Source organism: Pseudomonas sp. P4_C4 (assembly GCF_056402055.1).
In genome coordinates this window covers 57,672-115,342 of the sequence record NZ_JBFUID010000007.1, presented here as the reverse complement: position 1 = coordinate 115,342, position 57,671 = coordinate 57,672, and the positions used below count along the sequence as shown (strand labels likewise).

Below are 57,671 nucleotides of genomic sequence, written 5' to 3'. Positions count from 1 at the left end.
GCCGGCCTGGCTCGGCAGGATGCCCAGGAACCATTCGGGTTGGCCGAACAGCGGCGTCAGCTCGTGACCGGCCAGGGAATAGATCGACCCCAGGCACACCAGTGGCACTGCCAGGGTCAATCCGGCGACATCGAACAGCAGGCACTCGAACGGTTCGGCGGCCCAGGACGGACGACCGTCGGATTCGACCGGTGGCGGCGTGTTGCTCGGTGGCAGGTGCACTTCGACGACGGGCGGAACCAGCGTCTGCTGTACCTCGACGACGGCGGGCTGTACCTCGACCGGGGGAGGGACCAGGACCTGCAGCAACGGCGCGATGGTCGAGACCGGCGCCATGACGGGTGCCGGCGCTTCGATAACCGCCTTGACCACTGGCGCAACCGATGCCCGTGCCGGGGCGGCCGTTACAGTCGCGGCGGCATCCCGGGCCTGTTCTTCGAGCACCGCTGCCTGGAACTCGTCGAGCACGGCTTCGGCGGCGATCTCCTCGGCCACTGCCTCTACGGGCAGCGTCAATTCTTCAGTCACTTCCTGCAGCAGGCTGTCCAGGTAGGACTGCAAGGCCAGTTGCGGGCGCGAAGTGGTCTTCAATGGCCGGTTCATGAGCACGCACCTGTAGGAGCGAGCATGCTCGCGATGAACCTGAGAGCGCCACGGGGTGTCAGGTTTCCCGCGTCATCGTTGACGACCATCGCGAGCAAGCTCGCTCCTACAGGAATTGGGCTCATGTCACGCCACCTGCGGAACAAGTTGTGCCGCCAGCAGATGCTTGAGCAACGCACGGTAAGCGAGGACGCCACGGCTCTTGCCGTCGAATTGCGAAGGCGTCAGCCCCGCTCGACTGGCATCGCGCAGGCGCGTGTCCACCGGGATGTAGCCTTGCCAGATTTCGTCGGGGAATTTGTCGCGCAGCACGCGCAACGTGCCGAGGGACGCCTGGGTCCTTCGGTCAAACAGCGTCGGCACGATGGTGAACGGCAACGCCTGTTTGCGCGAGCGGTTGATCATCGCCAGGGTGTTGACCATGCGCTCAAGGCCCTTGACCGCCAGGTGTTCGGTCTGCACCGGGATCACCAGTTGCTGGCTCGCCGCCAAGGCATTGACCATCAGCACGCCGAGCAAGGGCGGGCTGTCGATCACCGCGTAATCGAAGTCCTGCCACAGTTGCGCCAGGCTCTTGGCAATCACCAGGCCCAAACCACTCTGCCCCGGCGACTGGCGCTCAAGGGTGGCCAGCGCGGTGCTGGAGGGCAACAGGGAGATGCGTTCGTCGCTGGTCGACAGCAGCAGTTGACCCGGCAGGCCTTGCGGCACGTTGCCCTTGTGGAGGAACAGGTCGTAGCTGCTGTGCTCCAGGGCGTCGGGATCGTAGCCGAAGTAGCTGGTCATCGAGCCGTGGGGGTCGAGATCGACCACGACCACGCGCTTGCCCGCCTCCGCCAGTAAACCGGCTAAAGCGATGGAGGAAGTGGTTTTACCAACACCACCCTTTTGATTGGCGACTGCCCAGACTCTCATTCGGATTGTTCCTCCCGGCCGAATGGATCGGCCGAGAAATAGCTCAACGTGTTAATGCGGGTGACGGAGAATTGACGGCGCTCTCTCGTACCGGCGACTTGACCGGGGTCGGTGCAGTTTGTGTGCCAGCACGCTTCAATGCGGCATCCGGTTGCGCATGGGCGGTTCCGGTGCCGGTCAGGCTGCGGCGCACATCGAGGTTGCGCGACACCACCAGCACCACGCGACGGTTGCGGGCGCGGCCTTCAGCGGTGGCATTGTTGGCCATCGGCTGAAACTCGCCGTAGCCCACCGACGCCAGGCGACCGGGGTTCACCCCCTGCATCGCCAGCATGCGCACGATGCTGGCCGAGCGGGCCGAAGACAGTTCCCAGTTGGTCGGGTACTGCGCGGTGCGGATCGGTTGGTCGTCGGTGAAGCCTTCGACATGAATCGGGTTGTCGAATGGCTTCAGGATCGCCGCAACCTTGTCGATGATGTTGAACGCGATGTTGCTGGGCATGGCGTCGCCGCTGCCGAACAACAGGCTGGAATTGAGCTCGATCTCGACCCACAACTCGTTGCCGCGCACGGTCATCTGGTTGGAGCTGATCAGGTCACCGAACGCCGCACTGATGTCGTCGGCGATGCTTTTGAGCGGATCGCTGGCGCCGGCGACACCGGCATCGACCAGGTCACTGTCCTTGACCAGCGGCTTGGCCGGGGTCACGGTCTTCGGCCGCTCGTCACCGATGGGGATGGGCTTGAGCGAACGATCGGAATCGGTAAAGACGCCGATCAACGCTTCGGAAATGACCTTGTACTTGCCTTCGTTGATCGAAGAGATCGAGTACATCACCACGAAAAAGGCGAACAGCAAGGTGATGAAGTCCGCGTAGGACACCAGCCAGCGTTCGTGGTTTACATGCTCTTCATGCTGGCGACGACGTGCCATGAGCTTATTCCCTTAATCCATGAAGCCTTGCAGCTTCAACTCAATGGAGCGAGGGTTTTCACCTTCGGCGATCGACAGGAGTCCTTCCAGCAGCATTTCGCGATAACGCGACTGGCGCAACGCGATGGATTTGAGTTTGGCGGCAATCGGCAGCAGCACCAGGTTGGCACTGGCCACGCCGTAGATGGTGGCGACGAAGGCCACGGCGATGCCGTTACCCAGTTGCGACGGATCGCCCAGGTTGCCCATGACGTGAATCAAGCCCATCACCGCACCGATGATGCCGATGGTCGGCGCATAGCCGCCCATGCTTTCGAAGACCTTGGCCGCTTCGACATCGCGGCTTTCCTGGGTGTAGAAATCCACTTCCAGAATGCTGCGGATCGCCTCCGGCTCGGCACCGTCAACCAGCAGTTGCAGGCCTTTGCGCGCGTAGTTGTCGGGCTCGGCGTCGGCGATACCTTCAAGGCCGAGCAGGCCTTCCTTGCGGGCGGTCAGGCTCCAGTTCACTACGCGGTCGATGCCACCGGCCAGGTCGACACGGGGCGGGAACAGGATCCAGGCAAGGATCTGCATGGCGCGCTTGAAGGCGCTCATCGGCGATTGCAGCAGCGCGGCGCCAATGGTGCCGCCGAGCACGATCAGCGCTGCCGGGCCGTTGGCCAGGGCGCCAAGATGACCGCCTTCAAGGTAGTTGCCGCCGATGATGGCGACGAAGGCCATGATGATGCCGATCAGGCTTAGAACATCCATCAGATGCAGGCCTCGACCAGGTGCTTGCCAATGTCGTCGAGGCTGTACACCGCGTCGGCGAGTTCAGCCTTGACGATGGCCATCGGCATGCCATAGATCACGCAACTGGCTTCGTCCTGTGCCCAGATCGAACTGCCGCCCTGCTTGAGCAGGCGCGCGCCTTCACGGCCGTCGGCGCCCATGCCGGTCAGGACCACCGCCAGAACTTTGTCGCCGTAGGACTTGGCTGCCGAACCGAAGGTGATGTCCACGCACGGCTTGTAATTCAGACGCTCGTCACCCGGGAGGATTCTCACCGCGCCACGGCCGTCGATCATCATCTGCTTGCCACCCGGCGCCAGCAGCGCCAGGCCCGGCCGCAGGATGTCGCCATCCTCGGCTTCCTTGACGCTGATGCGGCAGAGCTTGTCCAGGCGCTCGGCGAAGGCCTTGGTGAAGGCGGCCGGCATGTGTTGGACCAGCACGATCGGGGCCGGGAAGCTGGCCGGCAATTGGGTCAACACCCGTTGCAGCGCAACCGGGCCGCCGGTGGACGTACCGATGGCCACCAGTTTGTAGGCTTTGCGTTTCGGCGCGGGCGACGACGCAGTGGCCGCATGCGTACGCGCAGGGATCGGTGCCGGTGCCGGACGCACGGGCGCGCTGCTGCCAAAACTGCCAACGCTGGAAGGCGCAGGCGTCGGGGCTGGTGCAGCGACAGGCGTCGGAGCGCTGTAGGCGCTGACTCGACGATTGCTGCGCGCAATGCTGAGGATCTTCTCGCACAGCAGTTGCTTGACCTTCTCGGGGTTGCGCGAGATGTCTTCGAAATTTTTCGGCAGGAAGTCCACCGCGCCGGCATCCAGCGCATCGAGGGTGACGCGGGCGCCTTCGTGGGTCAGCGAGGAGAACATCAAGACCGGGGTCGGGCAGCGTTGCATGATGTGCCGCACAGCGGTGATGCCGTCCATCATCGGCATCTCGTAGTCCATGGTGATCACGTCGGGCTTGAGGGCCAGCGCCTGATCGATCGCCTCTTTGCCGTTGGTCGCCGTGCCGACGACCTGGATATTGGAATCCGCTGAAAGAATTTCCGAGACGCGGCGGCGGAAAAACCCCGAATCGTCCACCACCAGGACTTTGACTGCCATAAACACTCCATTAGTTGGAGCGAGGCCAGGCGCCCCGCTCCACCAGAATCAAATACGCCGTGTGGCGTAACGCTTGAGCATGCTCGGAACATCGAGAATCAGCGCGATGCGGCCGTCACCGGTGATGGTGGCGCCGGACATGCCCGGCGTTCCCTGGAGCATTTTGCCCAATGGCTTGATGACCACTTCTTCCTGGCCCACCAGTTGATCGACGACAAAGCCGATCCGCTGCGTGCCCACCGAAAGGATCACCACATGGCCTTCGCGCTGCTCTTCGTGAGCGGCGGAGCTGACCAGCCAGCGTTTGAGATAGAACAATGGCAGTGCCTTGTCCCGCACGATCACCACTTCCTGGCCGTCCACAACGTTGGTGGTCGACAGGTCGAGGTGGAAGATCTCGTTGACGTTCACCAGCGGGAACGCGAATGCCTGGTTGCCGAGCATGACCATCAGCGTCGGCATGATCGCCAGGGTCAGCGGCACCTTGATGACGATCTTCGAACCCTGGCCCTTGGTCGAGTAGATGTTGATCGAGCCGTTGAGCTGGGAAATCTTGGTTTTCACCACGTCCATGCCCACACCGCGACCCGATACGTCGGAGATCTCGGTCTTGGTCGAGAAACCCGGGGCGAAGATCAGGTTGTAGCATTCGGTGTCGCTCAGGCGGTCCGCCGCATCCTTGTCCATCACACCGCGCTTGACCGCGATTGAACGCAGGACGTTCGGGTCCATGCCTTTGCCGTCATCGGAAATCGACAGCAGGATGTGATCGCCTTCCTGCTCGGCCGCCAGGATGACCTTGCCGCCACGAGCCTTGCCCGAGGCTTCGCGTTCTTCCGGCGATTCGATGCCGTGGTCGACTGCGTTGCGCACCAAGTGGACCAACGGATCGGCCAGGGCCTCGACGAGGTTCTTGTCGAGGTCGGTTTCTTCGCCGACCAGCTCCAGGTTAATCTCTTTCTTGAGCTGGCGAGCCAGGTCGCGAACCAGGCGCGGGAAACGCCCGAAGACTTTCTTGATCGGCTGCATCCGGGTCTTCATGACCGCGGTTTGCAGGTCGGCCGTGACCACGTCGAGGTTCGACACGGCCTTGGACATGGCTTCGTCGCCGCTGTTGAGGCCCAGGCGGACCAGGCGGTTACGCACCAGCACCAACTCGCCGACCATGTTCATGATCTCGTCGAGACGCGCAGTATCGACGCGTACGGTGGTCTCGGCTTCACTGGCCGGCTTTTCCGCCGGTGGCGCGGCCGGAGCACGGGCGGCAGCAGGTGCAGCGGCAGCAGCCGGCGTTTCAGCTTTTGGTTCGGGTGCCTTGGTCACCGGTTTCGGCGCCGCAGCCTTCGCGGCCGGCGCGGCAACGGACGTGTTCGATCCGCTGGCAACCGTCGCCTTGCCGACTTCGCTGAACTTGCCTTTGCCGTGCAACTCATCGAGCAGCGATTCAAATTCGTGATCGCTGATCAGATCGCTGCCGACCGCTGCGGCGGCTGGCACGGCAGGTGCTGGCACGGAAGCAATGGCCGACTCGAGCGCATCGACAGCGAAGTTACCCTTGCCGTGCAGTTGGTCGAGCAGTGCTTCGAATTCTTCGTCAGTAATATCGGAGCTGTCGCCTGCCGCTTTCGGGGCCTCTGGCGCAGCTGGCGCCGGGACCACCGCGTCAACGGCGAACTGGCCCTTGCCGTGCAGTTGATCGAGCAACGACTCGAACTCGGCGTCGGTGATTTCATCGCTGACCGGCGCAGAAACAGCCGCCGGCGCCTCGGCCTGGGCCTTGACGGCGTTCAGCGAGTCCAGCAGTTGTTCGAATTCATTGTCGGTGATATCGCCCGATTCGCTTTCAGCCACAGACGCTTCGACCACGGCGGCAACAGGTGCAGCAGCCACCTCGTCAGCCGATTGCGGCTCGGCCAGACGGGCCAGCGCCGCGAGCAGTTCAGGTGTCGCAGCCGTGATCGGGCTGCGTTCGCGGACTTCGCTGAACATGCTGTTCACCGCGTCCAGCGCTTCGAGAACCACGTCCATCAGTTCCGAGTCGACGCGACGCTCACCCTTGCGCAGGATGTCGAACACGTTCTCGGCGATATGGCAGCACTCCACCAGCTCGTTGAGCTGGAGGAAGCCGGCGCCCCCTTTTACAGTGTGAAAACCGCGAAAAATTGCATTGAGCAAATCCGCATCATCCGGACGGCTTTCCAGCTCGACCAGTTGCTCGGACAGTTGCTCTAGAATCTCGCCGGCCTCAACCAGGAAATCCTGAAGGATCTCTTCATCGGCGCCGAAGCTCATTAAGGGGGTGCTCCTACAGGTCTAAAAACCCAAAAAACCTAAAACTCTAAAATTTAGAATCCCAGGCTGGATAGCAAATCGTCCACATCGTCCTGACCGGACACAACGTCTTCTCTTTTATCGGCATGAATCTGCGGACCTTCACCCTGAGAGAGATGTTTTTGTGGATCTTTTTCAGCAAGCATCGCTTCACGGTCATGTTCGATGCCCGCAAAGCGGTCCACCTGACTGGCCATCAGCACGAGCTTGAGCAGGTTGCTTTCAACTTCGGTGACCAACTGGGTCACACGCTTGATCACCTGGCCTGTGAGGTCCTGGTAATCCTGGGCGAGCAGGATGTCGTTGAGGTTGCCCGACACTGCGCGATTGTCCGTGCCGCTGCGCGTCAGGAACCCGTCGACCCGGCGGGCCAGTTCACGAAACTCTTCGGCGCCGACTTCGCGACGCATGAAGCGTCCCCAGTCCGTGCTCAAGGCCTGGGCTTCATCCGCCAGGCCATTGACCAGCGGCGTGGCACTTTCCACCAGATCCATGGTGCGGTTGGCCGCAGCCTCGGTCAGCTTGACCACATAGCCCAGACGCTCGGTGGCGTCGGTGATCTGGGACACTTCTTCGGCTTGCGGCATGTGCGGGTCAATCTGGAAATTGACGATCGCGCTATGCAGTTCGCGAGTGAGCTTGCCCACTTCCTGATACAGGCCGCGGTCACGGGTCTGGTTGAGCTCATGGATCAATTGCACCGCGTCGCCGAACTTGCCTTTTTCAAGGCTCTCGACCAATTCGACGGCGTGTTTTTTCAGGGTCGACTCAAAGTCGCCCAATGAAGTTTCGTTATTGCCCATAGCTCCCCCGTGGCGCACTCATCAACCGATGCGYTCGAAAATCTTCTCGATTTTTTCTTTCAACGCCTGGGCCGTGAAGGGTTTGACCACATAGCCGTTAACGCCGGCCTGGGCCGCTTCGATGATCTGCTCGCGCTTGGCTTCAGCGGTCACCATCAGCACCGGCAGGTGCTTGAGCTTTTCATCGGCACGCACGTGGCGCAGCAGATCGATACCGGTCATGCCAGGCATGTTCCAGTCCGTTACCAGAAAGTCGATGCTTCCGCTGTTGAGCACCGGAATGGCGGTAGTGCCATCGTCGGCCTCGACGGTGTTGGTGAACCCAAGGTCACGCAGCAGGTTCTTGATGATCCGCCGCATCGTTGAGAAGTCATCAACGATGAGGATTTTCATGTTCTTGTCCAATTCGACCTCCAAGCAGTCTTAAACGCGCCCAGCACCTGGACGCGCCATTTCAATCAATCCGGCAAAGCACTCGATGACTGTCTGGAGCACAACAGATCGCGACCGGCGCAGTTCAACACCACACCGGCCTCGTTCGCAGTGTCCCCCACACTGCCTTCAGCGCGCTCGCCACTCCCCCAAACGCCCCCGCAAACGGGCCGCGCACTGGCTGTGTAACTGGCTGACCCGAGATTCGCTGACCCCCAGGACCTCACCGATTTCCTTGAGGTTCAACTCTTCGTCGTAGTACAGCGCCAACACCAGTCGCTCACGCTCCGGCAAATTGGCAATCGCCTCCGCCAGCGCAGCCTGGAAGCGTTCATCTTCCAGATCGCGTGACGGCTCGATATGAGCACTCGCGCCATCCTCGTGCAGCCCTTCGTGTTCGCCGTCCTGCAACAGGTCGTCGAAACTGAAGAGCCGGCTGCCCAGGGTGTCGTTCAAAATCCCGTAGTAATCGTCGAGACTCAATTGGAGTTCGGCCGCAACTTCGTGATCTTTAGCGTCACGGCCGGTTTTCGCTTCAATCGAGCGAATGGCGTCGCTGACCATGCGCGTATTGCGGTGAACCGAACGTGGCGCCCAGTCCCCCTTGCGCACCTCATCGAGCATGGCGCCGCGGATTCGAATGCCCGCGTACGTCTCGAAACTGGCGCCTTTGCTGGCGTCATATTTGGTCGACACCTCAAGCAGGCCGATCATCCCGGCCTGGATCAGGTCTTCGACCTGGACGCTGGCCGGCAGGCGCGCCAACAAGTGGTAGGCAATGCGTTTAACCAGCGGCGCGTAACGCTCGATCAGCTCGTACTGCGCATCACGCGCCGATTTTTTGTAGAGGTTGTAACCGCTTGCTGTCATAGAACCGGTCCTGCTGTCTGCTGCACGAGGCGCTCGACGAAAAACTCCAGGTGCCCGCGCGGGTTGGCAGGCAGCGGCCAGGTATCGACCTTCTGTGCGATGGCCTTGAATGCCAGCGAGCACTTGGAACGCGGGAAGGCCTCGTAGACGGCGCGCTGCTTCTGCACGGCCTTGCGCACGCTTTCGTCGTAGGGCACCGCGCCGACGTATTGCAGGGCGACGTCGAGGAAGCGATCCGTGACCTTGGTCAACTTGGCGAACAGGTTGCGCCCTTCCTGCGGGCTCTGGGCCATGTTGGCCAGGACGCGGAAGCGGTTCATGCCGTAGTCACGGTTAAGCAATTTGATCAAGGCGTAGGCGTCAGTGATCGAGGTCGGCTCGTCGCACACCACCAGCAGCACTTCCTGGGCTGCGCGAACGAAACTGACTACCGAGTCACCAATGCCCGCCGCGGTATCGATCACCAATACGTCGAGGTTGTCGCCGATATCGCTGAAGGCCTGGATCAGGCCGGCGTGTTGCGCGGGGCTCAGATGCACCATGCTCTGAGTGCCGGATGCGGCCGGAACGATACGGATGCCGCCGGGTCCCTGCAGCAGTACATCGCGCAGTTCGCAGCGGCCCTCGATCACGTCGGCCAGGGTACGTTTGGGTGTCAGGCCCAGCAGAACGTCGACGTTCGCCAGCCCCAGGTCGGCGTCCAACAGCATGACGCGCCGGCCAAGCTCAGCCAGAGCCAGGGACAAGTTCACTGACACATTAGTTTTCCCGACGCCACCTTTGCCGCCGGTCACCGCGATCACCTGTACGGGATGCATGCTGCCCATGTTATTTCTTTACCTTGTCTTGCATAGACGGAGGCCACATTACTGGCTGCGCGTTCACAATCGGAACAATGCATGGCAGACCATCGATGTAGGTACAAAAACTGTTCATTACTACCTTAGCCAACCTGCTTGGTTTGGCTGTGGTAAATATCAGCGAACATGTCAGCCATGGCTTCTTCGCTGGGTTCTTCCTGCATTTGCACGCTGACGGCGCGACTGACCAACTGATGACGGCGCGGCAGATGGAGATCATCCGGAATCCGCGGGCCATCGGTCAGGTAGGCCACCGGCAGCTCATGACTGATGGCCAGGCTCAACACCTCGCCCAGACTAGCCGTTTCATCCAGTTTAGTCAGGATGCAGCCCGCGAGCCCGCAACGCTTGTAACTATGATAGGCGGCGGTTAGAACCTGTTTCTGGCTGGTGGTTGCCAGGACCAGATAATTTTTCGAGCGGATGCCTCGACCGGCCAGGCTTTCGAGTTGCATGCGCAGGGCCGGATCGCTGGCCTGCAGGCCGGCGGTATCGATCAGCACCACGCGCTTGCGCAGCAAGGGTTCCAGCGCCTGCACCAGGGACTGGCCCGGATCGACGTGGGTCACCGACACATTGAGAATGCGCCCCAGGGTCTTGAGCTGCTCCTGGGCACCGATGCGGAAGCTGTCCATGCTCACCAGTGCAATGTTCTGCGCGCCGTACTTGAGCACGTAACGGGCCGCCAGCTTGGCCAGGGTGGTGGTCTTGCCCATGCCGGCTGGGCCGACCATGGCGATCACACCGCCCTCCTCCAGCGGCTCGACTTCGGGGGTAACGATCATGCGCGCCAGGTGCGCCAGCAACATGCGCCAGGCCTGACGAGGTTCTTCGATTTCGCTGATCAGCGCCAGCAGGTCGCGCGACAACGGGCCTGACAGGCCAATGCGTTGCAGGCGACGCCAGAGGTTGGCCTGGTCCGGACGGCTGCCTTGCAGCTGATTCCAGGCCAGGGAGCCCAGCTGGACTTCCATGAGCTCGCGCAAGCTGTTGAGCTCGAATCGCATCGAGTCGAACGCCCGCGGGTCCACGCCAGTGGAGGCTGGTGCAGCGGCCGGTGCGGGGCGACGGGGTTCGGCGTAGGTCGGCTCGATCAACGGCTCGGCTGCGGTGAGCGGCAAGCCGGCGAACAACTGGCGATTGGTCGCATTATCGCTCTCGCCGACGCCACGCAGGCTCAGTTCGGCCTGGGCAGTGACGATCCGCGACTGAGTCTTGCGCAGCTCGTCTTCGAGTTCCATGTTCGGAACCCGCGGCGCCAGCGCCGACAACTTGTAATCCAGCGCTGCCGTCAGCTCGACACCCCCGGCGATCCGGCGGTTGCCAATGATGGCGGCATCAGCGCCCAGCTCATCGCGAACCAGCTTCATGGCCTGACGCATATCGGCGGCGAAAAAACGCTTAACTTGCATAAACCACTACCTCAGCCGTTGGGCCCTACTGTCGCAACGATGGTCACTTGCTTGTTGTCAGGGATTTCCTGGTAAGCCAACACGTGCAAACCCGGGACTGCGAGCCGGCCGAATCGCGAGAGCATCGCGCGAACCGGACCGGCCACCAGCAGAATCACCGGCTGACCTTGCATCTCCTGGCGCTGCGCTGCGTCGATCAACGAACGTTGCAGCTTCTCAGCCATGCTTGGCTCCAGCAGAACGCCCTCTTCCGAGCCTTGCCCGGCCTTTTGCAGACTATTGAGCAATATCTGTTCCAACCTTGGCTCCAGCGTGATGACTGGCAGCTCCGACTCAGTGCCTACAATGCTTTGCACGATTGCACGGGATACGCCAACCCGCACGGCAGCCACCAGCGCGGCGGTATCTTGACTCTTGGCGGCATTGTTGGCGATGGCCTCGGCAATGCTGCGGATGTCGCGCACCGGCACTTGCTCGGCCAACAGAGCTTGCAGCACCTTGAGCAGCTGCGACAGCGAAACCACGCCAGGCACCAGCTCCTCGGCCAGTTTCGGCGAGCTTTTGCCCAGCAATTGCATGAGCTGCTGCACTTCTTCGTGACCGATCAGTTCACTGGAATGCTTGTAGAGAATCTGGTTCAAGTGGGTAGCCACTACGGTACTGGCATCGACCACCGTATAACCGAGGGATTGCGCCTGGGCGCGCTGGCTGATTTCAATCCAGACCGCCTCCAGACCGAAAGCCGGATCTTTGGCGGTAATGCCGTTGAGCGTGCCGTAGACCTGTCCCGGGTTGATCGCCAGTTCGCGATCCGGGTAAATCTCTGCTTCGGCCAGGATCACCCCCATGAGGGTCAGGCGATAGGCACTGGGCGCCAGGTCGAGGTTGTCGCGGATATGCACGGTCGGCATCAGGAAGCCCAGGTCCTGGGACAGCTTCTTGCGCACCCCCTTGATCCGCGCCAGCAACTGGCCACCCTGGTTGCGGTCCACCAGCGGAATCAGGCGATAACCCACTTCAAGGCCGATCATGTCGATGGGCGTCACGTCATCCCAGCCAAGCTCCTTGGTTTCCTGGGCGCGGGCAGGCGACGGCAGCAACTCCTGCTGGCGCTTGACCTCTTGCAGGGCCTGCACCTTGGCGACGTTCTGCTTTTTCCAGAACAGGTAAGCGCCACCGGCCGCCAGGGCCGCCATGCTCAGGAACGAGAAGTGCGGCATGCCGGGCACCAGGCCCATGACCGCCATCAAGCCTGCCGCCACCGCCAGCGCCTTGGGCGAGGCGAACATCTGGCGATTGATTTGCTTGCCCATGTCTTCCGAACCGGAAGCACGGGTCACCATGATCGCGGCGGCTGTCGATAACAACAGTGATGGCAATTGCGCCACCAAACCGTCACCGATGGTCAACAGCGCATACACCTTGCCGGCGTCGGCGAAGTTCATGTTGTGCTGGAAGATACCGACCGCCATGCCGCCGATCAGGTTGATGAACAGGATCAACAGCCCGGCGATGGCGTCACCACGGACGAATTTGCTGGCACCGTCCATGGAGCCGTAGAACTCGGCTTCCTGGGCCACTTCCGAACGACGGGCTTTGGCCTGGGCCTGATCGATCAGGCCGGCGTTGAGGTCGGCGTCGATCGCCATTTGCTTGCCGGGCATCGCATCGAGGGTGAAACGCGCGCTCACCTCGGAAATCCGCCCCGCGCCCTTGGTCACCACGACGAAGTTGATGATCATCAAGATCGCGAAGACCACGATACCGACCACGTAGTTACCGCCGATCACCACCTCGCCGAACGCCTGGATCACCTTGCCGGCCGCCGCATGACCGTCCTGACCGTGGAGCATCACCACCCGCGTGGAGGCCACGTTCAACGCCAGGCGCAACAGCGTCGCCACCAGCAGAATGGTCGGGAACACCGCGAAATCCAGCGGCCGCAAGGCGTAGACGCACACCAGCAGCACGACGATGGACAGGGCAATGTTGAAGGTGAAGAACACGTCCAGCAGGAACGGCGGCACCGGCAACATCATCATCGCCAGCATGACCAGCAACAACAGCGGCACGCCCAGATTGCCTCGACTGAGGTCGGCAATGTTGCTGCGGGCACTGTTGATTAACTGAGAGCGATCCACCGGTTTTCCCCGTTCCTTTAAAGCAAACTTTTGACGCCCGAAGCAGGCGCAGAGCGGCTACTGCAAGAAGCTTTCCAACTTTTGCGAGGGATTGGGATAGAGGGTTTCATTGCGCAATTCGATTGCCAGCGAAGAGGTCGGCAGAGACAACGCGAAATCAGGAATCGCGGCGCAGATCCGGCGGAATCGGCAGGTCATCCTTGAGCGGATCCGGTCGCTTGCCCTTGCCCGCCCGGTACTGTCGAATCTGATAAACGTAAGCCAGCACCTGCGCGACCGCCAGGTACAGCCCGCCGGGAATTTCCTGCTCAAGCTCGGTGGAGTAGTAGATCGAGCGCGCCAGCGCCGGCGACTCCAGCAGCAGGATCTCGTTGGCCGCCGCGATCTCACGGATCTTCAGGGCCAGGAAGTCGCTGCCCTTGGCCAGCAATACCGGCGCATTACCCTTTTCCGGGTCGTACTTGAGGGCCACGGCGTAGTGCGTCGGGTTGGTGATGACCACGTCAGCCTCGGGAATGGCGGCCATCATCCGGCGCTGGGACATCTCGCGCTGCAGCTGTCGAATCCGCTGCTTGACCTCCGGCCGCCCCTCTTGATCCTTGTGCTCGTCACGCACTTCCTGCTTGGTCATCAGCAGTTTCTTGTGGCTTTCCCAGAGCTGCACCGGCACATCCACCACAGCGATCAGGATCAGCCCGCACGCCATCCACAAGGTGCTCCAGCCCACCACTTGCAGGCTGTGAATGATCGCCCTGTCCAAGGGCTCATGGGCGATGCGCAGCAGGTCATCGATGTCCGATGACAACACCGCCAGCGCCACGAACAGGATGATGATGAACTTGGCCAAAGCCTTGAGCAGTTCGATCAGCGACTTGGTCGAGAACATGCGCTTGAGGCCGGGACCGGGGTTCAAGCGGCTGAATTTGGGCGCCATGGAACTCGCCGCGAACAGCCAGCCACCCAGGGAAATCGGACCGATGATGGCGGCCAGCACCAAGGTGATCATCACGGGCTGGATCGACCACAGGGCAATTTGCCCCGAGCGCATCAGGTAGGTGGCCATGGAGCGCTGATCCAGTATCACTTCCCGCGGCAGCGAGAAATTGATGCGCATCAGCTCCATCATGTCCTGCGCCATGGCGCCGCCAAAAATCAGCAGCGCCGAGGCACCGACCAGCATGATCGCCAGGGTGTTGAGTTCCTTGGACCGGGCTACCTCACCCTTTTCACGGGAGTCCTGCTTGCGCTTCTCCGTGGGGTCTTCTGTTTTGTCCTGACCGCTTTCGCTCTCAGCCATGACTCAGCTCGCCCGCGCCATTTCGCGTAATAACTGCAAGGCCTCGGAGGCCAGCGGTTGATACTGGTTGAGAATGTCCGCCAGCCCGACCCAGACGATGAACAGCCCAAGCACCAGGATCAGCGGGAAGCCGACCGAGAAAATATTGAGTTGCGGCGCCGCCCGGGTCATGACGCCAAACGCGATGTTGACCACCAGCAGCGCGGTGATCGCCGGCAGCACCAGCAACAACGCCGAACCGAGCACCCAGCCGAGCTTGCCGGCCAGTTCCCAGTAGTGATTGACCATCAGGCCGCCACCCACCGGCAACGTGGTGAAACTCTCGGTGAGGATCTCGAACACCACCAGATGACCGTTCATGGACAGGAACAGCAGCGTCACCAGCATGGTGAAAAACTGCCCGATCACCGCCGTCGATACGCCGTTGGCCGGGTCGATCATGGAAGCGAAGCCCATGCCCATCTGGATGGCGACGATCTGCCCGGCCACCACAAAGGCCTGAAAGAACAGCTGCAAGGAGAAGCCCATCACCGCACCGATGAGAATCTGCTCGGCAATCAGCAACAGCCCGCTCAGATCCAGGGCATTCACCGGCGGCATCGGCGGCAAGCCCGGCGCGATGACCACGGTAATGGCCAGCGCGAAATACAGGCGAATGCGCCGCGGCAGCAAGGTCGTGCCGAACACCGGCATGACCATCAGCAAGGAGCCGACGCGAAACAGCGGCAACATGAACGTCGCCACCCAAGTGCTGATCTGCGTATCGGTCAGCGCAAGCAGTGACATGGTTTAGCCGATGACCTGAGGAATGCTGCCGTACAACTGCAGGATGTAATCCATGAAGGTCTGCACCATCCATGGACCGCCGACGATCAGCGTCACCAGCATCACCAGCAGGCGCGGCAGGAAGCTCAGGGTCTGTTCGTTGATCTGGGTGGCGGCCTGGAACATCGCCACCAGCAAGCCCACCAGCAAACTTGGAATCACCAGGATCGCCACCATCATGGTGGTCAGCCACAGCGCTTCGCGGAAGATGTCGACCGCTACTTCCGGCGTCATGGCGAGACACCGCCGAAGCTGCTGGCCAGCGTGCCGATGATCAGCGCCCAGCCATCCACCAGCACGAACAACATGATCTTGAACGGCAGGGAAATGATCAGCGGCGAGAGCATCATCATCCCCATGGCCATCAACACACTGGCCACGACCAGGTCGATGATCAGGAACGGAATGAAGATCATGAAGCCGATCTGGAACGCCGTTTTCAGCTCGGAGGTCACGAAGGCCGGTACCAGGATGGTCAGCGGCGCCTGATCCGGCGTCGCGATGTCAGTGCGCTTGGACAGGCGCATGAACAGCTCCAGATCGCTGGTGCGGGTCTGGGCGAGCATGAAGTTCTTGATCGGCACCTGCGCCTTGGCGACCGCATCCTGGGCCGTCAGTTTTTCCGCCAGATACGGCTGCAAGGCGTCCTGGTTCACCCGGTCGAATACTGGCGCCATGATGAACAGGGTCAGGAACAGCGCCATGCCGGTAAGGATCTGATTCGACGGTGTCTGCTGCAAGCCCAGGGCCTGGCGCAGGATCGAGAAGACAATGATGATCCGGGTGAAACTGGTCATCAGCATGACAAACGCCGGGATAAAACTCAGCGCGGTCATGATCAGCAGGATTTGCAGGCTGACCGAGTACTCCTGCGCCCCCTGCGCATTGGTGCCCAGGGTGATGGCCGGGATCGACAGCGGATCGGCGCCGAATGCCAGTGGCGCGGCCAGCATCAGGGCCAGCGTCAAGACGATGCGTAGCGCACCCATTACTTCTTATCCTTCTGATCTTTACCCAGCATCTCCAACAGGCGCTGGGCAAATTCCGGCGTCGGCTTCTCGGTACTCGGCACTTGCACCGGCTCCTTGAGCACATGCAGCGCAGCAATGTTGCCGGGGCTCAGGCCGAGCAGAATCTGCTCGTTGCCGACCTGCACCAGCATCAGCCGGTCGCGCGGCCCCAGCGCGCGGGAGCCGACAATCTCGATCACCTGCCCCTTGCCGGCCGGACCGGCCTGCTGGACCCGACGCAGCAACCAGGCGAGGAGAAAGATCAGCCCCAGCACCAGCAGCAAGCCGAACACCAGTTGCGTCAGTTGCCCAGCCACACCACTGCTCACCGCCGGCGCAGCAGCCGTGGTCGCCGTTGCGACCGGTTCGGCCGCCAGCACGCTGAACGGCATGACCAGCGTTGCCCACAGCAAAGCCCCCAGAACCTTTTTCACTCAGCGCAGCTTCTTGATGCGTTCGCTTGGGCTGATCACGTCCGTCAGGCGGATGCCGAACTTCTCGTTGACCACCACCACTTCGCCGTGGGCGATGAGCGTGCCGTTGACCAGCACGTCCAGCGGCTCGCCGGCCAGGCGATCGAGCTCGATCACCGAACCCTGGTTCAGTTGCAGCAGGTTGCGGATGTTGATGTCGGTGCTGCCCACTTCCATGGAAATCGACACCGGGATATCGAGGATCACGTCCAGGTTCGGGCCTTCGAGGCTGACCGGGTCGTTGTTTTTCGGCACGCTGCCGAACTCTTCCATTGGCAGGCGGTTGGACGCGGAGCTGCCGGAATCGGCGGCCAGCAAGGCGTCGATGTCGGCCTGCCCGGCATCGCCGGTTTCTTCCAGGGCCGCAGCCCATTCATCGGCCAGTGCCTGATCGTCCTGCATGTTCATATTGTCAGTGTCCTCGGCGAGCAAAAATTCAGAATTCGGTTAATCGCGAATGGGTACGAGCGCCGGTCAACGGCGCTCGATCGGCTCGATCACTTGCAACGCCAGGTTGCCCTTGTGCGAGCCCATCTTGACCTTGAAGGCCGGCACGCCGTTGGCGCGCATGATCATTTCTTCCGGCATCTCGACCGGGATCACATCCCCCGGTTGCATGTGCAGGATGTCGCGCAGGCGCAACTGACGACGGGCCACCGTCGCACCGATCGGCACGTCGACGTCCAGCACGTCCTGGCGCAGGGCGTTGACCCAGCGCTCGTCCTGGTCGTCGAGGTCCGACTGGAAGCCGGCGTCGAGCATTTCGCGCACCGGCTCGATCATCGAGTACGGCATGGTCACGTGCAGGTCGCCGCCACCGCCATCGAGTTCGATGTGGAAGGTCGACACCACAATGGCCTCGCTCGGGCCGACGATGTTGGCCATGGCCGGGTTCACTTCCGAGTTGATGTACTCGAAGTTGACTTCCATGATCGCCTGCCAGGCTTCCTTCAAATCGACGAACGCCTGCTCCAGCACCATGCGCACCACACGCAGTTCGGTCGGGGTGAATTCACGCCCTTCGATCTTGGCGTGCCGGCCGTCACCGCCGAAGAAGTTGTCCACCAGCTTGAACACCAGCTTGGCGTCGAGGATGAACAGCGCGGTGCCGCGCAGGGGTTTGATCTTGACCAGGTTGAGACTGGTCGGCACGTACAGCGAGTGCACGTATTCGCCGAACTTCATCACCTGCACGCCGCCGACCGCCACGTCCGCCGAGCGACGCAGCATGTTGAACATGCTGATGCGGGTATAGCGGGCGAAACGCTCGTTGATCATTTCCAGGGTCGGCATGCGTCCACGGACGATGCGATCCTGGCTGGTCAGGTCATAGCTTTTGACGGTGCCGGGTTCGGCAGCGTTTTCGGTCTGTACCAGACCATCGTCGACGCCATGCAACAGCGCGTCGATCTCATCCTGGGACAGCAGGTCCTGCACGGCCATGTCGTGTTCCTACTGCAGTACGAAATTAGTGAAAAGCAACTGTTCGATCACCACTTTGCCGAGCTCTTTCTGCGCCACTTCCTGGACGCTGGCGGTGGCTTTCTGCCGCAGCATTTCCTGTCCGACCGGCGAGGCGAGGGTCGCGAAGTCCTGCCCGGAAAACAGCATGACCAGGTTATTGCGGATCACCGGCATGTGGACCTTGAGCGCATCCAGGTCTGCCTGGTTGCGCGCGAGCATGGTGATGCTCACTTGCATGTAGCGCTGGCGACCGTTCTGGTTGAAGTTGGCGACGAAAGCCGGCGCCATCGACTCGAAAATCGCTGGCTGTTTGCCGACGGGAGCGACTTGCGCCTCGGCGGCGGCAGGCTTGCTCTGAGCGCTGTGCATGAAGTACCAGGTCGCCCCCACGGACACACCGATCGCCAGCAGCAGGGCCACCACGATCACGATAATCAGCTTGAGTTTGCCTTTGGTTGCGGGGTCTTTTACTGCTGCGTCGCTCTTCGCCATGCCAATAATCCGTCACTAATCGGGTTTTCACAGTCGCACGGCAAGGCAAGAGCAAGTGTTATGCCATGTAGGAGCGAGCCTGCTCGCGAAAGACGTGAGAGCGCCGCGTTTATTCAGATGGCCCTCGTCATCGTTTAACTCCATCGCGAGCAAGCTCGCTCCTACAGAGGGTTCGTTCCCATGCCATGGGAACGATTGGAGTGATGGCTTTGATCAGGCGTAGTAATCGACCACACTGGAGCCGATCACGCGGGTGGTATTGGCAGCCACTTCAGCGACGCCCGGGGCCACGTCGTCATCCATTGAATCGAGGCGACCGCCGCTGGCATTGGTCCGCCCGCTCTGGCTTTGCCGGGCCTGTTCCTGCCCTTGGTGCGAACCACGGGACTGGTCCGAAACGTTGACATCGACCTGCCCCATGCCCTGCTGCGCGAACATGTCGCGCAAGCGATGGACCTGGCCATCCAGCGCCTCACGGACACCCGGGTGCGCACTCATGAAGGTGACCTGGGTCTGCTGATCGGGAACCATGTTCACCCGAATGTCCAGACGCCCGAGTTCAGCGGGCTGCAACTGGATGTCCGCGGCCTTGAGGCTGGCGCTGGACAGGTACATGACCCGGTTCACCACCTCTTCGGTCCACCCGCTCTGATGCATGGCGATCGGCTGGTTCACCGGCAAGGCATTGGCGGTCTTCGGTGTGGCCGCCTGGGTCAGCGCGGCCAGACGGTTGGCGAAATCATCGACACGGGTGTCGCTGCTGGCGGACTTGAGGTCTTTCAGGCCGTCATCGAGCAACCCGCTGAAAGCCTTGTCATCCCCTTGGCTGGTGCTGTTCTTGTCGGCCTGAACATCCAGCAGGGTCGCCATGCCGGCGGCAAAGTTTTGCGCCGGTGTCAGCTCACCGTCAGCCTGGGCTTGTGCCTGTGTCGGTGCAGCCTCGGGCTGCGCCTGGCTGGAAGCCGAAACGTGACCGCTCTGCTCCATTGCCAGGCGTAACGCTGGCAGGGCGTCGAGCGGATCGGCCTCGGGATCGAAATCGCCGTCAGCAGCAGCCTGTGCCGGTGTGGCTGTCACGGTGATTGCTGCGGCAACCGGCGTGTCAACCGTTGGCGGCACAATGTTGGCCACGGCAGGTGTTGCCGGCGCTGACACAGTTACTACTGGCTGTACGGCTTGCTGCAACGAAGGATCAAGCGCCGGATCGAGCGGTGCGGTATCGACGACCGGAGCACGGTCGACATCTGACGCCTCATTGTCGGCGGTCTTGTCGTCAGCCTGCACCGGCGTATCGGAAGGCAAGGATTTGCCGCCATCGGCAACCACCGGCTCCCCGGCGGCAGACTTGTCGTCGCCAGCGTCTTTTTCTCCGGCGACATCGGAGCTTTTTTCGCGACTCGGCTTGACCGAGGCATCCGCCGACGCATTGGGCTTGTTCTGGGCCTGATTGGCATAGACATGAGCGAAGCTTGCGGCCTTGTCCCCAGGCTCAGCGGTCAGCGCCGGAGGATTGGCGCAGGCCGCTTGAATCTTGGCCTGCCTGGAGGCCTGAAGCAGAATATTGGGGGTAACGGGCATGAAACAGTCTCCGCTGCACGGGGCTCGTAAGTACAGTTGGACGAGTTAAATGCAAAGGTCGAGCCAGTTTCACTCGAAGGAGACAAAATGCAGCGCATGCTCAGATTTTCGCTGGGCAACGCTGTCGTTCAGCTTCGTACAGAGGCCGGATAGCGGCGAATTCGCGGTCGATTTCGCCGACCAGTTCCTGAACGGCGGCACATGGCAAATCTTTGGCCCGCTGTTCAAGTTGATGGCAGAGCTCGGTCAGCCTGACTGCACCCATATTGCTGCTGCTGCCCTTGAAGCTATGGGCGGTTGCAACGAGCAGTGCAGTACTGTCAGTCGTTCGCAAGACGTTAATGCGCTCTTCGGAGTCCGCAAGAAAGATATCCAGCAAATCCGCATAGCCCTCTTCCATCACTTCCTGCAATGCACTCAGCACGCCGTGATCCACATGTTTGTCGTTTTTGTCGTTCATTTGCTCACTCCTTGATCAAGAATGCGCGGATTACTCCGCAGCCTTCCAGATAAACTCCACGCGTGCACTTCGACCATCGTCGGTCCAGCGGGCATTACGCCCCAACTGACGGATCAGACTGACCCCGCGTCCCGACAGGCGGATGTCATCCACAGGTCTTTTCATCACCCGCTCGACATCGAAACCCTTGCCGCTGTCTTCGATGCGAATGGTCAGGCAACCGCCGTCGTCTGTTGGCGCCACCTGCAAATGCAACCGTACATAGCCTTCCTGAAGTTCGTCCAGCCGGGTATTGCGTTGCTGATAATAACGCGCAAAACCCGATGCATCGCGCTTGAGGCTCGAGTCCAGCCCCAGCACGCCATGCTCCAGCGCGTTGGAATAGAGTTCCGCCAGCACACTGTAGAGCGCACCGCTCTGGGCCCGCAGACCATGCACCTCAAGCAGCAACTGCAACAGATAGGGCAACGGATTGAAGCGCTTGAGCGTGGCGGCGCGAAACTCGAAGCTCACCGACCAGTCCAGCGGGCACGACTGGCCGCTGTCGGAGTAGACCAACGCCGGCGCAGTGATCTGCGCCGACTCCAACAGGCTGACTTCGACCATGCTGACATCGTCGCGCGCTTCTGCGCCAAACTGTCGCAGCGCCCGCTCGATCTCTTCGAACAGCGCATCTGGCTGCCGATTGGCGGCAAACACCTGCTGCAATCGCTGCACGCCAAACAACTGGTCATTGGCGTCGCAGGTATCGATCACCCCATCGGACAGGAGAAACACCCGATCCCCGAGCGCCATGGGAAACACCTCGGTACGCTCATCGAAGGATTCCGGGCTCAGCACACCCAAAGGCAGATGCCGCGCCGGCAGAGGCGTTCGCTCGCCACTGGCAATGCAATGCAGATAACCGTCGGGCATTCCGCCGTTCCAGACTTCCACCGAACGACGCTGAAAACTCAGGCACAGCAACGTGGCACAGCAGAACATGTCCACCGGCAGGATGCGCTTGAGCTTGGCATTCATCTCGCGCAGGGTTTCCGCCAGGCCATAGCCCTTGGTGGTCATCCCGTAGAAGACTTCGGCCAGGGGCATGGCACCCACCGCCGCCGGCAGACCGTGGCCGGTGAAGTCGCCCAGCAACACGTGCATGTCTCCGGCCGGGGTGAACGCGGCCAGTAACAGGTCGCCGTTGAACAGCGCATAGGGCGATTGCAGATAACGGATATTCGCAGCGGCATTCAGGCAGCCGGAGTGCGCCACCTTGTCGAAAACGGCCTTGGCCACGCGCTGTTCGTTGAGCAGGTAGTCGTGGTGCCGGGCGATCTGATCACGCTGTTGCAGCACGGTCTCCTGCAAGCGCCGCAAGCGATCCATCGCCTTGATCTTGGCGGCGAGAATCACCTGGTTGTAGGGTTTCGCCAGAAAGTCGTCACCGCCGACTTCCAGGCAACGGGCCAGGGCTTCGCTTTCGGACAACGAGGTGAGGAAGATGATCGGCACCAGGGTTTCCCCGGCCAGGGCCTTGATTTGCCGGGCCGCCTCGAWGCCGTCCATGACCGGCATCATCGCGTCCATCAACACCAGGTGTGGTTGCTGCTGGCGAAACGTGTCGACCGCTTCGGCGCCGTTGGCCGCCGTCAGCACGTCGTGCCCCTGGCGGCGCAGGATGCTCGACAACAGCAGGCGATCGGCGGCACTGTCCTCGGCAATCAGGATGGTCAGCGGCTCCAGTGGCTGCATGGCAATCAACTGATGTCGAACAGCTTGTCGAAGTTGGAGATGGCGAGGATTTTGCGCACGTCGGTGCTGCTGTTGACGACGCGAATGTCGGAGTCGTCGCCACCGGCGTGATCGCGCAGCAAAAGCAGCATGCCCAAGGCCGAGCTGTCGAGGTAAGTGGCGTCTTTCAGGTCGACCACAACCGCCGATATCTCTTTATCTTCGTAGGACTTACGAAATTCCTGATGCTTGGCGAAATCGAATCGTCCTTTGACCGATATCGTCAACTTTTGCCCATCAGGGGACACTTCGGTAACGACTGACATTCAATGGCTTCCTTGTCTTTGGAGAACGTACGTGTAGAAGGTTTAGCACTTGGTGGGAATAGGAGCAAGATCAAAAGATCGCAGCCTGCGGCAGCTCCTACATGAGAATGCAATCCCCTATAGGAGCTGCCGCAGGCTGCGATCTTCTAATACGGATCCTGACGCGGCAAGCGCTGGGACAACTCATCCAGCAGTTTCTGTTCGCGCCGGTCCTCAAGCGCCCGCGCCTCATCGGCATAGCGTTGAACCAGCTTGCGCAAGCCTTCGACCCGGGCAAACGCCTGCTGCCAGGTTTCCCGCGCCTTGTTCAGGTTGTTCTGATGCCAGGCCAGGCTTTGCCGCTGCTGGTCGATGGCCGTGCCCAGTTGCGCGAGAAAGCCCTGATAACCCAGCAACCATTGGCCCGAGACGCCACCGCTGCCGCGTACGATCCATTGTTCCTGATAGTCGAGACGGAAGGCTTCAAGGTCGGCGAGTTTGCTTTGTGCCAAACGCACTTGCCCCTGAAAGTGCCCCAGGCGCTGGACCGCGGTTTTCTCGGCCTTTTCGGCCATTTCCACCACCGGCGCCAGCCTTCCTGCCCGACTCAGGGCCATGATCGCTTAACCGCCCGCCGCGGGCGCGAAGATCGAGGCGAGATACGCTTCGCTTTCACCCAGGCTGATGCTGTCGTTGAGACCCTGACGCAGGTATTTGACCAATTGCGGCTGCAGGGAAATCGCCAGATCGGTCTCGCGATCTCCGCCGGCGACATAGGCGCCGACGCTGATCAGGTCGCGACTCTGCTGATACCGCGACCACAATTGCTTGAAATATTGCGCACGTGCCATGTGTTCCGGCGAGACCACCGCCGGCATCACCCGACTGATGGACGCTTCAATATCGATGGCCGGGTAATGCCCCTCTTCGGCCAGGCGCCGGGACAGCACGATGTGCCCGTCGAGCACGCCCCGTGCCGAGTCGGCAATCGGGTCCTGTTGGTCATCGCCTTCGGACAGCACGGTGTAGAACGCGGTGATCGAACCACCGCCCTTCTCCGCATTACCGGCCCGCTCCACCAGTTTCGGCAGCTTGGCGAATACCGACGGCGGATAGCCCTTGGTCGCCGGCGGCTCGCCGATGGCCAGGGCGATTTCCCGTTGGGCCTGGGCGAAACGGGTCAGGGAATCCATCAGCAACAGGACATTCTTGCCCTTGTCGCGGAAATACTCGGCGATGCGCGTGCAATACATCGCCGCGCGCAGACGCATCAGCGGCGCATCGTCCGCCGGGGACGCCACCACCACTGAACGCTTGAGCCCCTCTTCACCGAGGATGTGCTCGATGAACTCTTTAACTTCACGGCCCCGCTCACCGATCAGCCCGACGACGATGATGTCGGCCTCGGTGAAGCGCGTCATCATCCCCAGCAACACCGATTTACCGACACCGGTACCGGCAAACAGGCCCAGCCGCTGGCCGCGCCCGACCGTCAACATGCCGTTGATGCAACGGATGCCCACGTCCAGCGGTTCGCTGATCGGCTCGCGCTTGAGCGGATTGATGGTCGGGCCATCCATCGGCACCCAGTCTTCGGCCTTCATCCCGCCCTTGCCGTCCAGTGCACGGCCGGCGCCATCCAGCACCCGCCCGAGCATGCTCATGCCCATCGGCAAACGCCCGGTATCGGACAAGGGAACAACGCGGGCGCCGGGTGCGATACCAGCGACGCTGCCGACCGGCATCAGAAAGACCTTGCTGCCGGAGAAGCCCATCACTTCGGCTTCGACCTGCACCGGGTGATAGCTGTCGTCGTTGATGACCATGCAGCGGCTGCCCATGGCGGCGCGCAGGCCTTCGGCTTCGAGGGTCAGGCCGACCATGCGCAACAAGCGGCCCTCAAGGATCGGCGCGCCAGCAAGCGTAGTCGCCTCGGCGTAACTGCCCAGGCGCCYGGCGAAGCTGGTGCGTTCAAGGCGCATCAGGCGCATCCGCTACTGGCGCGGCAGCAGGCTTGCTGTCGACCGGCAGTTCCAGGCTCAAGTCCGGCGCGGCCGGGTGCAAGGACTGTTCGTGCAACTGGTCGAACAGCTTGTCCATCACCTGCGCGACACGGGTTTCAACTGTGGCGTCGATGCGGCTGTGTTCTGTCTCGACCCGGCAACCGCCGGGCAACAACGACTCGTCCTCGACGATGCGCCAGGTTTCTTCATGGCGTTCGCGCAGGGCTTTGACCTGTTCGAAATCCTGCGGGTTGATGTACAGCCGCACATTGCCCACGCCCAACGGCAAGAGCTTTAGAGCCTCGCGCATGACGTGTTCGATTTGCGTGGAGTCGATGGCCAGTTCGCGCTGGATCACCTGTTTGGTGATGTGCTGCACGAGGTCGACCAGGGTTTTTTCGATCTGGGTGTCCTGCTCGGCGATGGGCTCGAACAGATGGCTCATCAATTGCTCCAGCGCTGCAATCTTGGCGGCCAGGACCACCTCGGCTTCCTGGCGGACCTTGAGCGTGGTGCTGTGGAAACCTTCCTTCTCACCCACCGCAAAGCCTTCGTTGTAGGCTTCCTGGCGAATGCTTTCGAGCTCTTCGAGGGTCAGCGGCTGGACTTCCTCCAGCGGCACTTCCTCCATTTCCGGCGGCTCGGGTTCAGGCGTTGGTTCAGGCTCCGGCTCCGGCGGGTCGAAACTGGGCAGCGCCCAGGACTCGAAGCCACCGACATCCCTGGCCCGGATCAGGTCAGTGGGTGCATCATCATTCTTGACCATGGTGTTAGATCATTTCCTCGCCGCCCTTGCCGCCGAGAACGATTTCTCCGGCTTCGGCCATACGGCGGGCGATGGTGAGGATTTCCTTCTGCGCGGTTTCCACGTCGCTGACGCGCACCGGGCCCTTGGCTTCCAGGTCGTCGCGCAACAGTTCGGCGGCACGCTTGGACATGTTCTTGAAGATCTTCTCCTTGACGCCTTCGTCCGAACCCTTGAGGGCCAGCACCAGCACATCGGAGGACACCTCGCGCAGCAGCGCCTGGATCCCGCGGTCGTCGACATCGGCCAGGTTGTTGAAGACGAACATGAGGTCTTCGATCTGACCGGACAGGTCTTCGTCGACTTCGCGGATCGAGTCCATGAGCTGACCTTCGATGGAGCTGTCGAGGAAGTTCATGATGTCCGCCGCACGCTTGATGCCACCCAGGGTGGTGCGCGAGGCGTTCGAGTTGCCGGAGAACTGCTTCTCGAGAATCTGATTGAGCTCTTTCAGGGCCGCTGGCTGCACGGTGTTCAGCGAGGACACCCGCAGGATGATATCGAGCCGCACCTTGTGGTCGAAGTTGCCGAGCACCTCACCGGCCTGGTCCGGATCGAGGTACGCCACCACGATCGCCTGGATCTGCGGGTGCTCGTAACGGATCACGTCGGCGACGGCGCGCGGCTCCATCCATTTCAGGCTGTCGAGGCCGCTGGTGTTGCCACCGAGCAGGATGCGATCGATCAGGCCGTTGGCCTTGTCTTCGCCCAGGGCCTGGGTGAGCATCTTGCGCACATAGTCGTCGGAGCCGACGCCCAGGCTGGTCTGGTCGCCGACGATATCAACGAACTCGCTCATCACCTGCTCGACCTGCTCGCGGTGCACATTACCCATCTGGGCCATGGCCACGCCCACGCGCTGAACCTCTTTGGGGCCCATGTGGCGCAGCACCTGGGCAGCGTCGGTGGAGCCCAGGGACAACAACAGGATTGCGGCCTTGTCGACCTTGGACAGTTTGGCGGCAACGGCTCGGTTATCACTCATCTGCGTTAATCCACTCTTTCACGACCTGGGCCACACGACCCGGATCTTCTGCCACCAGACTCTTGATTGCGTTCAACTGAGCGTCATAGCCTTCGCTCGGGCTCGGCAGCAGGATGCTTTGCGGACCGCCGAGGCTGACACGGTCGTTGGCCAACTCGCCATCCAGACCGCCCATGCCGCCCAACTCGACGTCGCTGCCGATACCGGCCAGCTGCTTGCCCTTGCCGCCCCCGGTGATGTTGTTGAGCACCGGACGCAGCACACCGAACACCAGCACCAGAATGAACAGCACACCCAGCACTTGCTTGACGATGTCCCAGAACCACGGCTGGGAATAGAACGCAATATCGGCAATCACTTCACCGCGCTCGGCGGAGAACGGCATGTTGATCACGCTGACGCTGTCACCACGGCTGGCATCGAAGCCGACCGCGTCCTGCACCAGGCGAGTGAAGCGCGCCAATTCATCGGCGCTCCAGGGCGCACGGGTGGTTTCGCCGTTGGCCGGATTGATCTTGACCTGATCATCGACCACCACCGACACCGACAGGCGATTCAATCGGCCCTGCTGCTGCTTGGTGTGGCTGATGGAACGGTCGAGTTCGAAGTTCCTGGTCGATTGTGAACGCTTGTCCGCCGGGTACGGTGCGAGCATTGGCTGACCGGTGGCCGGGTCCATGATTTGCTGGCCGTTGGCGTCGATCAGCGGCTGGCCTGGCTGCACCATGCCGGCCGACGCGGTGGCACCACCGGTCGTTTGCGGAGCGGAGGCCGGCGACGGCGGCTGGTTGCTCAAGGCACCCGGCACACCTTGCGGGCCGTTGCTGGCGGTACGCTGCTCGTTGACCGACTGCTCGCTGCGCAACGCCGGTTGATCCGGGTTGAATTGCTCGGAAGTCGACTCGACCGCACTGAAATCCACGTCGGCCGAGACTTCGGCCTTGTAACGGTCGTTGCCCAGCACCGGCTGCAGGATATTGTGCACGCGCTGGGTGAGCATGCTTTCCATGCGACGGCTGTAGTCGAATTGCTTGCCGGCCATGGTCAGTTCGGAGTTTTCCGCCTGATCCGAGAGCAGGGTGCCCTTCTGGTCGACGACGGTGATCTGCGACTTGCTGAGTTCGGGAACGCTGGTCGCCACCAGGTTGATGATGGCCACGACCTGGCCGGGTTCGAGGGAGCGACCGGAATAGAGCTCAACCAGAACCGAAGCGCTCGGCTTGCGCTCGTCGCGCACGAACACCGAACTTTTCGGGATCGCCAGGTGCACGCGGGCACCCTTGACGTTGTTCAGGCTGGAAATGGTCCGGGCCAGTTCGCCTTCGAGGCCGCGACGATAGCGGGTCGCTTCCATGAACTGGCTGGTACCCAGTCCCTGCTCCTTGTCGAGGATTTCAAAACCGATATTGCCATCGCTGGGAGTGACACCAGCGGCCGCAAGCTTGAGCCGCGCGCGGGACAGGTCATCGGCCTTGACCAGCAAGGCACCGGAATTGGGTTCGACGGTGTACGGGATATCGGCGGAGGCCAGGGTTTCCATGACCTGCTTGGCGTCCATGCCGGCAAGGCTGCCGTACAGAGGCCGGTAGTCAGGCTGCTGGGACCACAACACCACGGCAAAACCAATCGCCACGCTCGCCGCCAGGCCGACCAACAGGCCCACCTGACGCAACATGGTCATTTCGGAGAGGTTTTCCAGGAAGGACAACCCGAACAGCGGCGGCTTGCCGTCTATTGGAGTGGCCTTGGCCGGAACGTTATCGGCGACTGCTTCTGCCATGACTCAATCTCGTCCTTTAAACAGGCATCTGCATGATGTCTTGGTAAGCCTGAACCAGCTTGTTGCGCACCTGGGTCAATGCCTGGAATGACACACTGGCCTTCTGCGAGGAAATCATCACGTCTGTGAGGTCGACGCCGCTTTTGCCGATTTCGAAGGCGCTGGCCAACTGAGTGGAAGCCTGTTGCGTGTCGTTCACTTTATTGACGGCCTGGCCGAGCATGTCGGAAAAGCTGCTGCCCGCCACTTCAGGGACGGCCGTCGATTTCGGCGCAGACATGGCATCCATTTGCATGGCGCGCATGTCGAGCATCAACCGATTGAATTCAATACCTTGGCTCATGGTCTCTCTCTTTGACGACCCGCAATTTTTTGACACTCACTCGGCGGGTAATGAGGTGTTAGCAACAAGGGTGCCAGCTCCATGGCCTTGTTTCACAAAAGCCCTTCTCATCGCCGCCGCCCCCTGTAGGAGCGAGCCTGCTCGCGATGAACCCGAGAACACCGCGGGGTGTCAGGTTCCCAGCGTTATCGTTCACGTCCATCGCGAGCAGGGCTCGCTCCTACAGGGACACAATCAGGATCAGGTGGCGAACAAAAAGGCTTCCACATCCATGCCGGCATCGCGCATCTGCGCCAGCTTGTAGCGCAGGGTTCGCGGGCTGATACCCAGGCGCTCGGCCGCCTCTTTGCGACGACCGCGCTCGGCGCGCAAGGTATCGATGATCATCTGGAATTCACGGCGACGCAGGTCATCGCCCAGCGCACCGACCGACTCGGACTCGACTTCCACGGGGCGTACCGGCGCCTGCGCCAACGCACGCAGTGGCGCGCAAGCCACCGGCCCGGCGAGGCAGAAATCCTGCGGCTGGATCAAGCCACCCTGCTGCAGAATCAGCGCACGCTGAATCGCGTTGTCCAGCTCACGAACGTTACCCGGCCATGGATAACCGATCAGGCACGCCTGAGCTTCGGGCGACAACCTGGCAGGCGAATGCTTCATTTTATTGACGTGCCTGGCCAGCAGACGCCCGGCCAGCGGCAGGATGTCGGCGGTACGCTCGCGCAACGGGCGCCAGGCCAGGGGAAACACCGACAGGCGATAATAGAGGTCCTCGCGGAAACGCCCCGCCGCCACTTCACCCGCCAGGTCGCGATTGGTGGTGGCGACCACGCGAATATCCAGCGTGATCGGTTTGCGCGCGCCAACCCTTTCGACCTCGCGCTCTTGCAGCACACGCAGTAATTTGGCCTGGAGCCCCAGGGGCATTTCGGAAATTTCATCGAGCAAAATGGTGCCGCCGTCGGCCTGCTCGAACTTGCCGGCTTGCGCGGCAATGGCGCCGGTGAAGGAACCCTTCTCGTGACCGAACAACGTCGCTTCGAGCATGTTGTCCGGAATCGCTGCGCAGTTGATCGCGATGAACGGCTGATTGGCTCGATGAGAATGCTGATGAATATAACGCGCCAGCACTTCCTTGCCCGTGCCCGACTCGCCCGAGATCAACACCGTGGAATCGCTGCGCGCGACCCGCGCCGCCAACTCGAGTAACTGCGCGCTCGCCGGCTCGAACGCTACCGGCCCTTCGCCCTCGGTCAGGCCGAGACTGCCCAGGGCATGACGCCCCACCAGATCGAGCAACGCCTTGGGCTCGAATGGCTTGACCAGATAGTCCGCCGCCCCCTGGCGCATCGCATCGACCGCGCGCTCGACCGCACCGTGAGCCGTCATCAGCAACACCGGCAACTGCGGCTGCCGCGCTCGCAGCATGCCAAGCAACTGGTGGCCGTCCATGCCCGGCATATTGACGTCACTGATCACCAGGCTGAAGGCCTCGCCGCCGACGGCAAGCAACGCCTCCTCTGCCGACCCCACCGCCTTGTAATCATGCCCCGCGAGCAGCAGCGTATCAGCCAGTGCCTCGCGCAAAGCGCGGTCGTCCTCGACCAGCAGAACCTTGATACCCATCGGCGTCACTCCGCGCCTTGAGCGCTGCTGAACAACGGCAGGATGACCTGCGCGCAGGTGCCGCGACCGAGCCGCGAGCGCAGCTGCAATTCGCCCCGATGAGCACGCGCCACGGCCTTGACCACGGTCAGGCCAAGACCTGTACCGGTGCTCTTGGTGGTAAAAAAGGGTTCGCCCAATCGCGCCAGAACGGCCGCATCGATACCGCTGCCACTGTCACTGACGCACAGGCGCAGGTTGTTGCCGCGGGTGTAGAGGTGAATCTTGAGGCGCAATTGACCGGCACTGGCCTGGATGGCGTTCTCGATCAGATTGAGGATCGCACCGACCAGGGTGTCGCGATTGCACAGCAACTCCCCCGAGTGACTGTCGCACTGCCAGCGGATCGGCAGATCCTGCACGTGGGTCAGCGCCGCCGCTTGCAACGATTGCATCAGTTGACCGGGGGTCACGCGGTCGGTCAGCGGCAACTCGCCACGGGCGAAGACCAACATGTCGCGCACTTGGTGTTCCAGTTCGTGCAGGCGCTCCTTGAGACGCCCGGCAAAGCGCTGCCGGGTAGCGACCGGCAGCTCTTGCTCGGTCAAGTGACTGGCATACAGCAGCGCGGCGGACAACGGTGTGCGTATCTGATGAGCCAATGAAGCGACCATGCGCCCCAATGACGACAGACGCTCATGACGGGCCAGTTGATCCTGCAGATGGCGGGTTTCGGTCAGGTCATTGAGCAGCACCAACTGGCCCGGCTCGGCGTCCAGCGAGCGCGTGGCGATCGACAGACGCCGACCATCCTTGAGGGAGACTTCATGACCATCGTCTTCGCGCGGCGCAAAACAGCGGGCAATGACGTAGCGCCACAATTCACCTTCCAGCGGCAGGCCCAGCAGCTCGCTCGCCGCCGGATTGGCTTCGCGCACGATGCCCTGGGCGTCAATGACGATGACACCGCCGGGTAACAGATCAAGGAGGTTTTGCAGACGGTTGGCCAGGCGTTCCTTTTCCGCCAGCTCCTGCATGCGCTGGGCACTGACCACCGCCAGTTCACCCTTGAGCTCGGTGACCCGGGCTTCAAGCATGCTGTAGGAATCAGTCAACTGAGTGGACATCTGATTGAACAGTGCGAATGCCTGCTCAAGGCCCAGCCGACTCGCCTGCTCTACGGACGACGGCTGCCGCGAAACATCAGGGACAGGAGACATCTGGGCGGCTTGGGGCATTGTGCTCTCTCGCTTGGCTGACCGTCAGTGAAACGGAACGTTGCGAGAGACGTAGCAATACCCGTGCCTAAAAAAAACTTCTTATAAATGAATGACTTGAAAAACAGGCGTCAATCATCCGCCTGTTCGTCTCCATCACGACGGCTCATGCCGTACTTGCGCATCTTTTCCACCAGCGTGGTACGACGGATACGCAACCGCTCGGCCGCGCGCGCCACAATGCCATTGGCGTCATCCAGCGCCTGCTGAATCAAGCCTTGCTCCAGACCACCGAGGTAGTCCTTCAGGTCCAGACCCTCCGGCGGCAACATGGCGTTGGCCGTGAAGTCCGGCGTATGACCGTTGATGGCCACGCGCTCTTCCAGATCGCTGCGCAGGCTGTCGACCATTTGCTCGTCTTCATCGTCGACGTAGCGGAATTTCTTCGGCAACTCGACCACGCCGATCACGCCGTATGGATGCATGATTGCCATGCGCTCCACCAGGTTGGCCAGTTCGCGGACGTTGCCCGGCCAGCCATGCCGGCACAGCGACATGATCGCCGCCGAGTTGAACCGGATCGAACCGCGCTTCTCGTGCTCCATGCGCGAGATCAACTCGTTCATCAGCAGCGGAATGTCTTCGACGCGCTCACGCAGCGGCGCCATCTCGATCGGGAACACATTCAAGCGGTAGTACAGGTCTTCGCGGAAGGTGCCGATCTCGATCATGCTTTCGAGATTCTTGTGGGTCGCCGCAATGATGCGCACGTCGACGCTCTGGGTCTTGTTGCTGCCCACGCGCTCGAAGGTGCGCTCCTGCAACACGCGCAGCAGCTTGACCTGCATCGGCAGCGGCATGTCGCCGATTTCATCGAGGAACAGGGTGCCGCCGTTGGCCAGTTCGAATCGACCGGCGCGACTGGTGATCGCCCCGGTAAAGGCGCCCTTCTCATGACCGAACAGTTCGCTTTCCAGCAACTCGGCCGGGATCGCCCCGCAGTTGACCGGCACGAACGGCGCTTCGCGGCGCCTGGAATGGTAATGCAGGTTGCGCGCAACCACTTCCTTGCCGGTGCCGGACTCACCGAGGATCAGCACGCTGGCATCGGTATCGGCGACTTGCTGCATCATCTGGCGGACGTGTTGGATCGCCCGGCTGGTGCCGACAAGACTGCGGAAAAGATTAGGCTCGCGATGACGACCGCGCTCGCGGGCCTGGTCGTACATCTCGCGATAGACCTGGGCACGGTGCAGCGAATCGAGCAATTTGCTGTAGCTGGGCGGCATTTCGAGAGTCGAAAGCACTCGCCGACGCTGGTCTTCCGGCAGGTCAATGGAAGAATTATCGCCCATTAACAAAACCGGAAGGAACTCATCCCATGTCGAGAGTGTCTTTAACAAGCCCAGAAGTGAACCAGGAGCATTGACTGTCCCGATGAGGACACAGATTACTTCACGACTTGACGACAAAGAGCCGACAGCCTGCTGCCAGTCATGGCTACCGCAGGGTAAATTTTCTTCACCGAGAAAATTCAAAATCACCGCCAGGTCGCGGCGGCGGACGCTATCGTCATCAATCAGCAGAATTTTGGTTTCACGCCACATGCAATAGCAACTTCCCTAGTCAACTCAATGCCCAAAATGCTGGGGCAAGCTAGACGCTTGCAGGCATGTTATGCCTGAAGACGACTGAAATCTGGAACCAGCCACTAGTTAAGTCAAAAAACCGCGCACAGTCAAATTTATGGCGCACATATCTGGATTAACTTGGGGTTAATTAACCAAACAGATGGTAAACCTTTGCCGCGTTCCGCGCTTGCTGGATCTGAGACATTTCATCGACTATCGCCTGCCTCTCCCCCATCGCTACCTCAAGTAGCTGCTTGTAGACATACAGCAACTCCTCAAGATTGCTACGCAGAACTTCTTCGTCCAACGAAGCCTCGCTCAAGACGTCTTCCATGCAGGAACGGCAATCCAGGTCCAATTGACCGATGGCCTCCCAGTCGCGCTCGGCCAAAGCACCGACCAGCGCTTCGCGAGTTTGTTCTATTCGCTGCAATACAAGACTCATGGCGATCTCCCTAGAACTGCGGAGCTGGCGCAGCAATGCCGTCCCAGCCTTCTTTCACCGTGCGCAGCAAGCCCGCGACCTCATCGAGAATCCTCGGGTCGCTGCTGATGTTCGCCTCGGCCAGACGCTTCATCATGTAGATGTAAAGGCTGTCGAGTTCGCCCACGGCTTCGGCGCAATTTTCAAGATCCAGGCCTTCACGCAAGCCACCGATGATGCCGATCGCCTTGCTGATCGACACACACTTGCCGGGAATGTCCTTGCGCTCCAGGGCACCTTTGGCCTGAGCGATCCGGTCCAGGCCACCTTCCATGAGCATCTGCACCAAACGATGCGGACTTGCTTCGGACGTCTGGGCGTGCGCCCCCACTTTCTGATACTGCCGAAGGGCTAACATTGGATTCATGTTCTACCTCATTACCACAATGACTCGTATAGCCAGAGTATCGTCTGCAAGACAGAAAACTTTAGATCAAAAGACAAAAACCCGGCACACGCGAAAATGCGTAGCCGGGTTTTTTCGTCAGCTCATGACTAGGTGTTGGACTTCTGGGCGTTCAAGGAAGTGAAGAACGAGGTGATGTTCGTCGCCGTCGCCTTCATTTGCCCGACCAACAGGTCCATTGCATTGTATTTGGCGGTCAACGTCTTGGTCATGTTGGCGACACGAAAGTCCAACGCAGTCTGCTGAGTTGAAAGGCTCTTGCTCACGCTCTGCAGGTTGGTATTGCGCTGGTCCAGCAACCCACCCGTCTGCACATAAGGCTTGATTGCGGTACCCATGCGCGCCAGCAGGCCGTTGGTAGCATTGCTACCGTTGAACAACTGCTGCATCTGGCCGCTCATACCGTTGATGGCCATCTTCTCGTTGAACGCCGTGGTGTTGAACGCCAGGTTGCCGGTTTTCTCGTTCGTCAACACGCCGATCTGCGACAGCACCGCCAATGGACCGCCCGCCCCGGGAGCGGTCAGCACGCCGCGGATATCGGAGATCAGTGTGCGCGACATCGAGTCGCCGGTAAACGCCGACTGAACCGTCAGGTTGCCATCGGCATCCGCGGTCGCCTTGGACAGGGAATTGATGGTGTTCATCAGGGTGTTGTAGGAATCAACGAACGACTGGATCGAGGTTTGCAAACCGGCGGTATTGGTCGCGACGGTGACGGTCGCCGCAGCCGGCGGCGTACCTGGACTCACCGACGCCAGGTTCAGGGTCAGGCCGCTGACTGCGCCGGTTACCGTATTGCTCTTGCTGGTCACTGCCAGACCATCGATGGTCAGCGATGCATCCACCGCAACCCCGTTGACAGCCCCTGAACTTGAAGCCGAAGGGTTGGCGCCCATCGCTTGGGTACCGTCGATTTCAAGACCGACGATACCGCTGACCGTAAGGTCGGAACCCGCGCCGGTCTTGCTGGAGCTGATCACCAGTCGCGACGCACCACTGCTGTCGGTCACGATGTTGGCAGAAATACCATTACTCGCCTGCGCGGAGTTGATGGCATCCCGGGTGCTCTGCAGGGTCGCACTGGCTGGAATCGTGACATCGTAATCAGTGCCATTCTGACTGATTTTCAAAGTACCACTCGGAATGGCACTGGCCGCACCGCCGGCGAAAGAAGCACTGGCGACTTTCGAGCTGGTGGCCAGGTTATTCACAACAACGCTGTAGGTACCGGCAACGGCGGTGTTGTCGGAAGTCGCACCCAGAATCGACGGGGTACCCGAAGTGGCGGTATAGCCCGCAAACACAGGATTGGTCTTGCTACCGAGATTGGTCAGCGCCGTCTGAAAGGCCGTCAGTGCGCTTTTCAGGGAACCGACACCGGAAATCTTCAGCGTGTTGGTTTTGGTCTGAGTATCGATCTGCGTCTGTTTCGCCGATTTGTCGGCGTTGACCAGCGCAGTGACGATCGCACCGATATCCAGGCCAGAGCCTAAGCCCGCACCCGGTAAAATTGGACTTGCCATTTTTCGTCTCCCTTCAGGTTGCTGCCACTCTTTTGACCAATACCTGCGCCCAAGAACGTACAAACACTATTCATGCCAGCTATCAGACTTTGGCGTCGAACAATACGTGACTCGCATTGCTCAGGCTTTCTGCCAGCTTGAGGGCTTCTGCGGAGGGGATCTGTCGCACGACTTCACCCGTTTCGCTTGCAATCACTTTGACGACGACCTTTCCGGACTGCTCGTCTATCGAGAACTCCAGATTGCGCTTGATCGACTGTACAAACTTTTCGATCTGCTGCACCGCCTGCTTCAGGTGGACGTCATCCGCATCCGGTTTCTTATCCGCCGCTGGAGTCACGCTGGCGGCTTCAGGCTTTTCCGGCGCTTTATCCGAAACGGTGCTCGCTGGCTGGGGAGCCGGATAAGACACGCCAAGCTTTACGCTCATCTCCATGTCCATCACCTCTTAACGTAAAAAGCGAGAGAGCGTGACCAGCACACTCCCCCGCTCAAACTTATTCCGAAATTACTGAAGCAGCTTCAGTACAGCGGAAGGCAGTTGGTTGGCTTGAGCCAGAACCGAGGTAGAAGCCTGTTGCAGGGTTTGCTGCTTGGTCAGGTTCGCGGTTTCTGCGGCGAAGTCGGTGTCTTGTACACGGCCTTGTGCAGCGGTGGTGTTTTCCACGATGTTCTGCAGGTTGGAGATGGTGCTGGTCAGACGGTTCTGCGAAGCACCCAGGTTTGCGCGGGTGGCGTTGATCGATGCCAGAGCGGCGTCGATCGCGGTGATCGCGTTGTCGATGTTGGCAGACAGGGTAGCGGAAGTCGCACCGGTCAGAACAACAGTACCGCTGCCTACGGACAGGGATACGGCGTCGAACTTGGAGCTCAGTACCAGGTCGATGCGGTTGGCCGAACCAGTGTTGGCGCCAACTTGCAGCTGCATGGTGCCAGCCGAACCGTCCAGCAGGTTTTTGCCGTTCAGGTTGGTAGAGGCAGAGATACGGGTGATTTCGTCAGACATCTGAGCGAATTCGGAGTTGGTAGCGGTCTGGTCAGCAGTGCTGTTGGTACCGTTACGTGCTTTAACAGCCAGTTCACGCATACGCTGCAGAATGTCGGTCGAAGCTTGCAGCGCGCCTTCAGCGGTCTGGGCAACGGAGATACCGTCGTTGGCGTTCTGCACTGCCTGGTTGCCACCACGAATCTGTGCGGCCATGCGAGTTGCGATCTGCAGGCCAGCGGCGTCGTCTTTGGCGCTGTTGATTTTCAGGCCGGAAGACAGGCGAGCCATCGAAGTCGACAGAGCGTCGGTAGCACGGTTCAGGTTCTTCTGAACGTTCAACGACGTGGTGTTGGTGTTTACTGTTAAAGCCATGACGAATTCCTCGTTGGTTGGGTACTGCGGCTTCCGGCCCTGGCAACCGCCGGGTATGGCCTAGAGAACCTTCGTAATAGTTATCGTCGGGTTGGCAGGTTGCTTGAGGGCTTTTTTTAAAAAAAATGCCATCACCCTGCCATCTCCGAGAAAACAAGGGCTTAGCGCCCCTCAACCGCGAAAAAATGACGCCATAAAACTGTCCAGCCCACAAACGCCCGCGCCAAAGCTGTCGCCACCCCTCAAGCCGGCAGGTTTTCGAGCAACTCGATCAACTCATATTCCATGAAGTCGGCGAGCCCCAGCCAATCCTGGCGCTCCTGACAGGCCAGCATTTGCCTGAGCATCAAAGCCCACGCCTGCTGAACCTCCTGGGGCGCCTGCGCAAACAGTCGCTGCGCCTCATCGAACAGATCGACCATGTTCAATGCCGCTTCGACATCACGTCCCAGGCGAAAAAGCCCAGCGCACTGCCGGTACTCGTCGATGCCTTTCACTTGAGGCTTCATTGCACGAAATCCTGATTGAACCGTGTACCGGCAATCATTGCCCCAGCCCGACTGCTGTTAAAAAAAAGCACCTCGGGATGCCTGGCAATGTAACGCTCGAGCTCGCACAGGTAACTGCGGAAATTCAATTGCGTCTTGACCTTTTGCCCATGACCATCGTGCACCCAGTGCCTGGCCTGGTTCACTGGCGGCCCCAGGTCACCGTCGTTCCAACCGGTATGGGTGCGGTTCATCGGAAAGGAAAAATCCGCACCGAAAAGCGTGATGCGCTGCGCGCCCATCTTCACCGCCAGATCGACCGCAGGATGGATCACGCTGCCACTGACGTAGAGCTGCGCACGCGACTGTTGCTCACGCAACGCAGCGTAGATCGGGCTGGCGGAATAACCGCCATAACGCTTGCCTTTCCAGGCCTTCAGCATGTGTGGATCGCTCAAAGGCAAGTACACCAGCGGAATGCCTTCGGAGCCCTCGCCCGGCAAGTGCAGCACGCTGATGCGCTGATCGATGCTCACGACCAGGTCAGGCTTGATTCCGTGCTCGCGAAGGGGCCGGTAAGCGGTATCTACGCTGATGAACAGCGGTCGCGGCGTTTGATTGCGCACCGCTGCCAAACGCTCGAAATTCCCTTCAAGGCTGGGCCCTGTGGCGATCACATAGATTTCACGCTCGGAACACGTGCCAAACAGCTGTGCCACATCATCATCGGCCAGCAGCACTTCAAGGGTGTCCTGCAAGCGCTGCTGAATGACGGGAGATTGCGGGTCGAACTCACGATTGTTGAAACTCAAGTGCACTTCGCTGACCAGGCGATCACGAATCTTCGCACTGAAGTCATCCGCCAGCAGCATCTCGGCAGGCAATGCAAAGAACGGTGTGCAGATGTCCGACAGATCGCCGGCATACAGCAATTGCACACGCGGATCGCCCAGCCACTGGCGCTGATCGATCAGCTGCAACACCAATGCGAAAAGCGCGCCGTTGAGGATATGGACATAGAGTTTCTCAAGCCCGGCACGCTCCAGCAAAACCGAAGGCAAATCGCCAAAACCGGTGCCGTAGACGTGCAGATGAGGCTTGTCGAACGCAAGACTGGCAGCCTGTAAACGGGCCTCGCGCAGGCGATCATGGCGGCTGGTGAGCTGGATGCCGCCCACACACAACGTCGAGTCTCGTCCTTCGATCAGGTCAACATCGACGGTCAGGCGATCTTCCGTATTCAATCGCGCATACAGCGACGGCCAGCGCCGCTGGATAACCTGAGCATTATCTTCAAAGCATTCGCTCATGCTACCTCGCATTCCCTACAAGCAAAAAAGCGCTCAAGGTTAACCCTTGAGCGCTTTTTTGTACCGGCCTTTTTATTAAAAAACTTTCACTCAAGGGCGATAGATGATCGCCGAACCCCATGACAGCCCCACACCGAAACCGCTGAGCGCAACGCGCTTCCATTCGGAATCGAGAATATGCTTTTCCAGCAGCAATGGAATGCTCGACGACACCGTGTTACCGGTCTCGACCATGTCCTTGATGAACTTCTGCGGGCATTCTTCGAAGCGCCGCGCGACCGCATCGACAATCGCCGCACTGCCCTGGTGAATGCAGAACGCGTCGATGTCATCCGCGCTCAATTGCGACTCACCGAGCAACTCATGCAAATGTGCCGGCACCTTGAGCAGTGCGAAGTTGAACACCTGGCGACCGTTCATGAAGAACACGCCGTCGGTGACTTTCAAATGTGGAGCGCCGGAACCATCGGTGCCGAACTTGGCCTTGCCCAGTGCCCAGGTCGGGTTTTCGCCCATCCAGGTCGCGGTGGCCGCATCGCCGAACAACATGGTGGTGTTACGGTCTTCCGGGTCGACGATCTTCGAATACGGGTCGGCAGTGATCAGCAGGCCGTTCTTCAGGCCAGCGGCCTCCATGAAGCCCTTGATCGCATAGATGCCGTAGACGTAACCGGAACAGCCCAGGGAAATATCGAACGCGGCGACGCTGGTCGGCAGGCCGAGTTTGTCCTGAACTATGGCCGCGGTATGCGGCAGGCCTTCTTCGTCACCGTTCTGGGTGACGACGATCAACGCATCGATGGATTCACGTTTCAGATCAGGGTTGCTGGCAAACAGCGCATTGGCCGCTTCAACGCACAGATCGGAAGTTTCCTGATCAACGCCCTTGCGCGGCAGGAAAGCCGAACCGATCTTGCCCAGGATGAATTCTTCATCCTTCTCGAATTTTGCACCTTGTGCGTAATTGTCCACGCCGGCTACAGGAACGTAGCTCGCAATGCTTTTTATGCCAATCATTACGGCTTCCCAATAATAAACAGCCCAATACCACCACCCGCAGGAATCGAGGGGCGCCGACAAACCTGGATTTCTGTCGCCCCAAGGCGACGGCCGGGAAGCGTAAAGGACCATCACTGAACCCGATAAAGGGTCAGGCGCCATCTTCCCGGTCAATACAATACAGTGAAGATGCCCGTTATGACTCGCAGGTCACGCTATTTTGCCGAATCAGCCCGGCAATGGGTCATTCGACCAACGACCAGTCCAGTGGTGTTCCACGCTTGATAGCCTGACGGGCACGGCGTTCCAGGAGGCTTTGCGCATGCTTGGGCGCCAGCCCGAGCCCCGGACGGATGGCTCGCAGATTTGTCGCATTGAAGGGCTCGCCAGCCGCCATGTCCTGGGTGACATACAACGATCGACGGTACACCAGGGATTGGCGCTCCGCCTCGGTGACGCCGTAATGTACGTGCCCCATGGCTTGCCAGGCGCGTTCGGTTTCGATCACCAGGCTGGCCAGCTCCGAGGGCTCCAGCGAGAAACTGGCGTCGACGCCACCGGCCGCACGCTCGAGGGTGAAATGCTTTTCCACCACCGTTGCGCCCAGTGCCACCGCCGCCACGGACACACCGACGCCCATGGAGTGGTCGGACAGCCCCACCTGGCAATCGAACAATTCGCGCAAATGCGGGATCGTGCGCACATTGCTGTTCGCGGGAGATGCCGGATAGGTGCTGGTGCATTTGAGCAGCACCAGATCCTTGCACCCGGCTTCGCGGGCGGCACGCACGGTTTCATCGAGCTCGGCGATGCTGGCCATGCCGGTGGAAATGATCAGCGGCTTGCCTGTTGCGGCCACCCGGCGTATCAGCGGCAGGTCGGTGTTTTCGAAACTGGCGATCTTGTAGGCCGGCACGTCGAGGCTTTCGAGAAAGTCCACGGCGCTCTCATCGAATGGCGTGGAGAACGCCAGCAGCCCCAGTTCTTTGGCGCGAGTGAAAATCGGCGCATGCCATTCCCAGGGCGTGTGGGCCTTCTCGTACAGCGCGTACAACGAAGTACCGGCCCACAGACTGTTGGGGTCCTTGATGAAAAACTCGCCTTCGGCCAGGTCCAGGGTCATGGTGTCGGCGGTGTAGGTCTGCAGCTTCAACGCATGGGCACCGGCCTTGGCCGCGGCCTCGACGATTTGCAGCGCCATGTCCAGGGACTGGTTATGGTTGCCGCTCATCTCGGCAATGATGAAAGGCGGCGCATCGGCACCGATCAGGCGCTCGCCAATCTTGAAGCTAGTCATCTGTGTGATCCTTCAATACGCGCGTGAACGCGCAGGCACTCTGGGTAAAACCGGCTTCGCGAAAGACCTTCAGCGACGGCTGGTTAGCGGGCAAGACCTGGGCCGTGAGTGACTGAAGTTCTGGCCAGTGGGCCTTCACAAAGGTTTCTCCACGGTCCAGCAGCGCCCTGCCCCAGCCCAGGCCGAACCGGCCTTCGAACAGGTAAATCGACACCTCGGCGGTAAAGCCACGCAGGTCATAACGCAGCACACCGACCGGACCGTCATCGGCCTCGGCAATCAACAACAGCCGCCGGGGATTGCTCAGGCTCGCCGTCAGCCAGTTTTGATGCGCAGGCCACTCGATCACGCCGGTCTCCAGCGACGAGCGGCGCACGGCCTCGGTGTTGCGCCCCTCGAACAACAGCTGCGCATCACCCAGGGTCGCCGGGCGCATCCTCAGCACCGCGCCGGCCAGCGCCGCCGCTACCCGCTGCGCGCCACGACCATCGACCAACAGTCGAGATTGTTGCGCCAGGCTCTGGCGCAAACCCTGGTTACCCGCGACAAAGCCAATGGCCAGGCGCAGCTGCTCGACGCTGACATGCTCGCGGGCCCCCATGAATACATGGGCGCCCGCGGCCGCCATCACCTCGCCGTTGGCCTGCTGGTTGTTCGATACGGCAATGCAAATCGTCGGCAGCCCCATGGCCGCCCGCTCCCAACTGGTGCCGCCACCCGCCCCGACAAACAGGTCGGCTTCGGTCATCAATCGATAAAAGTCGCTGACAAAACTGTGCAGGCGCCAATGCGGGCGACTCGCCGCCAACGCCTGCATCTGCGCCCAGGCCGGATTACCCGCACCGGCGACAAAATCGACTTCCAGCTCGGCAAAGTCCGCCAGCGCCAGCATCGCATGATGGGTCTGCATGGCTGCGTCGAAACCGCCGAAATTCACCAGCACATGCCGGGCCTGGGGCTTGATTTCGATGGCCGGGCAACGGAACTCGTCGCGCAGCATGGCAAACCGGGGGCCGAACAATGTCCGGCAGCCTGGCGCCAGCAACGACGCATAAGCTTCTGGCGTACCCGAAAGATTCTGGTTCAGCAGCAAATCGGCGCTGTAGGTCCGCGTGGCGAGGTCATCCACCACGGCGATCCGTGGCGAAAAGCGCCGGGCGGCCGTCTGCCAGTGATGATCGAGGCCGTAGTGGTCGACAATGATCCAGTCGAACGCCGGCTGGTGTTCCAGCAGCGGCTCGAGCGCGGCGATGTCCGCCTGCCATGGCAGCATGGATTCGATGGCTTGCTGCGGGTCTTCATCGGTGTAGCGCTCGGGCAGCGCGAAGGTTTCGAAACCTTCGGCCCGCAGTGCCTCCACTCGATGCCCCGGTAACAGGCGACAGGCAAAAGCCACGTGACTGCCCTGCCTGCGCAATACGCGGGCCAGGCACAGGCAGCGCGCGATGTGGCCGCTGCCGATGGTCGGCGAGGCGTCGGAACGAATCAGCACTCTCATTTCAGCTCACCTCCGGCTTTGAGCGCGGCATACAGGTACTCCGCGCGCGTCCAGTCTTCCGGTGTGTCGATGTCCTGCACCAGATGACGCGGCAGGATAACCGGCAGGCTGTACGGTGAATACAGCACCTCGCCACGCAGCCACGCATCGCTGCGGCCCCAGTAGAACTGGCCGGCATCCTGATAGGCGATCGACAAATCCTGGGAGCGGGTATCACGATACTGCGGATACAGTGCCGTCAATGCGCCGTGATCATCAAGGGTCAGGGCTCGCTGAACCGGGAAACCGAAGTCGCACACCGAGAAGGCGAACGACTTGTCGGGATGCTGTTCCAGCAGGTTCAGCCCCTGGGCAAGAAATCGCGATTGCAGCAACGGCGCGGTCGCGTAGATGCAGCAGGCGCGATCAAACGTCTCCCCTTGCTCACGCAGTGCTTGCAGGGCATGGGCGATCACCGCTGCGGTACCCGTGAAGTCATCGGCCAGTGCCGCCGGGCGCATGAAGGGCACCTGGGCGCCGCAGTCCCGCGCCAGCCCGGCGATGTCTTCGTCGTCGGTGCTGACCACCACCCGGGAAAACAACCCGGACTCCAGGGCGAGCTGAATCGAGCGGGCAATCATCGGCACACCGGCGAACGGCTTGAGATTCTTGCGCGGTATGCGTTTGCTGCCACCACGGGCCGGGATGATGGCGACGTTGTTCAACGGCGTTTTTCCAGGACAAACCAGGTGATGTCATCCACCGGGAATTGCCGATCGCGGTGGTAGCCAAAACCGTAATCGAGCAGTTGCAGGTCGTCATAGCGATCAAGCATTTCACCGGCAAAATCGCGCTTGAACAACTTGCCGCTGTTGCCACGATACGGGACCTCGACCGGCGCCGGGTTGTAGTACTCGGCGATCAGTATGTAGCGCTGGCTCAGCTCATACAGTTGCGCGTATGCGGCCGGCAGCAACTCCGGCGCCAGGTGAATCAGCACGCCTTTGCTCAGGGTCAGGTCGAAGGTACGTTCCCGGGGGAAATCGAACAGCGAACCGTGCCAGATCTGTGCAATACCCAACGCCCGGGCCGCGGCACAGGCACTGGCATTGATCTCCACGCCGAACAACTCGCAGCGTGGCAACAGCTGCCGCAGTGCCTGCAGGTTGTTGCCGGCATTGGTGCCCAGTTCCACCAGGCTGTCGATGCGCCCGACCCGTGTCAGCGCCTTGGCAAACAACGCCAGGTTAGCGGCCACCAGCGGCTGTCCGAGATTGCGATCAACGTACTGGTTGCCGAATTCGCCCTGCCAGAAAGCTTCCTGCTCGGTCAGTTCACGCATCACACATTTCCCACCCGCCGCAATGGCTGGATTATTTCGAAAAGCTGCCGCATCTGCTCGACCACATAGTCCTGTTCTTCATCACTGAGCAACGGGTACAACGGCAGGCTGATGGCTTCGGCGTAGTAACGTTCGGCCTGCGGAAAATCACCTTCGGCGAACCCGAGATCACGATAGTAAGGCTGCAAATGCACGGGAATGTAGTGCAGGTTCACCCCGACCCCGGCAGCTCGCAAGCCCTCGAACACCTCACGATGCGTGAGATTGATCTGATCGAGTTGCAGGCGCACCACATACAGATGCCATGACGACTCGGCCTCGGGTTGTGCAGCGGGCAAGGTCAGCGGCAAATACGCCAGCAAGCGCGCATAACGCGCCGCCAGTTCACGCCGACGCTCGATAAACTCATCCAGTTTGTTCAACTGCGACAAACCAAGGGCCGCCTGCAGGTCGGTAATGCGGTAGTTGAAACCGAGCTCCACCTGTTCGTAGTACCAGGGGCCGTGGCTGGGTCCGGTCATTTGCTGCGGATCCCGGGTCATGCCGTGGCTGCGCAAGCGTTGCAAACGCTCGGCGAGCTCCGGGCTGTTGGTCATGACCATGCCGCCCTCGGCACTGGTGATGATCTTCACCGGATGGAAGCTGAACACAGTCATCGCGGCAAACTCGCCACAACCCACCGGGCGCCCGGCGTAGGACGCACCAGCAGCATGGGCCGCGTCTTCGATCACGGTAAAGCCATAGCGCTTGGCCAGGGCGGCGATCCTGCGCATGTCGCAGCTCTGCCCGGAGAACGCCACCGCCACCAGGACTTTCGGCAGCCGGCCTTCACGCTCGGCCTGCTCCAGCTTGACGGCCAGCGCAGCGGCATCGAGGTTCCAGGTCAGCGGGTCGATATCGACAAAATCCACCTCGGCACCGCAGTAGCGACCACAGTTTGCCGAAGCGAGAAAGGTATTCGGTGTCGTCCACAGCCGATCGCCCGGGCCGAGCCCCGCCGCCAGGCAAGCGATGTGCAAGGCCGCCGTGGCATTGCACACCGCCACGGCAAAACCGGCCTCGCAGCGTTCGGCCATCGCTCGCTCGAAGCGCTCGATGGTCGGCCCCTGGGTCAGCCAGTCAGACTGCAATACACCGACCACGGCGTCGATATCCGCCTGATCGAGGCTTTGCCGAGCGTAAGGAATCATGCTGGCAACCAGGCACGCACCAGCGCGTCCCGGATGATCTGACGCCCGAACGAACCGGTCCGGCCTGCGATGAAAATCGAATTACCGTTGAACATGCCTTGAATCCCTTATACCTTTTCGCCGGGCCTAACCGAGCATCTGCGCCCAGTTCACCGAAGCACTTTCGCCCAGGGCAAAGCCCTTGCCGCTCAAGGCCAGGTTGGCGTTATAGGCCTGGTCCTGGGCAAAGGCTGGCGCCCACTTGTGACGCAGCGCATCGAGGGCCTGCGGCGCCTGTGGCACTGCACCCGAATGAATGACCTGTACCAGCGGCGTCCACACGGTGAGGTAACCGGCCTGACCGGCCCGCAAGCACAGATCGACGTCGCTCAAGCCGTCGGCGAAGGTCACGCTGTCCAGACCGTCCAGGTCGTCGAACAACGCTTTATGCACCATCAGGCACACCTTCGACACCGCCGAGTAGTTCTGCTCCATGGCCAACCGGTGCAGGTAACCTTCGGCGTCGTGTTTTTCCCCGACAAAGGCTGAGCCCACACCACCGTTCATGCCGAGAATCAGCCCGGCCTGGGTGACCTTGCCGTCGCGGTCGATCAACTTGGGACCGACCACGCCGACTTCCGGACGCTGGGCGTGATTGAGCAGCGACTCAAGCCAGTTCGGGTTGACCACTTCACTGTCGGCGGCCAACAGCACCAGGTACTCGCCCTGCGCCTGCTGGCTGGCCGCGTTGTACAACGCCGCGTCGCTGAGGGTCTGGTCGGCACGCAGCACGTTGACTTTCGGATGCTGGTAAGTACCCAGCCAATCGTTGACCTCGGCCGACTGATTGGGGTTGAGCGCGATCAGCACTTCGTACTGGATGTAGCGGGTACGCAGCAAGACCGCTTGCAGGCACTGTTGCAGGGCCGCCAGGTCATCCCCGGCCGGCAGGATGATCGACACCAGCGGGCGCTCGGTGTGGCGGTAGTCGATCTGATAAGTGCCAGGCACCGTCGAAGTGACCTTGGCCTTGTAGCCACGATTGCCCAGGTGACGCAGCAACGCCAGGCGCTCATCGGCGTTTTCTTCCAGCACCGGTGCCTGGCTGATCAGCAACGGCTCGTCCAGGTGGGCCAGCCCGTTGAGGCCACCCTGCTCGATGATGCGCAGCAGCAGGTCGAATTCCAGGGCCTTGCTGAAGTCAGGCTGGTAGCCGCCGACTTCAATGAACACTTCCCGGCGGATCAGCCAGTGACGCGCCATCAAGGCCGGCAGGCTTTGCAGCAAGTCAAGATTGAAGCCAGGGCGGAACACGTCCACCAGTGCGCCTTCGGCGGTGCGCAGGATTTCGTCGGTGGCGACGGCGCGGCAGTCTGCGGCGGCCAGCAATTCCAGGCTGGCACGCAACAGGCCACCGGCAGTGAACTCGTCGCCGGCTTCAGCCAGCAGCAGCCAGTCGCACGTCGATTGACGAGCACTCTGGTTCAGTTTGTCGACGTAGTTGCTTTGCGTGACCCGGACAAAGTGCAGGGTGTTCTGCGCCGTGGTCGCCGCCGGTGCTTCACCGGTGGTGAAGACCACAATCCTGAACGCCTTGCTGTGACCTTCGAGCAGGCTGTCGAGAGAGACTTGCAGCTTGTCGATATCGTTATCCAGGTCCAGCAGGAAGATCCCGAACTGTGGACCACCGTCGTTGGCCGCCAGGTGTTGGGCGATCGACTCAGCCTCAAGTGCATCGGGCTGACGGGGCGCAAGCCACTTGAGCAAACGACCGGAGAGCATCTTGTCGAACGTCGCACCGTTGCCCTCGACCGACACCGCGTCAAGACGTGCAGCCCAGTCGTTCAGGGGCTGCGCCTCTTCTTCTTCGCCCAGCAGTTCCAGCTGAGCCACCAGACGCTTGACCACCGTGCGGTTGAACACATTACTGTCGTGGGCCTGCCACAAACGGTCGACCACACTTTCCGGCGTGTCATTGTTACGCGCCAGCATCAGGCTCTGCTGGCGGGTCCAGATACCCTCCAGGCCTGCCAACTGAACGCGACCGGCCGGCATGGCGTGCAACAGGAATTCGAACTGGGTCAACTGATCGAAAAACTGCTGATTGTAGAACGGCATTTCGACGTATTGCTTGGGGCCGAAACGGCGCTCCGGGCCTTTCTCGACGCTCGTCCAGGCGGACTCGATAATCAGCTCGGTGGTCAGTGCGCGACCGGTGCGCAAGCTATCGGCCAGGGCTTCAAAACTTTGCAGCGCGAACTGTTTGCCTTGCTCCGGGTTCTCGCCTTGAACTTGAGTCGGCAGCCCGAAGAGGAACGCGGCAAAGGCTTCACGCTCGGCGACCGTCTTGGCATCGGTATGAGCCAGCGTGTGGAAGATCTCGGTGTTGTGGTCCGAATACCCGTAGTTCATCTCCCGCACGACATACGGGATCGGCAGAATCCGCGCCTTGCCCCGCGCCAGCATGTAATACGTGTGACCAATTTCCTGCCATTGGAAGGACGTATCCTGAGGCATGACCTGATACCAGTCACGTACCAGGTCGGTGCGCTGTACGGCATAAAAAGGCGGCAGGTACTGGTGCATATAATCGAGCACACGCTCCTCGGCGTGCTCGGACGAATAGTCTTCACAGACCTTTTTGTCACGCCGAAAGTAGCTGACGCTGTTGGGTTGCGACAGGTACATCATGCTGTAACCGTGGCACAGCCCGTAGTCGGGATTGGCCTCCATGAACGCCACGGCTGCGCGCAGGGCGTCATGCACATGGAAGTCATCGTCGGCGGCGAACACCATGAACGGCGTGGTCACTTGCTCCACGCCAAAAGCCAGCTTGGCGCGAACGCCCCAGTAGCCAAACTGCGGGACATGCTGGTAATCCACATTTTCAAACTGCCCGGCCAGGCTTGGCTGGCCTTCGGTCGAAGAGTCCAGCACCAGAATCCTGCAAGGCAAGCCGCTGTAGAAACGTGCCGCCCGGCGCAAAAATGCCGGCCGCTCGTGAGACATCAGCACCACGGTCAACTGTTCGTTGAGTGCCAACCCGTGTTCAGAATTGTTCTTGCCTTGCATACCTTTCCCCACAACGGCGTATCGCCGAAAAAACCCAACGATGTCTTGTCGATTACCGCACGCGACGCAAATAGCCATCCGGCGCGACGGTGATCAGCAGCTTGCTGTGAATGGCCTGGTCGATTTCAAAATCGCGGTTTTCTTCCAGATAGGCCCATACCGCAGTTTTCGGGTTGTCGCCCTTGCCCCACGGGCGGTCCGGGAAGGCGTCTTCGGGCATGTCTTCCACCACGGTATCCATCACCACGCAGTAGCTGCCTACCGAGGTCATCGGCGCATAGGCCCGCAGTTCTTCAAGCACATGCTCGTGGGTGTGGTTGGAGTCCAGAACCACCAGCACTTTCTTGCCTTCGACGCGCTGGCGAACCTGTTCGACAATCGCCGGATCGATACTCGAACCCTGGATCATCCGGATCCGCTTGCTCATCGGGTGCGCTTCGATTGCCTCACGGTTGTGCTGGCGGATATCGATGTCGACGCCCAACACTTCGCCGTGGCCGATCAGTTCCAGCATCGAGGCGTAAAACACCAGCGAGCCGCCGTGGGCGATACCGGTCTCGACGATGATGTCCGGCCGCAGCGCCCAGATGATTTCCTGCATGGCAACCATGTCCTGGGGGAACTGAATGATCGGGCGGCCCATCCAGCTGAAGTTGTAGGTGTACTTATGTCTGGCGGTCGTGCCAACCCAATCCAGCGACGTGGTTTGCAAGGCTTTGTCCTGTTGCAGGCCTTCGATGTTCTCTTTTACTTCTTCACGAAACTGCTCATGAGGATTCATTACAGACTCTCCGGAAATTAGTCGCGGTGGTTACTTGAAAACCCGACCGTCTTGAAAGGAAGCAGGATTGGTCTTGATGGTCCTGGCGGGGCTGCCCACCACAACCGCATAGTCTGGAACGTCTCTGGTCACCACGGCGCCCGCACCGATAGTCACCCAACGACCGATGCGCAATCGCGGCAGGATCGTGGCGTTGGTGCCGATAAAGGTGCCGTCACCGATCTCGACACAACCGGCAATGCAGACGCCCGGCGCCATGAACACCGAATGGCCGATCTGCCCTTCATGCCCGACCACGCTGCCGGCGCTGATACTGGTGTTGTCACCCAGGCTGACTTGCGCCTGCATGATCACGCCCTCTTGCAGATACGTGCCGACGCCCATCGTGATCATCGTCAGATCGATGCCCGGGTGGATGAAGTTACCCAGGCTGCCACCGGCCTCGACGATCTCGCAGGTGGTCCGGTAACGCAGCGCCGTGCTGCCAGTGATCAAATTGACAAAGCGTGTGTCGGGGCCTTTCAGCTCTGCCACCTTGTCGGTACCACCCACCACCGGCACGCCATGAAACAGCGTGCCTTGTTTCGCCGGATCGTTATCGAGAAAGGCGAATTGCACGTCCGGCTGGGTGCGTTGCAGGGTGAGGATCATCCGTACCGCTTCAGGATTGGCCGCCCCCAGCAGGTAAACCTTCATAGCCGGGTCCTTTTGAGTACCAGCGCGCGCAGCACCTCGATGACCCGGTGCTGATCGTCATCGGTCATGTCGTGGTAACTCGGCAGATTGATCGCGCGTTCCGGCAGCGCATGCGCCACGGGTGAGTCGGCCGTCAGTTCGCTGAACATCGGCAAGGACGACAGCGGCCAGAAGAACACCCGCGCGTCGATATCGGCGGCCTGGAAGGCGGCGCTCAACATGTCCCGCGTGATCCCCAGCTCGCGGTCAAAGACCACGGTAGGCATCCAGTAACCGTTGCGCGCGTGTTCCGGTTCAGGGTTCATGGACAAGCCCGGCAATGCAGCCAGGGCGCCGGCGTAGTTGGCGAAGATCGCACGCTTGCGCTCGATCAACTCGTCGATCCGCTCAACCTGCGCGCAACCGACGGCGGCTTGCAGGTTGCTCATCTTGTATTTGAAACCGAGGAAATCCGGCCAGAACTGTTTGCTGCTGCCGGCCACGCGGCCATGGTTGGACAGGGTCAGTACGCGGTCATACAGGGCCTTGTCCGACGTCACGAAGATGCCGCCTTCGCCGGTGGTCATGGTCTTGGTGCCATGAAAGGAAAACGCGCCGAACGCGCCCAGGGAACCGGCGGCCTGACCGCGCCACTGCGAGCCAATCGCCTCGGCGGCGTCTTCGATGACCGGCAGGCCAAACTCGCGACCGATGGCCAGCAACGCATCCATGTCGCAGAGATTGCCGTAGAGGTGCACCGCCAGAATCGCTTTGGTTCGTGGGGTGATCGCCTGGCGAACCTGCTGCGGGTCGAGGCACCAGCTGTCGGCCAGCACGTCGACGAACACCGGCGTCGCGCCCAGATAGGTGATGGGCGCGGCCGAGGCGATCCAGTTGGTATCGGCGAGGATCACCTCATCGCCGGCACCGATGCCCAGCGCCGCCATGCCCATGTGCAGCGCGCCGGTGCAACTGGACGTTGCAATCGCGTACGTCGCACCCAGGTGCTCGGCAAAGGACTTTTCGAAGCGTGTCAGGTACTCGTAGCAACGCTCTCCCCAACCATGGCGGACGGCATCGAGCACGTAGTCAGCTTCCAGCTCACCGACACTGGGTTTGGTGTAATGAATTCGGCTCATCGAATGATCAACTCGGGAATGGCAATGACAAAACGACCGTCCCATGCACGAATGCCGGCAAAGGCCTGGGTGATCTCATCCAGCAGGTTCCACGGCAGTACCAGCACGTAGTCCGGCTTCTCGATGTCGATCTGTGCCGGCGACACGATCGGAATGCGGCTGCCGGGCAGGTACTTGCCTTGCTTGTGCGGGTTGGCATCGGCCACCCAGGCCAGCAGGTCCGGCTTGACCCCGGCGTAGTTGAGCAAGGTATTGCCCTTGGCGGCGGCGCCGTAACCAACCACGCGTTTGCCATCGGCCCTGGCCTGCAACAGGAAGCGCAGCAGATCATGCTTGATGCGCTCGGCGGCGGGCGCCAGGGTCGCGTAGAACCCAGGGGTTTTCACCCCGGCGACGAGTTCGGCCTGCAGCTGTTGCCGGACCGCCGGTTGCACTTCGCGACGCTCGCCGTCCAGGCGCTGGACGAACACTCGCAGCGAGCCGCCATGGGTCGGGAGCTGACTGACGTCGAACACTTGCAGGCCATTGCGCTCGCACAAGGTCTGCACAGCGGTCAGCGACAGGTAGGAATAATGCTCGTGGTACAGCGTGTCGAATTGCTGACCGGCCATCAGGGTCAGCAACTGCGGGAATTCGAAGGTCGCCACACCCGTCGGCTTGAGCAGGGTCGCGAAACCGCCGAGAAAATCATTGATGTCCGGGACGTGGGCCAGCACGTTGTTGGCGGCCATCAGGTCGGCGCCCCAGCCTTCACTTTTCAGCTGCGCGGCGGTGTCGCGACCGAAAAACACTTCACGAATCTCCAGGCCTTTTTCCCGCGCCGCTTGCGCGGTGCTGCGGGTCGGCTCGACGCCCAGGCAAGGGATGCCGCGCCCGGCCACGTACTGCAACAGGTAACCATCGTTGGCCGCGATTTCCACCACGCGGCTGTCGGCGCTCAGGCCAAAACGCTCGACCATCTCGGCCACATAACGCTCGGCATGGGCCAGCCAGGTACTGGAGAACGAACTGAAATAAGCGTACTCGGCATCGAACAGGCTATCGGCGCTGGTGTAATCCTCGGTTTGCACCAGCCAGCATTGCTGGCACACGGCAACCTTCAGCGGCACCCATTGTTCGGCCTGCTCCAGTTGGTCGACACGCACGTAGGCATTGGACGGCGGCGAGGTGCCCAGGTCGATCAGCGGCAGGGTCAGCGCAGTGGCGCAACCACGGCAGTTCATAGACGCACTCCGGCGAAGTGTTCATCGAGCGCTGGATGACTGGCATCGCGCACCGACAGATTATTGACAGGCAGCGGCCAGGCAATCGCCAGCCGTGGATCGAGCACCGACAAACCGCCTTCGTGTTCCGGCGTGTAGTCGTTGCTGTGCAGGTAAAGCAGCTCGGCGTCGGCGCTCAGGGTCTGGAAGCCATGGGCGAACCCGGCCGGAATCAACAGGCTGCGGCCATCGCCGGCACGCAGGTGTTCGGCATGCCAGTGCAGGAAGGTCTCGGAGTCGGGACGCAAATCCACCGCGACATCCCAGACTTCACCGCGCAGGCAGGAGATCAACTTGGCTTCCGGCGCGCGGGCATTCTGGTAATGCAGGCCACGCACGCTGCCGCGTTCGCGGGTGCAGGAGTGATTGATCTGGCGGATATGAAACGCCTGGCCAAATGCACCGAGGCTGCCTTCGCAAAACAATCGGGAAAAGTGCCCGCGCTCGTCCTCGAAGCGTTTGTGCTGCACGTTGAACAGACCGCTCAGCGGCAATGCCTTCAGCAGAAATTCACTCACAGCGCGCCTCGGTACAGGTTCAATTGCGCCAGAGTGATGGCACGCATGTCATCGCCGTTCTGCCACGCCAGATGCCAATCCAGGGTTTGGGTCAGGCACTGCTGCAACGACCAGCGCGGTTGCCAGCCGAGCAATTGACGGGCGCGACTGCTGTCCAGGCGCAGCAGGCCGGCCTCATGCAAATCACTCGGTTCGATGCGCAGCCCGCGTGCCTGCGGCCAGCGGCTGGCGAGCAGTTCGACCACTTCACCGACGCTGCACATGTCCGCATCGAGGGGACCGAAGTTCCACGCCCCGGCGAATTGCGGGCCTTGCTCATACAGGCCGGCAGCCAGTTGCAGATAGCCGGCCAAAGGTTCCAGCGCGTGTTGCCATGGGCGCACCGCCTGCGGGTAACGCAAGGTCACCGGTTCATCCGCCGACCATGCCCGCAGCACGTCGGGAATCAACCGCTCCGGGGCAAAATCGCCACCACCGAGTACGTTGCCGGCACGGGCCGTGGCCAACGCCAGACCATGCTCGGCATGCTTTTCAGGCGCAAAGAATGAGGCGGCATAGGATTGCGCCAACAACTCGCAGCAAGCCTTGCTGCTGCTGTAGGGATCGTGACCGCCCAACGCTTCGTTTTCGCGGTACGGCCACAGCCATTCCTGGTTGGCGTAAACCTTGTCGGTGGTCACCAGCACGCAGGCACGCACGCCACCGACCTGACGGATCGCTTCGAGCAGGTTGAGCGTGCCCATGACGTTGCTGGAGTACGTGCCCAACGGGTCGCGATAACCTTCGCGCACCAGCGGCTGCGCCGCCAGGTGCAGGACGATTTCCGGCCGGGTCTCGGCGATCAGCTCCAGCAAAGCGCCCAGGTCACGCAAGTCGCCGCGCTGATCGTTGATGCCTTCATGCACCCGCGCCAGTTCGAACAGACTCGGCTCGGTGGACGGGTCGAGGGAAAACCCGCTGACTTCGGCACCCAGGCTTTGCAGCCACAACGTCAGCCAACTGCCCTTGAAACCGGTGTGGCCGGTGACCAGCACCCGCTTGCCGCGCCAGAATTGCGGGCTCAGTCCCATTGCTTCCATGGGGCCTCCCCGCTCTGCCACAACGCCTCGAGGTGGTTCTTGTCACGCAGGGTGTCCATCGGTTGCCAGAAACCGTCGTGCTGGAACGCCATGAGCTCGCCGCGCTCGGCCAGGCCATCCAGCGGACCGGACTCCCACGAGGTGTCGTCGCCGTCGATCAACGGCAGCACCTTGGGCGACAGGACAAAGAACCCGCCATTGATCCAGCCACCATCACCGCGAGGCTTTTCGGTGAAACCCAGGACCTTGTCGCCATCGCGATTAAGCGCGCCGTAGCGGCCGGGTGGCTGTACCGCGGTGACGGTCGCCAGTTTTCCGTGCTGGAGATGGAAATCCACCAACGCGCCAATGTTGAGGTCCGACACGCCGTCGCCGTAGGTAAAGCAGAACGCCTGTTCGTCTTCGAGGTAGCGTCGGGCGCGGCGCAAACGGCCGCCGGTCATGGTCTCTTCCCCGGTGTCGATCAGCGTGACGCGCCATGGCTCGCTGTAGTTCTGGTGAACATCCATGCGGTTGTTGCACATGTCGAAGGTGACGTCGGAGGTGTGCAGAAAGTAGTTGGCGAAAAAGTCCTTGATCGCATAGCCCTTGTAGCCAAGGCAGATCACGAAATCGTGGATCCCGTGAGCGGAGTACTGTTTCATGATGTGCCAGAGAATTGGCTTGCCGCCGACCTCGATCATTGGCTTGGGCTTGAGGTGCGACTCTTCGCTGATCCGCGTACCCAGGCCACCCGCCAAAATAACTGCCTTCATCCCCTTCCTCTCTTGTTCGTCACAGGGCTCAGCCAAGCTGTATCAAGCTTTTGCGGGCCATCCGGGTTAAACCTGCCGCCGTTCAGGGCACGTCCGGGCTCACCGGAAGTGCTCGTTTTATGGCGATATGAGGGGGACTTGCAGGAAACGCGCCAGCTCTTTCAATCCGTTGCCGGGCGATGCGCTGCGGGGGGGGGGGTTGTAGGAGCCGGCTTGCTGGCGATGGAGTCGAGTGCGCTGCGTTTATCCATGTTACCCGCGTTATCGTTCGCGACCATCGCTGGCAAGCCAGCTCCTACAGGGGACTGCGTTTATTCAGGCTTTCCGCGTTATCGTTGGCGACCATCGCCAGCAAGCCGGCTCCTACAGGGGACCGCGTTTATTCATGTTTGCCGCGTTATCGTTGACGACCTTCGCTGGCAGGCCAGCTCCCACAGGAGGCCATGCCTAAACCGGTCCAAGCAAAAAAAAGGCAGGCGACTTGACGTCGCCTGCCTTTGCGCGGAACACCTTGAACGATCAGTCCGCCAGCCAGCCATTTTCCCAGTAGCGTAAATTGTCGCCGCGCAGCACGTAGTCACGCAGCACGATCTCGCGCAACTCATCGCCCATGCGATAGCTGGCGTCCGGATCGGCCAGGTGCATGCGGATCGCTTGCAGCCATTCATCCGTGGAGTTGGTCTTGATCCGGGTGCACGGCAGGTAGCCGCGATAGGCTTCGGTGTCGGTGCAGATCACCGGGTAACCGCAAGCGCCATACTCCAGCAGGCGCAGGTTGCTCTTGCAGTCGTTGAAGATGTGGAATTCCAACGGCGCCAATGCCAGATCCAGGTTCAGGCTGGCCAGCTTGGCCGGGTAGACATCCAGCCCGATCACCCCATGAAACTCATGCATGTACGGGCGCAGATCGTCCGGGCACATGCCGAAGAACACCCAGTCGACTTCATTGGCCAGTTCGCGAACCACATCGGCGATCACCGCCAGGTCACCGTGGTGGCTGGTGCCGCCGCCCCAACCGACCCGGGGCTTTTTCGAGGTTCTGCGCTGACTGCGCAGATCGGTCCACAGGTGCGACGCCAACATGTTGGGCACCACGCGAATGTCCTGATGCATGTCCGACAGCGCGTTACCCAGCGGCTCGGTGGAGACCACCACGCGATCGCACATGCCGATGGCGCGCCGCACCAGTTTTTCCATTTCGTCCTTGCCCGGCATATTGCGGATATGCGCATTGCGGTGCGGAACGTTGATCACGAAGTCATCCAGCTCATAGATACGCCGCGCGCTGGAGTATTTTTGCAGGCTCGGGATTTCGTTGATCGGACCTTCGGAATAGCGCCCCTGCAGGATGATCACGTCAGGCGAATGACGCTCGACTTCGATGATGGTCGGCAGGTTGTAATGAATGCGCCCGTGCGCCCTGCCGGCGGCTTCCAGTTCGATCAGCGGCTGAGTGACCCGGTAGTGGCCAATGGCAGATGCGTTGACCGGCAACGCGAGAATCTTCGGCAGCTGCGCCCTGGAAAACGGACTCCAACCGGATCGCAGGCCGGGCTCGAGACTGAAACTCGCCCCACCCAAACCCTGCAGCGCCAGGTTGGCGTTGTAGGCCGGATCACGGGCCACGATCGGCAGCCAGCGCTTATAGAAAACTTCCTGCTCCTGCTCGCTTCGAGCCTGGTCACCTTCTTGCGCGAGCATCGCCGGCTGCGCACCCAACGCCAGTTGCGCGTGAGGCGTCCAGACCACCAGATAACCTTCCTGACCGACGCGCAAACACAGGTCCACTTCGTTGAGGGACTGCGCCAGGCCCTGCTCATCCAGGCCACCGACTGCATCAAAGACAGACTTGCGTACCATCAGGCAATCACCGCCGACGGCACTGAAATTGTGAGCGACCTGCAAGCGGTACATGTACCCCGCCGCCTGCAGCGTCTCACCATGGAATGGCACGCCGGCCGGCCCTTGCAACCCGAGTATCAGGCCGGCATGCAGCACGCGGCCATCCGGGTTGAACAGTTTGGCGCCTACCACGCCGACTTCCGGACGTTGTGCATGATTGAGCAGCTCGCCCAGCCATTCGCCCTGGGTGATCACCGTGTAGGGATTGAGTATCAGGACGTAGTCGCCAGCGGCCTGCTGCGCGGCGAAATTGCGCACCGCCGCCGCATTACCCTGCAACTCGCAGCGCAGCACCCGGACCCGCTCGCTGCCCAATTGCGCCATGCCGGCGAACCAGTCGAGCGCCTCGGCGCTCTCGCTGCCGTTGTCCACCAACAGCAACTCGTATTCGCCGTAGACCGTTTTCTCCAGCAGACTCTCGACACAACGTTGCAATGCCAGGGTCTGGTCCTTGCTGACAATCACGATCGACACCAGCGGCCGATCAGCATGCCGATAGTCGACTCGATTGAGCAGCGCCGAGCTGCCCTCACGGATGTCATGGGCGACACCCAGGCGCTGCAAGTGCGCCTCGAGCAACCGCGGATTGGTGTCCATCACTTGCGGCAGCGACAGCCATTTGGCCAGGTCGAACGCCGACTCCAGCAGCACCTCCGAAATGTGCCCGACCACGTGCGTGCCGCCTTGCTCGACCATTCGCCACATCACATCGTGTGGCGCCAGTTCGCCGTACACCGAATCGAAACCGCCCAGCGCCAGGAATTGCTCGCGCTCGAACGCCAGCGCTCGCCCTACGTAGGGATAGCTGCGCATCAGGTCCAGGTTGAAGTCTGGCTTGAATGCAGGTTCGGCCGACTCACCCTGATGCAAGCCACCTTCGTCGCTGTACAGGCAAGTCAGCGTGCGCGACAACGCAATCCGCTCAGCCATGACCAGCAAGGCCGGCGCCACCAGACGATCACCGGCGCGCAGCAGATAGAACCAGCCAATGCCTTCCAGTTGCGGCAACAGGGCGTTGATCTGCTGCTGCCAATCGTCCTGCAACGGCAAGCGGAACACACGCTCATCCAGCACTGCCTCTGTGCACGATGCCGACAGCACCAGCGTCAGTTCAGGGGCGTAATCCTGATCCGCCAGCGATTGCAGAGTGAGCTCCAGCGCCGAACGGCTGCCTTGCTCATCGATGATGACCGGAACGATTTTGGGCCGGGTTGGCCAAGCCTCCAGCGTATCCGCCAGCAACTCGCGCTGACCGTCGGTGAGCGTGCGGCACGCCAGCCACTGGGCATACAGTTGCGCGAAGCTGACACTGGCGATGCCGACATGCCAATCCTGGGTGGTCTGCTTGGTGCCCAGGGTCCTGCTCAGCGGCAACTCTTCCCAAACCCGCGGTGTCTCCTCCACGTTGCTCAGAGGCACATAGCGCACCCAACCCTGGGCCGGCGCAGATTCGCCGC

General features: G+C 61.0%; 55 protein-coding genes (2 of these 55 cut by a window edge). All 55 read right to left on the bottom strand.

Annotated features, from left to right (window positions below; all coding sequences use genetic code 11):
* Window positions 1–603 carry the 5' portion of a CheW domain-containing protein gene (locus tag AC1DXW_RS06485; RefSeq protein WP_477752430.1) on the bottom strand. 315 nt of this gene lie to the left of the window's left edge, so only the first 603 of its 918 coding nucleotides appear in the window; it begins with the start codon at window positions 601–603; the stop codon falls past the left edge of the window.
* Between the two features lie 126 nt (window positions 604–729).
* Window positions 730–1,518, bottom strand: a complete 789-nt coding sequence (locus AC1DXW_RS06480) for a ParA family protein (RefSeq protein WP_008000390.1) — start codon at window positions 1,516–1,518, stop codon at window positions 730–732.
* Between the two features lie 43 nt (window positions 1,519–1,561).
* Complete coding sequence (motD, locus tag AC1DXW_RS06475; protein ID WP_477759852.1) at window positions 1,562–2,452, bottom strand: flagellar motor protein MotD; 891 nt, start codon at window positions 2,450–2,452, stop codon at window positions 1,562–1,564.
* A 12-nt stretch (window positions 2,453–2,464) separates the two neighbouring features.
* Window positions 2,465–3,205, bottom strand: a complete 741-nt coding sequence (locus tag AC1DXW_RS06470; protein ID WP_085716992.1) for a flagellar motor protein — start codon at window positions 3,203–3,205, stop codon at window positions 2,465–2,467.
* A complete protein-coding gene (locus tag AC1DXW_RS06465) occupies window positions 3,205–4,335 on the bottom strand; it encodes a protein-glutamate methylesterase/protein-glutamine glutaminase (RefSeq protein WP_477759851.1) in 1,131 nt (376 codons plus the stop codon). Before AC1DXW_RS06465 ends, AC1DXW_RS06470 begins: the two co-directional genes overlap by 1 nt.
* Window positions 4,336–4,383: 48 nt before the next feature.
* Window positions 4,384–6,627, bottom strand: a complete 2,244-nt coding sequence (locus tag AC1DXW_RS06460) for a chemotaxis protein CheA (RefSeq protein ID WP_477752426.1) — start codon at window positions 6,625–6,627, stop codon at window positions 4,384–4,386.
* 53 nt (window positions 6,628–6,680) lie between these two features.
* On the bottom strand, window positions 6,681–7,469 hold the full coding sequence (locus AC1DXW_RS06455) for a protein phosphatase CheZ (protein ID WP_477752425.1): 789 nt from the start codon (window positions 7,467–7,469) through the stop codon (window positions 6,681–6,683).
* 21 nt (window positions 7,470–7,490) lie between these two features.
* Complete coding sequence (locus AC1DXW_RS06450) at window positions 7,491–7,862, bottom strand: chemotaxis response regulator CheY (RefSeq protein WP_003183998.1); 372 nt, start codon at window positions 7,860–7,862, stop codon at window positions 7,491–7,493.
* A 168-nt stretch (window positions 7,863–8,030) separates the two neighbouring features.
* Complete coding sequence (fliA, locus tag AC1DXW_RS06445; protein WP_223461391.1) at window positions 8,031–8,771, bottom strand: RNA polymerase sigma factor FliA; 741 nt, start codon at window positions 8,769–8,771, stop codon at window positions 8,031–8,033.
* Window positions 8,768–9,598 carry a flagellar synthesis regulator FleN gene (gene fleN / locus AC1DXW_RS06440; protein WP_008001746.1) on the bottom strand — a complete coding sequence of 277 codons (831 nt, stop codon included), beginning with the start codon at window positions 9,596–9,598 and terminating at the stop codon, window positions 8,768–8,770. Before fleN ends, fliA begins: the two co-directional genes overlap by 4 nt.
* Window positions 9,599–9,714: 116 nt before the next feature.
* On the bottom strand, window positions 9,715–11,043 hold the full coding sequence (gene flhF, locus AC1DXW_RS06435) for a flagellar biosynthesis protein FlhF (RefSeq protein ID WP_477752424.1): 1,329 nt from the start codon (window positions 11,041–11,043) through the stop codon (window positions 9,715–9,717).
* Between the two features lie 11 nt (window positions 11,044–11,054).
* Entirely contained in the window at window positions 11,055–13,184 is a 2,130-nt protein-coding gene (gene flhA, locus AC1DXW_RS06430) for a flagellar biosynthesis protein FlhA (protein ID WP_477752423.1), read from the bottom strand.
* Between the two features lie 157 nt (window positions 13,185–13,341).
* Complete coding sequence (gene flhB / locus AC1DXW_RS06425) at window positions 13,342–14,481, bottom strand: flagellar biosynthesis protein FlhB (RefSeq protein WP_477752422.1); 1,140 nt, start codon at window positions 14,479–14,481, stop codon at window positions 13,342–13,344.
* A 3-nt stretch (window positions 14,482–14,484) separates the two neighbouring features.
* The gene (fliR, locus tag AC1DXW_RS06420) at window positions 14,485–15,267 is read right to left on the bottom strand and encodes a flagellar biosynthetic protein FliR (RefSeq protein WP_108218653.1); all 783 of its coding nucleotides are present in this window, start codon (window positions 15,265–15,267) and stop codon (window positions 14,485–14,487) included.
* Window positions 15,268–15,270: 3 nt separating this feature from the next.
* The gene (fliQ, locus tag AC1DXW_RS06415) at window positions 15,271–15,540 is read right to left on the bottom strand and encodes a flagellar biosynthesis protein FliQ (protein WP_007983364.1); all 270 of its coding nucleotides are present in this window, start codon (window positions 15,538–15,540) and stop codon (window positions 15,271–15,273) included.
* Window positions 15,537–16,295, bottom strand: a complete 759-nt coding sequence (fliP, locus tag AC1DXW_RS06410) for a flagellar type III secretion system pore protein FliP (RefSeq protein WP_429487482.1) — start codon at window positions 16,293–16,295, stop codon at window positions 15,537–15,539. Before fliP ends, fliQ begins: the two co-directional genes overlap by 4 nt.
* Window positions 16,295–16,750, bottom strand: coding sequence for a flagellar biosynthetic protein FliO (gene fliO / locus AC1DXW_RS06405; RefSeq protein ID WP_477752421.1), 456 nt, complete (start codon window positions 16,748–16,750; stop codon window positions 16,295–16,297). Before fliO ends, fliP begins: the two co-directional genes overlap by 1 nt.
* Window positions 16,751–17,197 carry a flagellar motor switch protein FliN gene (gene fliN / locus AC1DXW_RS06400; RefSeq protein WP_477752420.1) on the bottom strand — a complete coding sequence of 149 codons (447 nt, stop codon included), beginning with the start codon at window positions 17,195–17,197 and terminating at the stop codon, window positions 16,751–16,753.
* Window positions 17,198–17,263: 66 nt separating this feature from the next.
* A complete protein-coding gene (gene fliM, locus AC1DXW_RS06395; protein WP_057398369.1) occupies window positions 17,264–18,232 on the bottom strand; it encodes a flagellar motor switch protein FliM in 969 nt (322 codons plus the stop codon).
* Window positions 18,233–18,241: 9 nt separating this feature from the next.
* The gene (gene fliL, locus AC1DXW_RS06390; RefSeq protein WP_477752419.1) at window positions 18,242–18,745 is read right to left on the bottom strand and encodes a flagellar basal body-associated protein FliL; all 504 of its coding nucleotides are present in this window, start codon (window positions 18,743–18,745) and stop codon (window positions 18,242–18,244) included.
* 213 nt (window positions 18,746–18,958) lie between these two features.
* Complete coding sequence (locus AC1DXW_RS06385; RefSeq protein ID WP_477752418.1) at window positions 18,959–20,323, bottom strand: flagellar hook-length control protein FliK; 1,365 nt, start codon at window positions 20,321–20,323, stop codon at window positions 18,959–18,961.
* A 100-nt stretch (window positions 20,324–20,423) separates the two neighbouring features.
* Window positions 20,424–20,783: an Hpt domain-containing protein gene (locus AC1DXW_RS06380; protein ID WP_477752417.1), complete on the bottom strand. Its 360-nt coding sequence runs from the start codon at window positions 20,781–20,783 to the stop codon at window positions 20,424–20,426.
* Between the two features lie 30 nt (window positions 20,784–20,813).
* Window positions 20,814–22,520, bottom strand: coding sequence for an ATP-binding SpoIIE family protein phosphatase (locus tag AC1DXW_RS06375; RefSeq protein ID WP_477759850.1), 1,707 nt, complete (start codon window positions 22,518–22,520; stop codon window positions 20,814–20,816).
* Between the two features lie 5 nt (window positions 22,521–22,525).
* Window positions 22,526–22,825, bottom strand: coding sequence for an STAS domain-containing protein (locus AC1DXW_RS06370; RefSeq protein ID WP_477752415.1), 300 nt, complete (start codon window positions 22,823–22,825; stop codon window positions 22,526–22,528).
* Between the two features lie 146 nt (window positions 22,826–22,971).
* A complete protein-coding gene (gene fliJ, locus AC1DXW_RS06365) occupies window positions 22,972–23,421 on the bottom strand; it encodes a flagellar export protein FliJ (protein ID WP_477752414.1) in 450 nt (149 codons plus the stop codon).
* A 6-nt stretch (window positions 23,422–23,427) separates the two neighbouring features.
* On the bottom strand, window positions 23,428–24,786 hold the full coding sequence (fliI, locus tag AC1DXW_RS06360; RefSeq protein ID WP_477759849.1) for a flagellar protein export ATPase FliI: 1,359 nt from the start codon (window positions 24,784–24,786) through the stop codon (window positions 23,428–23,430).
* The gene (gene fliH / locus AC1DXW_RS06355; protein WP_477752413.1) at window positions 24,776–25,573 is read right to left on the bottom strand and encodes a flagellar assembly protein FliH; all 798 of its coding nucleotides are present in this window, start codon (window positions 25,571–25,573) and stop codon (window positions 24,776–24,778) included. Before fliH ends, fliI begins: the two co-directional genes overlap by 11 nt.
* 4 nt (window positions 25,574–25,577) lie before the next feature.
* The gene (gene fliG / locus AC1DXW_RS06350) at window positions 25,578–26,597 is read right to left on the bottom strand and encodes a flagellar motor switch protein FliG (protein ID WP_007983391.1); all 1,020 of its coding nucleotides are present in this window, start codon (window positions 26,595–26,597) and stop codon (window positions 25,578–25,580) included.
* The gene (gene fliF / locus AC1DXW_RS06345) at window positions 26,590–28,377 is read right to left on the bottom strand and encodes a flagellar basal-body MS-ring/collar protein FliF (RefSeq protein ID WP_477752412.1); all 1,788 of its coding nucleotides are present in this window, start codon (window positions 28,375–28,377) and stop codon (window positions 26,590–26,592) included. Before fliF ends, fliG begins: the two co-directional genes overlap by 8 nt.
* A gap of 16 nt (window positions 28,378–28,393) precedes the next feature.
* Complete coding sequence (gene fliE, locus AC1DXW_RS06340) at window positions 28,394–28,720, bottom strand: flagellar hook-basal body complex protein FliE (RefSeq protein ID WP_008021337.1); 327 nt, start codon at window positions 28,718–28,720, stop codon at window positions 28,394–28,396.
* A 240-nt stretch (window positions 28,721–28,960) separates the two neighbouring features.
* On the bottom strand, window positions 28,961–30,346 hold the full coding sequence (locus AC1DXW_RS06335; protein ID WP_477752411.1) for a sigma-54-dependent transcriptional regulator: 1,386 nt from the start codon (window positions 30,344–30,346) through the stop codon (window positions 28,961–28,963).
* 5 nt (window positions 30,347–30,351) lie between these two features.
* Entirely contained in the window at window positions 30,352–31,545 is a 1,194-nt protein-coding gene (locus AC1DXW_RS06330; protein WP_477752444.1) for a sensor histidine kinase, read from the bottom strand.
* Window positions 31,546–31,673: 128 nt separating this feature from the next.
* Complete coding sequence (locus AC1DXW_RS06325; RefSeq protein WP_477752410.1) at window positions 31,674–33,149, bottom strand: sigma-54 dependent transcriptional regulator; 1,476 nt, start codon at window positions 33,147–33,149, stop codon at window positions 31,674–31,676.
* 172 nt (window positions 33,150–33,321) lie between these two features.
* Entirely contained in the window at window positions 33,322–33,618 is a 297-nt protein-coding gene (gene fliT, locus AC1DXW_RS06320; protein ID WP_015096255.1) for a flagellar protein FliT, read from the bottom strand.
* Between the two features lie 10 nt (window positions 33,619–33,628).
* A complete protein-coding gene (gene fliS / locus AC1DXW_RS06315; RefSeq protein WP_477752409.1) occupies window positions 33,629–34,024 on the bottom strand; it encodes a flagellar export chaperone FliS in 396 nt (131 codons plus the stop codon).
* 128 nt (window positions 34,025–34,152) lie between these two features.
* Entirely contained in the window at window positions 34,153–35,589 is a 1,437-nt protein-coding gene (gene fliD, locus AC1DXW_RS06310; protein ID WP_477752408.1) for a flagellar filament capping protein FliD, read from the bottom strand.
* An 82-nt stretch (window positions 35,590–35,671) separates the two neighbouring features.
* The gene (locus AC1DXW_RS06305; RefSeq protein WP_477752407.1) at window positions 35,672–36,025 is read right to left on the bottom strand and encodes a flagellar protein FlaG; all 354 of its coding nucleotides are present in this window, start codon (window positions 36,023–36,025) and stop codon (window positions 35,672–35,674) included.
* 72 nt (window positions 36,026–36,097) lie between these two features.
* Window positions 36,098–36,949, bottom strand: coding sequence for a flagellin domain-containing protein (locus AC1DXW_RS06300; protein ID WP_108218632.1), 852 nt, complete (start codon window positions 36,947–36,949; stop codon window positions 36,098–36,100).
* Window positions 36,950–37,191: 242 nt separating this feature from the next.
* Entirely contained in the window at window positions 37,192–37,458 is a 267-nt protein-coding gene (locus AC1DXW_RS06295; protein ID WP_477752406.1) for a hypothetical protein, read from the bottom strand.
* Complete coding sequence (locus tag AC1DXW_RS06290; protein ID WP_477752405.1) at window positions 37,455–38,747, bottom strand: motility associated factor glycosyltransferase family protein; 1,293 nt, start codon at window positions 38,745–38,747, stop codon at window positions 37,455–37,457. The genes AC1DXW_RS06295 and AC1DXW_RS06290 overlap by 4 nt, the downstream gene beginning before the upstream one ends.
* Window positions 38,748–38,837: 90 nt before the next feature.
* Window positions 38,838–39,764, bottom strand: coding sequence for a ketoacyl-ACP synthase III (locus AC1DXW_RS06285; protein WP_477752404.1), 927 nt, complete (start codon window positions 39,762–39,764; stop codon window positions 38,838–38,840).
* A 226-nt stretch (window positions 39,765–39,990) separates the two neighbouring features.
* On the bottom strand, window positions 39,991–41,043 hold the full coding sequence (gene pseI / locus AC1DXW_RS06280; protein WP_477752403.1) for a pseudaminic acid synthase: 1,053 nt from the start codon (window positions 41,041–41,043) through the stop codon (window positions 39,991–39,993).
* A complete protein-coding gene (pseG, locus tag AC1DXW_RS06275) occupies window positions 41,036–42,541 on the bottom strand; it encodes a UDP-2,4-diacetamido-2,4,6-trideoxy-beta-L-altropyranose hydrolase (RefSeq protein ID WP_477752402.1) in 1,506 nt (501 codons plus the stop codon). The genes pseI and pseG overlap by 8 nt, the downstream gene beginning before the upstream one ends.
* Window positions 42,538–43,245 carry a pseudaminic acid cytidylyltransferase gene (gene pseF, locus AC1DXW_RS06270; protein ID WP_477752401.1) on the bottom strand — a complete coding sequence of 236 codons (708 nt, stop codon included), beginning with the start codon at window positions 43,243–43,245 and terminating at the stop codon, window positions 42,538–42,540. Before pseF ends, pseG begins: the two co-directional genes overlap by 4 nt.
* Window positions 43,242–43,862: a pseudaminic acid biosynthesis-associated methylase gene (locus AC1DXW_RS06265; RefSeq protein WP_477752400.1), complete on the bottom strand. Its 621-nt coding sequence runs from the start codon at window positions 43,860–43,862 to the stop codon at window positions 43,242–43,244. Before AC1DXW_RS06265 ends, pseF begins: the two co-directional genes overlap by 4 nt.
* Window positions 43,862–45,052, bottom strand: coding sequence for a UDP-4-amino-4,6-dideoxy-N-acetyl-beta-L-altrosamine transaminase (gene pseC, locus AC1DXW_RS06260; RefSeq protein ID WP_477752399.1), 1,191 nt, complete (start codon window positions 45,050–45,052; stop codon window positions 43,862–43,864). The genes AC1DXW_RS06265 and pseC overlap by 1 nt, the downstream gene beginning before the upstream one ends.
* Window positions 45,053–45,178: 126 nt before the next feature.
* Window positions 45,179–48,103, bottom strand: a complete 2,925-nt coding sequence (locus tag AC1DXW_RS06255) for a glycosyltransferase family 2 protein (protein WP_477759848.1) — start codon at window positions 48,101–48,103, stop codon at window positions 45,179–45,181.
* Window positions 48,104–48,155: 52 nt separating this feature from the next.
* Window positions 48,156–48,884: a cephalosporin hydroxylase family protein gene (locus AC1DXW_RS06250; RefSeq protein ID WP_477752397.1), complete on the bottom strand. Its 729-nt coding sequence runs from the start codon at window positions 48,882–48,884 to the stop codon at window positions 48,156–48,158.
* 30 nt (window positions 48,885–48,914) lie between these two features.
* Window positions 48,915–49,580 carry an acetyltransferase gene (locus tag AC1DXW_RS06245; RefSeq protein WP_477752396.1) on the bottom strand — a complete coding sequence of 222 codons (666 nt, stop codon included), beginning with the start codon at window positions 49,578–49,580 and terminating at the stop codon, window positions 48,915–48,917.
* Window positions 49,577–50,698, bottom strand: coding sequence for a DegT/DnrJ/EryC1/StrS family aminotransferase (locus AC1DXW_RS06240; RefSeq protein ID WP_477752395.1), 1,122 nt, complete (start codon window positions 50,696–50,698; stop codon window positions 49,577–49,579). The genes AC1DXW_RS06245 and AC1DXW_RS06240 overlap by 4 nt, the downstream gene beginning before the upstream one ends.
* Entirely contained in the window at window positions 50,695–51,921 is a 1,227-nt protein-coding gene (locus tag AC1DXW_RS06235) for a methyltransferase domain-containing protein (protein WP_477752394.1), read from the bottom strand. The genes AC1DXW_RS06240 and AC1DXW_RS06235 overlap by 4 nt, the downstream gene beginning before the upstream one ends.
* Window positions 51,918–52,478, bottom strand: a complete 561-nt coding sequence (locus tag AC1DXW_RS06230) for a dTDP-4-dehydrorhamnose 3,5-epimerase family protein (protein ID WP_477752393.1) — start codon at window positions 52,476–52,478, stop codon at window positions 51,918–51,920. The genes AC1DXW_RS06235 and AC1DXW_RS06230 overlap by 4 nt, the downstream gene beginning before the upstream one ends.
* Complete coding sequence (gene rfbG, locus AC1DXW_RS06225) at window positions 52,475–53,557, bottom strand: CDP-glucose 4,6-dehydratase (RefSeq protein WP_477752392.1); 1,083 nt, start codon at window positions 53,555–53,557, stop codon at window positions 52,475–52,477. The genes AC1DXW_RS06230 and rfbG overlap by 4 nt, the downstream gene beginning before the upstream one ends.
* Complete coding sequence (gene rfbF / locus AC1DXW_RS06220) at window positions 53,539–54,312, bottom strand: glucose-1-phosphate cytidylyltransferase (protein WP_108218616.1); 774 nt, start codon at window positions 54,310–54,312, stop codon at window positions 53,539–53,541. Before rfbF ends, rfbG begins: the two co-directional genes overlap by 19 nt.
* Window positions 54,313–54,831: 519 nt before the next feature.
* Window positions 54,832–57,671: the 3' portion of a glycosyltransferase gene (locus tag AC1DXW_RS06215; protein WP_477752391.1), read on the bottom strand. The gene runs 754 nt beyond the window's last position; only the last 2,840 of its 3,594 coding nucleotides appear in the window; its start codon lies off the right edge, out of view; it ends in the stop codon at window positions 54,832–54,834.

What these genes read in the sequence shown, in the direction of transcription:
- AC1DXW_RS06295 (WP_477752406.1), bottom strand. Translation starts at nt 37,458, where the DNA reads ATGAAGCCTCAAGTGAAAGGCATCGACGAGTACCGGCAGTGCGCTGGG.
- AC1DXW_RS06370 (WP_477752415.1), bottom strand. Translation starts at nt 22,825, where the DNA reads ATGTCAGTCGTTACCGAAGTGTCCCCTGATGGGCAAAAGTTGACGATA.
- rfbG (WP_477752392.1), bottom strand. Translation starts at nt 53,557, where the DNA reads ATGGAAGCAATGGGACTGAGCCCGCAATTCTGGCGCGGCAAGCGGGTG.
- fliH (WP_477752413.1), bottom strand. Translation starts at nt 25,573, where the DNA reads ATGGTCAAGAATGATGATGCACCCACTGACCTGATCCGGGCCAGGGAT.
- fliS (WP_477752409.1), bottom strand. Translation starts at nt 34,024, where the DNA reads ATGAATCCAATGTTAGCCCTTCGGCAGTATCAGAAAGTGGGGGCGCAC.
- fliP (WP_429487482.1), bottom strand. Translation starts at nt 16,295, where the DNA reads ATGGGTGCGCTACGCATCGTCTTGACGCTGGCCCTGATGCTGGCCGCG.
- AC1DXW_RS06335 (WP_477752411.1), bottom strand. Translation starts at nt 30,346, where the DNA reads ATGGGTATCAAGGTTCTGCTGGTCGAGGACGACCGCGCTTTGCGCGAG.
- AC1DXW_RS06245 (WP_477752396.1), bottom strand. Translation starts at nt 49,580, where the DNA reads ATGAAGGTTTACCTGCTGGGGGCGGCCAATCCTGAAGCGGTACGGATG.
- pseC (WP_477752399.1), bottom strand. Translation starts at nt 45,052, where the DNA reads ATGATTCCTTACGCTCGGCAAAGCCTCGATCAGGCGGATATCGACGCC.
- pseG (WP_477752402.1), bottom strand. Translation starts at nt 42,541, where the DNA reads ATGAGAGTGCTGATTCGTTCCGACGCCTCGCCGACCATCGGCAGCGGC.
- AC1DXW_RS06285 (WP_477752404.1), bottom strand. Translation starts at nt 39,764, where the DNA reads ATGATTGGCATAAAAAGCATTGCGAGCTACGTTCCTGTAGCCGGCGTG.
- AC1DXW_RS06470 (WP_085716992.1), bottom strand. Translation starts at nt 3,205, where the DNA reads ATGGATGTTCTAAGCCTGATCGGCATCATCATGGCCTTCGTCGCCATC.
- fliD (WP_477752408.1), bottom strand. Translation starts at nt 35,589, where the DNA reads ATGGCAAGTCCAATTTTACCGGGTGCGGGCTTAGGCTCTGGCCTGGAT.
- AC1DXW_RS06480 (WP_008000390.1), bottom strand. Translation starts at nt 1,518, where the DNA reads ATGAGAGTCTGGGCAGTCGCCAATCAAAAGGGTGGTGTTGGTAAAACC.
- pseI (WP_477752403.1), bottom strand. Translation starts at nt 41,043, where the DNA reads ATGACTAGCTTCAAGATTGGCGAGCGCCTGATCGGTGCCGATGCGCCG.
- fliQ (WP_007983364.1), bottom strand. Translation starts at nt 15,540, where the DNA reads ATGACGCCGGAAGTAGCGGTCGACATCTTCCGCGAAGCGCTGTGGCTG.
- AC1DXW_RS06265 (WP_477752400.1), bottom strand. Translation starts at nt 43,862, where the DNA reads ATGCGTGAACTGACCGAGCAGGAAGCTTTCTGGCAGGGCGAATTCGGC.
- fleN (WP_008001746.1), bottom strand. Translation starts at nt 9,598, where the DNA reads ATGGGCAGCATGCATCCCGTACAGGTGATCGCGGTGACCGGCGGCAAA.
- AC1DXW_RS06255 (WP_477759848.1), bottom strand. Translation starts at nt 48,103, where the DNA reads ATGCAAGGCAAGAACAATTCTGAACACGGGTTGGCACTCAACGAACAG.
- flhF (WP_477752424.1), bottom strand. Translation starts at nt 11,043, where the DNA reads ATGCAAGTTAAGCGTTTTTTCGCCGCCGATATGCGTCAGGCCATGAAG.
- AC1DXW_RS06465 (WP_477759851.1), bottom strand. Translation starts at nt 4,335, where the DNA reads ATGGCAGTCAAAGTCCTGGTGGTGGACGATTCGGGGTTTTTCCGCCGC.
- fliM (WP_057398369.1), bottom strand. Translation starts at nt 18,232, where the DNA reads ATGGCCGTGCAGGACCTGCTGTCCCAGGATGAGATCGACGCGCTGTTG.
- fliJ (WP_477752414.1), bottom strand. Translation starts at nt 23,421, where the DNA reads ATGGCCCTGAGTCGGGCAGGAAGGCTGGCGCCGGTGGTGGAAATGGCC.
- motD (WP_477759852.1), bottom strand. Translation starts at nt 2,452, where the DNA reads ATGGCACGTCGTCGCCAGCATGAAGAGCATGTAAACCACGAACGCTGG.
- AC1DXW_RS06460 (WP_477752426.1), bottom strand. Translation starts at nt 6,627, where the DNA reads ATGAGCTTCGGCGCCGATGAAGAGATCCTTCAGGATTTCCTGGTTGAG.
- AC1DXW_RS06330 (WP_477752444.1), bottom strand. Translation starts at nt 31,545, where the DNA reads ATGTCTCCTGTCCCTGATGTTTCGCGGCAGCCGTCGTCCGTAGAGCAG.
- fliA (WP_223461391.1), bottom strand. Translation starts at nt 8,771, where the DNA reads ATGACAGCAAGCGGTTACAACCTCTACAAAAAATCGGCGCGTGATGCG.
- AC1DXW_RS06240 (WP_477752395.1), bottom strand. Translation starts at nt 50,698, where the DNA reads ATGAGCCGAATTCATTACACCAAACCCAGTGTCGGTGAGCTGGAAGCT.
- flhB (WP_477752422.1), bottom strand. Translation starts at nt 14,481, where the DNA reads ATGGCTGAGAGCGAAAGCGGTCAGGACAAAACAGAAGACCCCACGGAG.
- AC1DXW_RS06385 (WP_477752418.1), bottom strand. Translation starts at nt 20,323, where the DNA reads ATGCCCGTTACCCCCAATATTCTGCTTCAGGCCTCCAGGCAGGCCAAG.
- AC1DXW_RS06325 (WP_477752410.1), bottom strand. Translation starts at nt 33,149, where the DNA reads ATGTGGCGTGAAACCAAAATTCTGCTGATTGATGACGATAGCGTCCGC.
- AC1DXW_RS06250 (WP_477752397.1), bottom strand. Translation starts at nt 48,884, where the DNA reads ATGAATCCTCATGAGCAGTTTCGTGAAGAAGTAAAAGAGAACATCGAA.
- AC1DXW_RS06290 (WP_477752405.1), bottom strand. Translation starts at nt 38,747, where the DNA reads ATGAGCGAATGCTTTGAAGATAATGCTCAGGTTATCCAGCGGCGCTGG.
- AC1DXW_RS06380 (WP_477752417.1), bottom strand. Translation starts at nt 20,783, where the DNA reads ATGAACGACAAAAACGACAAACATGTGGATCACGGCGTGCTGAGTGCA.
- rfbF (WP_108218616.1), bottom strand. Translation starts at nt 54,312, where the DNA reads ATGAAGGCAGTTATTTTGGCGGGTGGCCTGGGTACGCGGATCAGCGAA.
- AC1DXW_RS06235 (WP_477752394.1), bottom strand. Translation starts at nt 51,921, where the DNA reads ATGAACTGCCGTGGTTGCGCCACTGCGCTGACCCTGCCGCTGATCGAC.
- AC1DXW_RS06305 (WP_477752407.1), bottom strand. Translation starts at nt 36,025, where the DNA reads ATGGAGATGAGCGTAAAGCTTGGCGTGTCTTATCCGGCTCCCCAGCCA.
- fliG (WP_007983391.1), bottom strand. Translation starts at nt 26,597, where the DNA reads ATGAGTGATAACCGAGCCGTTGCCGCCAAACTGTCCAAGGTCGACAAG.
- AC1DXW_RS06300 (WP_108218632.1), bottom strand. Translation starts at nt 36,949, where the DNA reads ATGGCTTTAACAGTAAACACCAACACCACGTCGTTGAACGTTCAGAAG.
- fliL (WP_477752419.1), bottom strand. Translation starts at nt 18,745, where the DNA reads ATGGCGAAGAGCGACGCAGCAGTAAAAGACCCCGCAACCAAAGGCAAA.
- fliF (WP_477752412.1), bottom strand. Translation starts at nt 28,377, where the DNA reads ATGGCAGAAGCAGTCGCCGATAACGTTCCGGCCAAGGCCACTCCAATA.
- fliE (WP_008021337.1), bottom strand. Translation starts at nt 28,720, where the DNA reads ATGAGCCAAGGTATTGAATTCAATCGGTTGATGCTCGACATGCGCGCC.
- AC1DXW_RS06455 (WP_477752425.1), bottom strand. Translation starts at nt 7,469, where the DNA reads ATGGGCAATAACGAAACTTCATTGGGCGACTTTGAGTCGACCCTGAAA.
- fliT (WP_015096255.1), bottom strand. Translation starts at nt 33,618, where the DNA reads ATGAGTCTTGTATTGCAGCGAATAGAACAAACTCGCGAAGCGCTGGTC.
- fliN (WP_477752420.1), bottom strand. Translation starts at nt 17,197, where the DNA reads ATGAACATGCAGGACGATCAGGCACTGGCCGATGAATGGGCTGCGGCC.
- fliR (WP_108218653.1), bottom strand. Translation starts at nt 15,267, where the DNA reads ATGTCACTGCTTGCGCTGACCGATACGCAGATCAGCACTTGGGTGGCG.